Below are 57,671 nucleotides of genomic sequence, written 5' to 3'. Positions count from 1 at the left end.
CCGACTGGCCGTTGACACTGAAGTGGTTTATTGCCCATTTTGTGTGGTTGATGGCGTCAATGGTGCCGCCGCCGGCCCGGGCGGCTGGCTGTGCGCAGCCAGTTAACAGCAGCAGACCCGCCAGCAGCGGGCTGATTAATGCAGACTTCATCGGACTCTCCCTGTCGGTTTGAGGGTGATTAAGTGAGGGTGATGCCATCCCGGGGAAACGGAGGCGAGCTACTCCGGACAGACGGCGAGCTCCTTCATCCTGACAGGCTCTTTTATCGGGTACGACGGACTGCCGTAGGTGTAACAGCTGGTGGTCACCTTCACGTCATCGCAGGGTAAAAAGTGCACCGTAATGCCGCACACATCCTGGCCGTTATAGTCGGGCAGCGGGACGGTTTTGCTGTGCTGACGTTTTAGTGCTTTGATTTTTTTATACCAAACTCTTTTTTGTTGGTTATATTCTGCTATTTCTTCGGTCCAGACTTTATTATCCTGCCCTTTATAATTCGGATAAGCAGGTTCAGGAATTTCAGGAATGTCTCTGGCAAATGCGACTCCACTTTCCCAGTCAACGCGCACCGTCATACCCGGCGTCCAGCGGGCGGGCACGCTGAAGCAGCAGCCGCCACCGCCACCCTGGAACGGACCTATAATGTCGATGCCCGACTGGCCGTTGATACTGAAGTGGTTGATCGCCCATTTTGTGTGGTTGATGGCGTCAATGGTGCCGCCGCCTCCGCCTCCGGCCTGTGCGGCTGGCTGTGCGCAGCCGGTTAACAGCAGCAGACCCGCCAGCAGCGGGCTGATTAATGCAGATTTCATCGGACTCTCCCTGTCGGGTGAGGGTAATGAAGGGATGGTGATGTCACCCCGGGGAAACGAAGGCGTGCTACTTCGGACATACGGCGGGCTCCTTCATCCTGACGGGCTCTTTTATCGGGTAGTTCGCATTTCTCGGTGACCAGCAGCTGGTGGTCACCTTCACGTCATCGCAGGGTAAAAAGTGCACCGTAATGCCGCACACATCCTGGCCGTTATAGTCGGGCAACGGGACGGTTTTACTGTGCTGACGGTTCTGAGAGCTCATTTTTTTCTCCCAGACTTTATATTTTTCGTAATCAGCAAATCCAGGAAAGCCTTCAGTCGATGCCTCACCACTTTCCCAGTCAACGCGCACCGTCATACCCGGCGTCCAGCGGGCGGGCACGCTGAAGCAGCAGCCGCCTCCGCCTCCCTGAAACGGACCTATAATGTCGATGCCCGACTGGCCATTGATACTGAAGTGGTTAATTGCCCATTTTGTGTGGTTGATGGCGTCAATGGTGCCACCGCCGCCTCCGGCCTGTGCGGCTGGCTGTGCACAGCCGGTTAACAGCAGCAGACCCGCCAGCAGCGGGCTGATTAATGCAGATTTCATCGGACTCTCCCTGTCGGTTTGAGGGTAATGAAGAGAGGGGTGTACTCAGCCAGACCAGGCTTTTCATTCTGAAGGTCTCTCACTGGTTTTTACGTCCGCAAACCACTTCTTCATTACCCAGTCTTCACGAGCGTCATCCAGAAGAAGACCCTGGCGTGTCGCCTCCACCATGCCCTGGTAACAGGCCGAAAACAGTGACTGTCTTGAGTCAAACATGCCCGCAGGCGGAGCACAGTGCGACAACATGACGATGACATCGCTGATACACATCAGATGCTCAAGCTGGCGATCGCTGAGTTCTATTTTGGGCGCATTTTCATCGCGTTCCGGCGGGAGACCACTGCCTTTGATGCCTTTCGCCTGGCCGTCAAAATCCTGCCACGCCCAGAACAGGGCCGGACGCATCAATGGCTCTTGCTGCTCTTCACTGAGAATGTGTGTAAACAACAGCGGAAATACCCGGGTATCGTAAAAGCGTAAAATTCCGCTGCGCCCTTCCTGCAGAATATCCATACACTGCGTGAGCCAGTTCGCCAGCGCCGAAAAGGGCCAGTATGTGCAGAACAGGAGCAGCGGCGCCTGGATGGCAAGTTGCTGGCTGATATCCTGTAACCAGCGCATTTGCTCATGATCATCAAGCGTAAAGCGCGCCACCAGCGGAGCATCATCGACAATAAATGCTTCCGGAAGTCCATGAAAAAGCGACTGCCACTCAACTGACAGCGAATTCAGCGCCGGAATAACGGAAAAATCCACCCCCGCCTGATCGATAATGACATGCAGATAATCCGTTTCGAAAGCCCGACAGGTTCCGGCGACCTCTTCAATCCATTGTCTGGTCATCTATGCCTCCCGCGGCACGAAGCCCTGCGCCAGCGCCTGGGCTTTTTTAAGGCACTCTTTACACACCGATGCCGGTAGCTCAGGCAAGGGAAACGCCTCGCTGACCGGCCCCTGCAAATCATGCTGTCCCTTAAGGCTAATCACCCCCGGTCCGTGGATCTGTACCTCTCCCTGCGGGGTAAGACGGATATATGCGCCGCCGCAACCCAGGGTGATGCCATTTTTAGCCGTCAACTGCAGATGCCCCTGGGTTGACTGGACGGTGATATCTTTTAGCGCGGTCAGCGACAGAATCTCGCCGTGCGACTCTACTTCCAGCGGACCTTTGGCGGAGACCAGCCTCATCCCCTCCTGTTGCGCCAGCAGTGAAATAGCCTGGCTGGCATTCAGAGAACAGCGCTGTGCCGTGGTGATGTTGACCTCCCCCAGGCTCTGCAGATACAGCCCGTTACCGCTGTGCAGGAGGGTTGTTTCCGGCGTGACTGCGGCAATCCCCTGCGGGGCCGACATCAGCAATGTCGGCTGTTTAAGATCGCTGGTGCCTGTGGTCAGTGCGCTTAATGGGCCGGTGTCTGGGATAACATTATGATGGGTTTGCGTAATGCTTCCCCATTCCGTGACCTGATTCACCGCACCTTTCAGCAAACTGACCGCCGGCTCCATCGCCAGCACCTGCCCCCGGGCCTTTGCCTGTCCGTCCGCGCTGATAAAAATACCCTTCTGTGCCCGGATAGCTCCCCAGCTGTCGGTTCTTAGCTCAAAACCGTCCCCGCGCTGCTGCTTTTCAGCATCCACGAGATGGCCGAGGTTCAGCTGGCTCTTGCCGCCATACTCCGTCGACACCTTGATATGTTCTTTCCCGCGCTCATCGTCGAGGCGGATTTTGTTGTTGGCCGGGGTGCGCAGAACGTTGCGTTTGTCATTGCGGATGGTGACGTGGTCGCCGTGCGCCGAGTCGTGCAGCACGCCCGCGATATACGGCCGGTCAGGGTTACCATCCTCAAAGCCAATCGCCACCTCCGTCCCCGCCAGCAGCGGCAGGTGCAGGCCGTAAGTGTCTCCGGCATACGGTCGCGACTGACGGACCCACAGACTCTCGAACCCGGTTTCCCAGCGCGCCCGGTCAAACAGCATATTCACCCGGTAGCGCCCGTGTTTATCGATATGCCCGTAGGTGTCGTTTTCCCGGGTGCTGGTCACGCGGGCCGGCAGCGTCCCGGCCATCACCGGACGCGCACCTGGCTCAGGCCGGTAGCCGACGTCCGGGCTGTCCGGTATGCCGGCAAACTCCACCGCAAAGTCGGCATCGCGCCGGGCATGGCTGTGCATCGCCGTGACGAGCACGCCATGAGCAAACTCCCCGGCCACCTCCTCTCCGCCGGTGACCTTCAGCACCTGCCCCGGGCAGAGCGTCGGGCAGCTGGTGATGGCCTGCATCCGGGTCTGGCCGTTAAGATAACGCTCATGACGAAGGCGGGCGTAAAACGCCCCGGACTCCGGCGCCGGATGGCGGTCATGGACATTCCCCGCGGTCAGGTAGTTATCTCCCCAGTGGTAAGCCTCACCAAAGGTGGTCGTCTCCCCGCGGGTGACATCCACCTGCGCGTTCATGTCCGCCGTCGCCTCGCGGTAGTTGTAGTCGCGGGTACTGACCTGCTGCTCCACGACGCGGTGGCGGCATGCCATCTCCCACACCGCGTCCACCCCGGCCGACTGCTGCCCTGACGGCGGGACCGAAGGCAACGTCAGCCCCTTCTCATAGCCCTGCTGACTGTCGCAGAACTCAGCGACGTCGATGTGCAGCCGCGTGTCGGCGGAAAAGCGAAACCAGATCCCCACCTCACCCAGCAGCCGGGTGATAAAGCGCAGGTCATCCTCGCCGTACTGCATCACCTGCTCGCGGCGCGGATACGTTTTTGTCAGCGAGAACAGAAAATCCTGACCGCGCAGGCCGTGGCGCTCGCGGAGGATTTTTTCCACAATCTGCGGAACGGACTGGTCCTGGTAAATGGCGTTCTGGTGCGAGCGGTTAAGCAGCGCCAGGCGCGGCTGAAGCGTCAGCGCGTAGTGCGTTTCATCCCTGGAGGTACTGAGCCGTTCAAACCCCGTCACCACGCCTTGGATAACCCGCACGGGTTGCTGAACATTGATGCCGAAGCCCTGAGCCACCGGCGCCTGCAGCGTCAGGGAGGCTGCCTTCATCAGCATCATCTCTTTGCTGATGGCATGGTCTGCGCTGGTGAATTCGATACGGTAGCGGAACGGCTGGCTCAGGGCTTCATCGCCCTCAAACGCCAGCACATCAAGCCCGGCTTCACATCCCTTCACCGAAAGCAGGTGGTGGTTGTGGCTGAACAACAACGATTTCACGCTACTCATCGGCGATCGCCCCCTCGTCAAACGCCATCACGATGCCTTCCTCTTCGTGATACCCCAGCGTCACCTGGCGCGGTTTCTGCCCCGCCGCCATATGGCTCAATAGCTGCTGGCTCAGCGCCGGCAGGATCTGCTGATTCAGCAGACTATCGACGTTGCGGGCGCCGGTGTCCGGTAGCAGGCAGGCCTCGGTCAGCACTTCGAACAGGCTCTCGCTGAGGGTGGTGGTGATTCCGTAATGGCAAGCCAGACGCTGACTCACCTGACCGAGCTTGATCCCGACAATGGCGCGCAGCGCAACCGCCGGCAGCGGACGGTAAATCACCGTCTGGAAGCGGGCCAGCAGCGCCGGCTGGAAGTGGCCGCGCAGCACCGGGCGCAGCAGCTCGTGCAGGTCTGATTCACTGGCCTCCGGCTGTTCATCCAGCAACTGCATCAGGAGGTCGCTTCCGAGGTTGGCGGTCATCAGGATCACGGTGTTGCGAAAGTCGATTTCACGCCCCTCGCCGTCGCGCATTACCCCCCGGTCGAAGACCTGGTAGAACAGGTTCATCACATCGCGATGGGCCTTCTCCACCTCATCGAGCAGCACCACGCTGTAGGGGTGTTTGCGCACCGCCTCGGTCAGGATCCCGCCCTGGCCGTAGCCGACGTAGCCCGGCGGAGAACCCTTCAGCTGGCTGACGGTGTGCGGCTCCTGGTACTCGGAGAGATTGATGGTGATCAGCGCTTTCTCGCCGCCGAACAGCGCCTCGGCCAGGGCGAGCGCCGTTTCCGTTTTGCCGGTGCCGCTCGGCCCGACCAGCAGGAACACCCCCTGCGGACCGTTCTCCGGCGTCAGGCCGGTTTTCGCGGCGCGCAGGCGCCGGGCAATGGCGCTCAGGGCCGCCTCCTGGCCAACCACCCGTTTGCCGAGGCTCTCTTCCAGACTCAGCAGCTCCGTCTGCTCATCTTTCATTAGCGAGGAGAGCGGCACGCCGGTCCAGTCGGCAATCACCGTCGCCACGGTGCGGACGTCGACGTCCAGCCCGAGCAGCGGATTGCCCTGCTGGACGGCAATAAGTGCGTTTTGTAGATCGCTAATTTCCGCCTGGCGGGAGATATCGCGGCGACAGGCGAGCAGCGCCTCCGTCAGCTGCAGCTCCTGACCATACTGAGTTTCGAGGGTATCCAGCGCCAGAATAAGGCGGATCTCCTCCTGCTCAATGGCCGCCAGCCGTTCGCCGTGGGCGCTGTTGCCCAGCGCAATATCTTCCAGCAGCGCCTGCTTCTCCATCGCCAGCGCGGTGAGCTGCGCCTTCATGCGGGTCAGCGGCTCAGGCACGGTATCGAGACTCATACGCAGGCGGGCGGAAGCGGTGTCGAGTAAATCCACTGCCTTGTCCGGCAGCTGGCGGCCGGTGAGATAGCGTCGTGACAGCGTCACGGCGGCGCGCACCGCATCATCCGTGATATGCACGCCGTGGTGGTCGGCATAGCGGGACTTCAGGCCACGCAGCATCAGGCAGGCGGTGTCGTCGTCCGGCTCATCCACCTTGACCATCTGAAAGCGGCGCTCCAGCGCGGCGTCGCGCTCGAAGTACTGCTTGTATTCACTCCAGGTGGTGGCGGCGATGGTCCGCAGCTCGCCCCGGGCCAGCGCCGGCTTCAGCAGGTTGGCGGCATCCGCGCCGCCCGCCTGATTACCCGCGCCGATGATCGTGTGCGCCTCGTCGATAAACAGCAGCACTGGCGAAGGCGACTGCTGCACCGCCTCAATGATATTTTTCAGCCGCTGCTCAAACTCGCCTTTGACCCCGGCGCCGGCCTGCAGCAGACCGAGGTCAAGGGTGCGCACCGACACCGGCTTCAGCGCGTCGGGGACGTTGCCTTCGGCTATGCGCAGCGCCAGGCCTTCCACCAGGGCGGTCTTCCCCACGCCCGGCTCACCAACGAGGATCGGGTTGTTTTTTCGCCGACGGGAGAGAATATCCACCATCTGGCGGATTTCCGTGTCGCGTCCGAACACCGGGTCAATCTGGCCATCTCTGGCTTTGGCGGTGACGTCGAGAGTGAATTTGTCCAGCGCGTTCTGCAGCGCCGGGTTGAGCCCATCCGCATTCAGTTCACCGCTCGCAGGACGCCCCACAAATTCCACGTCCCCGCCATGGGGCTGCGCCAGGGCCGCTTCCTGCTGCGCTGGCGGACGTTCGTCGGACTGGGCATCAAGCAAGGGGCGCAGGCGTTCCAGCTGACGCTGGCCCAGCGTTAACAGCGGCCACAGGCCATCGCACTGGATCAGATTCTGTTTTTCAACCAGCGCCATCAGCAGGTGAACACTGCGGATCTGCGCTTCGCCGCTGAGAGAGGCAATCAGCCAGGCCTCCTGCATCAGCCTCAGGGTATGGTCAGAGAGCTGGGGACGATGACGTACCGAGCGCGGCTGTTTATCCAGCCAGCTCAGCAGATCCTGCCACAGCGCATCCATATCCCATTCATAGCGCCGCGCCAGCACCGTCAGATCGCCTTCCCCCTGTTCCAGCAGCTTGAGCAGCCAGTGCTCGGGCAGGATCTCGGCATGCGCCCGGGTCTGGCACAGGGAGGCCGCCCCCTCCATTGCGCGGGCACAGCAGGGATTAAGACGGCGTAACAGGCTGGCTGGATTTTCCATGAGATCCTCTCTTATTGGTTCCGGACACGCTACCGCCCGTCGCTGTTCCCGAACAGGAACCCACAGCGCACAGGGTCAGGCAGGCAGATTGTGTTTTTCTTTGCTGAGAACCCGTATCTCAGGCGCTCAGCAAAAAACGGCGGGCAGAGAAACGCTGCCCGCATCAGGCGATCGCCCGCAATAATCCCCGGCCGCAGCGATAACGATGCGGCCGGGATGAGCGAACGTCGCCTGTGCGCCAGCGGCGCGAAATATGACGGGCAATTACGCGGTGGCGCGTTCGTTCCAGCTATCGGAGTGAATGATGTTGCCGTCTTTATAGGTCCAGGTGATCTTCTCGTAGCGCAGCTCAATCTGTTCCAGATGGTTGTGCTTCTCGTAGGCGGGGTTTTTGATGTCGTGCATCAGGGGATTCACTTTCACCACCTTGACGTTCTCAAGTTTGGTATTGAAATACTCCACTTCCTGGCCGGCATCGTTGATTCTGTACCACTTGAACTCAGCGGATTTCAGGGTCTGGCCGGTGGTCACCGCCTTGTACAGGTAGGGGCTGGAGGAGTCGATCTCCTTGGTGAACAGGAACGGCGTATGGATACGCGTGCCGGTCAGTTTGCCGGTGTTGTTATCGGTCGGGATGTACAGGTTGTGCTCCTGAGCCACCACTTCGATACTGCCTTCACGATCCTGAACGTCGACAGACCCTTTAATGTCCGCGCCGCCATCGTCTTTCAGCCAAAGATAAACAGGAATTGCCATGGAATTACTCTCCATTGTGTAGTGAAGCGCCATCATCCTGGGATGACGCAGAGGGTTGGTCCGGTAACCGGCAGGCGTCTACCTGCGGCACCAGACTGATTTCGACACGACGGTTCAGCGCACGGCCCTCCGGCGTATCGTTTGTTGCAATTGGTCGGCTTTCGCCATAGCCCTGAACGGCAAAGCAGCTGTCCGGCACGTCGCCGGTATCGCGCATCCAGTCGCGGACCGATTCCGCACGTTTCAGCGACAATAGCTGGTTGGCTTTTTCCTCACCCACGCTGTCGGTGTGACCCGCCACCACGATCAGCCACCCGGGCCTGGCCTTAATGTCCATCAGTGAGTTGACCAGCCGCTTTGTCGAACCGGGCTTCAGTACCCATTTCCCGGTATCGAATAGCGACATGCTGTCAAGGCGGATGACGTTCGGCGCGACGCGCTGCACCGGCCTGGGCGGCGGTGGCGGCGGCACGTAACCGCGAATCGCCTCCAGCAGCGGCAGGCGAATCTGCTCCCCGCGATACAAGCCCAGACTCAGGCGCAGCGGGACGCCGTTACGCGCCCAGCTATCCAGCAGCGCGGCATCTTCACGCAGCACCCTGACAGCGCTGGCTTTTGGCCGATAATCATCCATCGCAATCCGCTCATAACGGGCAATATCGACGCCCACGCGCTGCAGCAGTTGTCGATTGTTCCAGCCACTGCTGAGCAGCGCGGCGACAGCCGCGAGGGTGAAAATCGCGAGCGCCGCGCGCCAGGCCCTGCCTCGTGGCGTGAGTCCCCGTCCCGCCGGTAACTGCGGCAGGATGAATTCCGGCAACGCTGAAGCGTCCTCGGTGTCGCTCTCATCTGGCTGCCAGCCAGCTACCCGCGACAGGCCGCTATGTCGGGATAACCACGTCGTCCAGGCCGACGATGCCAGACTTCCAGGCAGCGAGGGCCCGAGCCCCCACAGCACGGCCGCTGGGGTCAGAGGCGGCAGGTCGGTATTTTCTTCCGTCAACACGGCATGGACGTGCTGTTCAAACCAGCCCATCAGGCTGTTCATCAGCACCTGCTGCTCCAGCGCGGCCGCCCCGCCGGCGCTTACCCAGGCCGGTACGGAACAGGGGGCGCAGGAGGGCTGCCAGACTTTCACCGCTTCGCCCGGCATCGCCGCCTGCCACAACAGGTCGCGACTCATCGCGCTGCCCACCTGCCCCTGCAGCGCCAGCGGTACGGCATACCCCGTCTGCTGACGCAGCTGGCTGAGTTGCCAGCGCAGGGCCAGCAGAGCGCTGGTCAGCGCATCGCTTTGCGCATGCCGCTGCGGGCAGACGCAGAGCAGCACCGACAGCTGAGGCCCCCATTCCGGCCGCTGGCTCAATACCTGGCGCGCGATCTGCTGCAGCTCCTCCGTCTTTTCCACACGGATCCAGCAGCCCTGTTTGACGACCCGCACCGGTGACGCTTGCGGCCAGACAAACGGCAGATCGCCGCAGACGAGGACCACCGGCTGGCGATAAGCGACCGCCGGGAGATGGTCCAGGCTTGACGCAACGTTACGTCGGGTACGACGACTGGCGATGCGCCAGATCCCGATGATCAGGGCCAGCGTGACCAGCAGAATGAGCCACGCCCCCCAGCGGGGAACCGGCAAAAATAGCAGGCACACCATCGCACTCAGCAGACTGGCCCACAGCGCCAGCCCACGCTGCTGCGCGGGGCTCATTTCACCGACCCCGGTAACAGGGTCAGCAGCAGGTGATCGAGCCAGTGGTTCAGCCCCCACCACAGGACGAGTACCACCATCACGCTCAGGCCAATTCGCACGGGCCAGGAGGCCAGCCAGCCGCTTATCCCCAGTCCGGCGCGATTCTCTACCAGTACGGGAGCGGTTGACGGGCATTGAAAAGGTGGGACATGCTCACTGAGCGCGTTGATCAGCTTCAGGCGCTCGGGATCGTTGAGGGAGCGAAAGCTGCCAACAAAACCCAGCAGCATCACCCGCTGAAAACAGGTGACCACGGCCAGGTCTGGCGCCGGTTCACGCAGCACATCACGCATCCGATCGCACAGCGTATCACCGGCATCCATGGTGCCGAGGAAGTGCCCCTGCAGCGGAATGTCATACCACTGCAGGCAGGCCTCATCCTCCACGCCGCGCCCTTTCACGGCTTCATCGAGCAGCGCGCACTGGGCGGTGAGAATATGCTGACAGCTGGCGTCATCAAGCCCGCTCGCCTTCAGCTCATGTTGCACGCGCTCGACATCAGCAACACAGCGCTGCCATAGCGTGTACCCTTCCTCATCGCGGAACTGCGGGCCGTGGCGCAGGCTGATAACCTGTAGCCAGGTGTTCTGCAGCAGCGCATCAATATCAATGGACGCGGCGTTGCCGCGTTTAGGCTCATTCACGTTCGTAGTACCGCAAAAAGTTCAAGTTCAGGCTCACCGAGCATCCCCGGGACGTAGAACATACAGGTGCCGCTCTGCAGCATTTCCGTCGCCAGAGGGTGGGACACATCGAGGCTGAAATACTGATTTTCCAGACGCAGCGGGATCGCCGCCGGCACATGACGCAATGGCGTGAGGGGCACCCCTGTCCGCGAGGAGTTGACGATGGCTTTGACATGATCCGGACTGCCCACTTTGCACTGTCGCGGAAACTGCTCCTGCAGTCGGGCGACCGGTACCGAAGAACGAACCGACAGGTAGTAGTCAGCCCCTTCCCGCAGCCGGGCATCGTGCAGACGCGCCTGCCAGAAGTGCAGCCGGGCATCATGCTCCAGCGCAATCGCCACCACCCGCGACGGCAGGCTCGCCTCCAGCAGGTCGCTCAGTAAATCAAACAGCGGCGGAAAAACCGCGTTCAGCTGGTCATGCTGATAAATCGGGACGGCATTCGCCTGATGGGTGAGCGAAAAGGTCAGCAGGCTGCCAGCCAGGCGCGCCAGCTCCGGATAGAGGCGTTCCGGCGGGCTCTGTTGGTAACGCAGAAAGTACCCCAGCACCGGCTCGGCGCTGTTCAGCGCGTTCAGCAACCAGAACAGAGAGACATCGGCCACGGCAAAATCAGCCATCCGTTCATTGCTCTCGCGACGCATGGCCATCAGGCGCGTCAGACGAGCCCGAAGCTGAGTAAGCAGCTGTTCAAGCTGCGTCGCCAGCCAGCGGCTGCCCTGGATCTGCAGCAGCGGCGGGAGAAACGTCTCGTCGATAAGCCAGGCCCCCTGCGAGTCCCGCTGCAGGCGAACAAGCGGACAGGTCAGGTAATCGCTGTTGTCCTGATGGGCGAAACGGAGGGTCAGCTCCGGCTGCATGACGGCAATCTGTCGGGTATCTTCCCCGAACTGGTTGCGGACATCGCGCCAGTGCTGCCGGAAGCGCACCGGCCTTTCGGCCACCTCCTCCGGCTTCAGGCAGTTGCCGCCATTCGCCTGCATCAGGGGCAGCGCCAGCACGATCACCGCCTCGCCGTCCGCGCCGTCCAGTGACTGCGCGGACGGCAGCGCATCGGCATTGTCCGTATCAATCATCGTGCCATCCTGGAACCGGACCTGCAGCCTGTGAGCCTGCAGGCGGCCCAGTTTAAGCATCTCTGGTTCGAAGGTCGCCTTAACCACTCCCCATGGATGGTTAAGACCTATCCGGGCAATCACTTCCGCAGTCCAGGCTGCATACGCAGCCTGCTGTTGAAAATGCTGGGGCGACACCATAATGCCCCGGCCCCACAACGGACGTTCCGTTTTCATCATCGTCCGAACCTACGCCTTCGCCTTTGGCATCTGGCTAACCAGCGACAGATTGACGTCCATCCCCTCGACCTGGAAGTGCGGCACCGCGTACAGCTTCACGCGGAAGAAGCCCGGGTTATCCTCAATATCTTCCACCACCACGCTGGCATCGCGCAGCGGATGGGAGGCCTGCAGCTCGTCGCCGGGGTCGGTCATTTCAGTCACCAGGCTCCGCACCCAGGTGTTCAGCTCCAGCTCCAGCAGCCGCCGGTCCTTGGTGGTGCCGATATTCTCGCGCTGGATCATCTTCAGGTAGTGCGCGATGCGCGACAGCAGGAAGATGTAAGGCAGACGCGCGTTGATGCGGCTGTTGGCGGTGGCGTCGGCGGTATCGTACAGCGCCGGTTTCTGCGCGGAGTTGGCCGAGAAGAAGCAGGCGTAATCGCGATTTTTGTAGTACGACAGCGGGATAAAGCCCAGGCTGGCAAACTCAAACTCCCGCGTTTCCGGGATCATCACCTCGGAAGGGATCTTCACCTGGTTGCCGGTGCCCAGATCGTACAGGTGGATGGGCAGATCTTTCACCGCGCCGCCGGCCTGCGGACCGCGGATCTGCACGCACCAGCCGTTATTGACAAAGCTCTTCACCATATTGGAAGCGAAGGAGAACGCTGCGCTGGTCCACAGATACTTTTCGTGGTCCGGACCTTTCACCTGCTCGACATAGTTGAAGCTGCGCACCGGCACGGTGTCCGGACCGTACGGCAGACGACCCAGCACGCGCGGCATCACCAGGCCAATGTAGCGGGCATCGTCGGTTTCACGAAATGATTTCCAGCGGATATATTCCGCGCGATCGAAGTAGTTGCCGATATCCTTAATAGCAGCCACCTCTTCCATGGTCTCTTTCAGGAAGAAGGCCGGGCCGACGGCGCCGATAAACGGCATATGGGCGGCCGCAGAGACGCGGGAGATATTGCGCAGGAGCGCCACATCCTGCGGGCTGGCGTCGAACTCATAGGCCGAGATCACCGAGCCGATCGGCTCGCCGCCGGGAGTGTCATACTCCGCGGTATAGGTGTGCCAGTAGAGGCCGCTCTGGATAAGCTCCGGCGCGTCCTCAAAGTCCTGGCGCAGATCGTCTTTGGCGACGTCCAGGATCTCCGTTTTGACGTTCTGCCGATAGTCGGTGTTGTCCACCAGCTGTTTGAGGCCGCGCCACAGGGATTCGACCTGCTGAAACTCCTGATGGTGCATCACCGCGTCCAGCTGACGGCTTATCTGGAAATCCAGTTCGGCGATATGGTGGTCAATCAGCGTTTTGTCGAGCTTTTCCACCCGCTGACCGGACTGACGGATGCGATCCATAAACACCTGCATCGCCGCGGTGAGACGCTCCGCCGCCGGCGCTTCGGAGAGCGCGGCATCGTCCAGAAAGTCGTTGATATCCCCGAGGTGAGACGCCGGGGCGAGATTAATTTTTTCAAACAGCGAGGCGTAAACGCCCTCGCCCGCCCTATTTTCCTGCAGCGTGGTTTGCCCCTGAACAGGGGCGTTTTCTGTGGTAACAGACATTAGCATTTTCCCGGTTAATCCATTAACAGACTTGCCCCGCCATTATTTCGGGGCAAGCGCATTCATTTCGTCGCGTAATTCCTGGGACAGCGCCGGATCTTTCAGGATTGCCTCAAGCTCTTTTCTGAAAGTGGCGTTATCAAGCAGATTGGATTTGAGATCGCGTAATAAATTACGCATCGCCAGCATGGCGCGGAGTTGCGGTATTTGCCGGGCAACCTGCTCCGGTTCAAAATCTTTGATGTCGGTAAAACGCAGTCTGACGTTCTCCTCTTCACCATTGCCGGACAGCGTATTCGGCACCGAGAGGTTAACTTCCGGGCTAAATTCCGAAAGTACGCTGTTAAAGTTATTTTTATTGACGTTGATTTTTTCTCTTTCCGATAAAGGCCGGTTTTCCTTACCATGACTAAAATCGCCAATGGTAAGCAGCTTCAGCGGCAGTTCGACCTTCTTCTGCGCGCCGCCGGTATGAAGAGATAATTTGAGATTAATGCGCGCCCTGGGGACTTCATTCTGGAACGTATCAGCCATAGCAGTTCCTTTCCTTAAGGAATAATTATTGAAGAGTTGACGATAAAAACCGGATGATAATAGAGCAAAAACAGATTATCGATCAACTTAACAAGAATATTTCTTTAATGCATTCACAAGGCAAACAAAATTATTTTATTAGTAACGACAATGAATGATTTACAGCCAAATATAAAGTTCAAAGCCAACACCTTCAATTAACATTGAACACATGAATGTTCACATCACATATCATCAAGGCGATAAAAAAATAGATTAAATGAATATGATAGCGACAATTCCCGTGAATAATATTGTCATGAGATAATTGATATTATCGTTAGCAGATCAAGCACGCATTTAAGCCACTTCTCCTGTTTTCGTCCACGCTGAACCGTCATCAGCCCTGGCACACAGGCCTGCGGAACCCGCGATATTTTCCACCACAGACAGCCGTCAGTAGCTGAAAAAGGCTATTTCCCCGGGTGACTGACCACACGGCGATGTCGGCAAAAGTTGTCGTTACCAGAAAAAACATGACCCCGATAGCAAGATGCACACGCTACCGTCTTCGGCATCCTGAGGGGGTCGCATTCTGCGGATCGCCAGGCTATATCTAAGACACCTTTCTCCCACAACGAGTAAAAATGATGAGCAAGAAGATCCTGATGCTGGTCGGCGATTATGCCGAAGATTACGAAACGATGGTCCCTTTTCAGGCACTGCAGATGATTGGCCACCAGGTCGATGCCGTCTGCCCGGATAAAGCCGCTGGCGACTATGTCATGACCGCGATCCATGACTTTGACGGCGCCCAGACTTATAGCGAAAAGCCGGGGCACCGCTTCACCCTGAACGCCAATTTTGCCGCGGTGAAGGCCGAGGACTATGACGCGCTAGTGATCCCCGGTGGCCGGGCGCCGGAGTATCTGCGCCTGAACGAGGAGGTTATTAAACTGGTACAGGCATTCGACGCCGCGCGTAAACCTATCGCCGCCGTCTGCCATGGCCCACAGCTGCTGGCCGCCGCTGGTATTCTCCAGGGCCGCACTTGCAGCGCTTATCCCGCCTGTGCCCCGGAAGTGCGCCTGAGCGGTGGGCACTATGCGGATATTGGTATCGATCAGGCGCATGTGGACGGTAACCTGGTTACCGCCCCCGCCTGGCCGGCCCACCCGCAGTGGCTGGCGAAATTCGCCGCCCTGCTGGCGGAATAACGGCCTGTAGAGAAAGCGTTTTCTCTGGCGAAGGGAATTGGCCATCGCCGCGCTGGTGCTCTCCTTCCCAACGGCACGGCGGTGTTTGATCAGCCGTTCCCGCAGCAGCTTAACCTGACTCAACTCAGCAAAACGTTGGCCGGATAGTCCCCTCGCTTCAGATCCGCATTCCCCCGGAAACTTCAATGCGCTGGGCATTCACCCAGCGATGATCATCGGATAACAGCGAGGCGATCATCGGCCCGATATCCTCTGGCACCCCCGGTCGACCCAGCGCCGTCATGTTCGCCACCGCCTGAGCGACCTGCGGGTTATCCCGCACCACCCCGCCGCTGAAATCGGTGGCGATGGCGCCGGGCGCCACGCAGTTCACCGTAATTCCGCGACTGCCCAGCTCAAACGCCATATAGCGGGTCAGGGTTTCCACCGCGGACTTCATGATCGCATAGGGCGCCCGGTTCGCCATCACGATACGGGTTAGCCCGGACGAGACATTCACTATCCGTCCGCCATCGGCCAGCAGCGGCAATAGTTTTTGGCTGAGGAAAAAAACGCCCTTCACGTGGATACGATACAGCGCATCGAATTCCGCTTCCGTAGCGTTAAGAAAACCCATGCCGCTGGCATTGCCGGCATTATTGACCAGGTAATGAAACCGATCGGCCCCCAGCTCCGCCAGCGCCTCCTGAAAGGCGCTGACAAATCCGTCAAAGGTATCGGTTTCGCCGGCGCTGAAGGGCAACGCAATCGCCCGGGCGCCCAGTGCTTCAACACGTTTAACCACCTCGTTCGCCTCGACAAAATGCGCGTTGTAGGTCAATACCACATTCACGCCGCGCTGAGCCAGCGCTTCAACGGTCGCGCGCCCCAGGCCGCGGCTGCCGCCTGTCACCAGGGCAATTTTTGCGCTATTGTTCATGTTTCCCCCTTTTCTCTCTGCTGAAAACATGAGCGATTATAGGCTTCTGCATGCCGACGATAAGACCGCATTGCCCGACAGGATTGTTTTGCCAGCTGGAACAATGTCATGGATAAACTGGATACCCTGACCCTGTTCGTGCGCATCGTCGAACGAGGTTCGTTCAGCGCCGCCGCCGCGGATCTGGGTTTTTCCCGGCCGGTGGCGACCGCGGCCATTAAGGCGCTGGAGGCCAGTCTCGGGGCGCGGCTGCTGCAGCGCACCACCCGGCACGTACGACCGACGGCGGAGGGCTCGCTGTATTATCAGCGCTGCGTGGCTATTCTGGCGGCCCTTGAGGAGGCCAACCGCAGCGCCGGGGGGAGCATTGCCGGTATTATCCGCGTGGACGTGGCGGGCAATCTGGCGCGAACCCTGCTGCTGCCCGCGCTGCCACAGTTTCTCGCCCGCTATCCTGCCATGACGCTGCAGATCGGTGAAAGCGAGCGCGACGTCGATCTGGTTCGCGAAGGGGTCGACTGCGTCATTCGCGGCGGCCATCTCCCCGACAGCGAGATGATTTGCCGGCCGCTCGCCAGGCTGCAGGAAATCACCTGCGCCAGTCCGGCCTACCTCGTCCGGTACGGTACCCCGCATACGATTGAAGGACTGACGGGCCACGTGATGATCGGGTTTGTTTCATCGCGCACGCAACGTACCTTGCCGCTGAGCTTTACCCAGGATGGCCGCCAGAGCGAGGTCAGTTTGCCCTGTCGGCTGCTGACCTCCGATGCCGACGTCGGCGCCGAAGCGGCAAGGCTTGGCTTTGGCCTGTATCAGGCCCCCTTGCCCCGCCTTGAGGCCGATCTGGCGTCGGGCGCGTTAACGGAAGTGCTGGCCGATTTTCGCCCTGCGCCGCTCCCGCTCTCCCTGCTCTATCCCAGTAATCGGCAGCTCTCTGCCCGGGTACAGGTATTTATCGACTGGGTGACGGCGCTGATGAAGCCTCCCCTGGCGCAGCAGGCATCCGGAAGGCTAAAATAATATTTGCTATTATTTGCGGCTCGTGCGTTAATCGTTAAGTCGATTTACCAGACGAAAAGTTATTATCTAAGTACGCGTTCTCATCTCCAGGCGTTATCCCTGATACCACCTTCCTTTGAGCAGTCCCGTTAGTATTTTGCTTTTTCTGTAAACAGGCTCTGTCAGATCCCTGTTGGCTCGTTAATAAAGCCCTCCGACTGACGCAATACCCGGCTTACCACTAACAAAAATCAGCCGCGTTAATTTTCCTGAAAACGACCTTTGTCTTTTCAACAGAACATTACCCATACAAGGTTTACATTATGATTGAACATATCCATTTTAGATGCCCATGCTGCCATGGCTCCCAGTACAGAACGTCCCAGTTTGATGTGACGGAAAAAAATCCCTTTGGTGCGAAATGCATTTTCTGCAAATCGGCGATGATGACATTTGATGCTATCCGCCCTCGTCATCTGGGCGCGCAGTCTACTGCGCAGGCACAACAATAAGTATGCGCGGGTAAAGCATGCCTGTTATCCGCCAGGCGGATGACGTCTTTTTCTCAACCGCCGTTTTTGTCGGTTGAATAATTAACAGCGGGATCAGGCAACGCTTTTATCAGGGTGGTAATATTTTTCCCTGCATTCATTTCAACGTCAAAAAAGTCCACCGCACGCAGAATAAGCCGCAAGCCTCTACCGCTTTCCGCTAACGGATCGACATCGAAATGCTCATTACCACGCGCCAGCGCCAGGCGCTCGGCGGGAAAGGTTTCCCCCGAGTCGGTAAAGCGCAGCGTCACCCGTCGGTCCGCGACCCTAAACTCCACACCAAAACGACTTTCCCGATCCTCATGCAGCGCATAGCGAATAATATTCGTTGCCGTTTCACAAGCGGCGAGATCGAGCGCGAAACGCCACTCCTCCCCGACAGGCAGCGAAGCCATTTGCTGGGCAAGCCACTCCGCCAGCGGTGAAAGCGAGGTGAGTTCGGCAGGAAACATCATGATGTTGTTCACGGGCACGTCACTCATTTAACTGCGCAAGTGCCGAGGTGCGATCCTCGCAAATGCGGAAAATACGATCCATACGGGTCAGCGTGAACATATTGCGGATGCCAGGATTCAGCGCGCACAGCGTCATCTCCCCTTTCCCGTTCATCATCTTCATCAGAGAAACCAGGGTTCCCAGACCGCTACTGTCGATAAAATCAATTTCGCTGAAATCAACAATCAGATCGCCGGGCGCTTCGCCTATCTCCTGGGCGATTGCCGATTTAAAGGCTACTGCGACGGAAGCATCCAGCCGACGCACCGCCGGCGTCAGGATCGTCACCGAGGCCTGCCGTTCGGTTTCAATTTTCATCACTGTCCCCTGTACGTTCAATAATCAAGAGTGAAACATCATCGGCCATCGCCTGGGTCTCCTGCGCGTCGCCATTGCGCCAGTGGATCAAGTGCCGGGCAAACCAAGGCAGCAGCGCGGGCAGCGGCTGCGTCACACTGTCCTGCAGCCACGCTTGTAAACGCGCTTCGCCAAACTGTTCACCGCTCCGGTTTTCACATTCGGTGATACCGTCGCTGAACAGGCAAAGCCGCTCTCCTGGCGCCAGCGAGAAACTGACATCTGCCCATGAGAGATGGTTTATCAACCCCACCGGCGCCCCACCGCTACCGGCCGAGCGCACACTTCCATCAACGGTGACGATAAACGGCGTGGGATGCCCGGCCTGACACAGTTTCCCCTCACCGGTTGTGAGGTCGATGACGCCATAGATCAGGGTGAAATAGCTGACAATCTCTGCCTCGTCGCTACAAAAACGACCATTCAGGATCTGCACTACCTCGGCAGGTGATGCCGGCTGGTTATCAGCAGAGAAAAGAAAACGCTCAACCGCCCTGCCATGTAGAAACTGGCGGGCGACGGCAAGCGACATCATCGCCGCCCCCACGCCGTGCCCGGAGACATCCACGCAGTAAAATCCGAGATGCTCCCCCAGCGGGAAAACATTAAAAATATCCCCCGATACCCAGGCCGACGGCAGGAAAATCCAGTCGGAGAAAAAACCCTGATAGCACAGCTGATGAGCCGGGAGAACCGACTGCTGAATGCGCGCCGCCAGCTCCAGATCCTGTTCAATCTGCCGCAGCGCTTCACTTAGCCGCGTATTGCGCGCGGCGAGGTCGGCTTCAAGGGAGAGGATCCGCGCCCCGGCGTGCAGTCGCGCCCGCAGTTCACTCTGCTCCACTGGCTTACTGAGAAAATCATCGGCCCCTGCCGCAAACCCTTGCGTTAAATCGCCCGGATCTTCGCGAGCGGTGAGCAATATCAGATAAACGTAGTGACCAAACTGGCGACGGCGAACTTCCCGGCACAGCGTCAGGCCATTCATCTCCGGCATTTCCCAGTCGCTAATCACCAGGCTGACGGGCTGGTTTTCGAGGATCGCCAGCGCGGCGACGCCGTTTTCCGCCTCACTGACGATATAGCCCCACTGCGTCAACATTCGGCTCAAGAGCCGACGATAAACCAGCGAATCTTCAACAATCAGGACGTGCTGTGCCGACATCGCGCCTCCTAAATCGGCAAGAACCAGATAAGGCTGATCGTGCCTTCACGAAACTTGCCGCTGCCGCTGTCGTGCCCCGGATAGCGGGTACCGGCATAGTTGGCATACTGCACAGAGAACGATCCTGGCGTATAGCCCGCGTAACCGAAGCTGTAGCTGTAGTCGCCATTCCACGGTTGCTGCTGGCTGCTGTCGGGGTACCAGAACGCCGTCGCACGGATAAAGAAATGTTGCTTAAAGGTATATCCGCACCCCCCGAGCAGTACGTTTTTGTTTTTACGTATATCGTCACTCTCCAGATCGTAATAACGCGGCACCCAACTGTAGCCCACCTGGCACATGATGGCGTCGCCTTTGTTGATCAGCAACGTATTCTCCATGGGCTTCGGCAGGGAAAATTTATATGCCAGAGTGATGGCTCCCTGCTCAAAATAGGTGTGACGCTTGCTGCCTGAGGTCCAGAAGTGGTTATCGCCATAGTTACTGTAAACCAGGCTGACGGTATTGGCATGCCAGTCGTCGTAGCCAAAACTATAGCGAAAATCGGCGGTATAGCGGCTGGTGTCAGTCACCGGTAAACGGGATGTCACGTTGGCGAACCAGAAGCTGTAAGGCGAGTATTGCAGGCTGAGGTTCAGCGTCTGATTATATTTTTTCTTCTGTTCTGCGCTGTCTGAGCTGTTGGGGACGGTCATCCACTGCTCTTTTAAACCCGAACTAAAGCTCAGCGCTCCCGAAAACACCTTGTCATTCCCGGAAAAAAGCCGTCCCCAGCGGCTGGTAAACACGCCGGCCTGCACCGGTTCACCATTTTTATCACGCAGCGGTTGTGCGTCGTTCTTCTCTGCGCCTTCCGCACCTGCGATGGCGCACCATAGCGCGCAGGCCAGCATATACTTCTCCCGCATTTGCCCTTCCTTAGTTAGGTATCCAGCGTGCGGCGACGCGGTATTTGGCCATCAGCCACAGTACGCCCAGCGCGGCGGCATGGATCAAGGTGTTCACTATCCACGCCTGGTGCCACAGATCGAAGGTGACCAACTGGCTTACGGCGAGCACGATATAAACATGCAAAATGAAGGTGTAGAGCGAACGCTGCCCGAGCGGGATCAGGAACCAGCCAGCCAGCCAGTTCAGGGGACGCCAACACCAGGTCAATAACAGATAAATAGTGACCATCAGACTGATATCATTGAGGATCCGTACCGGCCCGAGGCCGTTTTTCGCCGCCCAGGTATGATAAAAGGCGTTAAACTCCGCCGGAGGGATCACGTGCATCAGCAGCGCGGGCGGCATAAAAGGATTGGTATGGTTCTGGGCGACAAACGCAAGGATAAGCGCGATGAACACCAGCGCCGCGACGGCGACTTTGCCGGGTGGCGTGCGGGCGAAAGAGATCAGTTCCGCTTTGTACCAGCCGCAGCACATTCCCAGCACAAAGATAAATTGCCAGGCCAGCAGGGGAAAGGCGAATTCAAATTCGCAGGGCGTCACCCGTACCGGCCAGCGTTGCCAGCAGCCGTAGATCAGCAGCGAGACGCCCAGTAAGGGGTAGACGTGACCCTTTTGCAGCATTCCCAGAAACAACGGGCTGAGTAACAACAGAAAAATATAGAGACCGAGGATCTGCGTTTGGTGTGGGCCAATCTGCAGATAGAGGATAATGTTAAACCACGTCTCTTTTATTTGCGGGGTGAGTGGATAGAGCGACCAGCTGGTCCCGGAAAAACGATCGGTAAAGTGAGTGACTTCAAAGGCATTAATAAACGGAAAATATCTCAGCAAAAGAAAAGAGACAATAATAATAATATTAACCTGATATATTTTCCATGCGCGCAGATAAAGTCCCCAGCCCACCGTCAGTAATACAGCTTTTTGTAATCTGACACGATTTAGCATCCCTAACATAAAGCCCGACAGGATCACAAAACCCTCGGCGCCAGTGGTCAAACCAAAACGCTCCCAGCTGAAAATATTAAATATCGACATCACTTCCGTATGCGCCACCACCATCATAACGAGAGCAATGCCGCGCATAAAGTCGATACGCAGGTCGCGTTCACCCGCCAGAGAATAACGCCAGGCTATTGATTTATCAGTTTCTTTTTGCGAAATCGCTGAGGCAACCTGGCTCATGGAGGATCCTGTCGTCTACCCTGCAACATTTATTACAAATTATTTAGATAGTGTAGAATGCGCTATCTTGCAATGCCCTTTTTATAAATTCCCCCTGCATGCATCACACTATGTTAAGCTATCCAGGCACTTCTCAATTCACGCTGTTGAAATTTTTACGCCGCCATCTACACTCATTTTACTGTTATTTACCTGCCATAATGCGTCCTGCTGAATGCACCAGGTCGATAACAGACCTGTCACTCAAACTCAGCGCGGAATCAGGATATCCTTGCTATGGATTTTTATTTTTCCCGTTTTGAACATCGTCGACCGCCTGAGCCGCTCAGCACTCCGAGCTGGGTAAGAATGATCTGGCAGGTATTCGCTGTGGCCGCCCTGGTTCTTGGTGCCAATTATATTTACTGGCGCTGGACCGCGTCCTTAAACACTGATGCACTGTGGTATGCAATCCCTCTGGTGCTGGCGGAAACCCTGGCGTGGATTGGCACAGTTCTGTTCACCATTAATTTATGGCAGGAAAAAGATCCTCCGCCAGGCGTCCCCCCGACGGAGATCAACGACTGTCTGCGAGCGGATGAAGCGGTGGAGTCGAGGCCGATTAAAGTCGATCTGTTTATCGCCACCTATTCCGAAGACGTGGAACTGGTCAGGCTGTCGATCCGTGACGCCATGCAGATGACCTATCCCGGTCCGCTCGACTATAAGGTGCATGTCCTTGACGACGGGCGTCGCCCGGAAATGAAGGCGGTCTGCGAGCAGGAGGGGGCGAACTACATCACCCGTCAGAGTAATATCGGCTATAAAGCCGGTAACCTGCGCAACGGGCTGGAACATACCGATGGCGACTTTCTGATCATCTGTGATGCCGATACCCGCGTTTTCCCAACCCTGCTGAGCCACACGCTCGGCTACTTTCGCGATCCGGACGTCGCCTGGGTGCAGACCCCGCAGTGGTTTTTCGATCTCCCTGAGGGGGAGGATCTGGCATGCTGGCTGCGGCGTAAAGCTGGCGGCGCAGGCTACGGGGTGGGCTGGCTGGCGCAGAAAATCGTCGGTCCGGTGACCATCGGTCGCGATCCGTTTTTCAACGATCCGCGCATGTTTTACGACGTGATTTTACGGCGCCGTAACTGGGCTAACGCCGCGTTCTGCTGTGGTGCCGCCTCCGTTCACCGACGGGAAGCGGTGATGCAGGCGGCACTGCGCAGCTACGTCTGGAGCGTTGACGCCGAGATCGACCGTCATACGCGGGATATTCGCGACCCGGTAACGCGGGAAGCGCTGCAGGACGCCATGCGCCCCCACGTGGCCTTTGATACTGAACTGACGCCCTATAAGTTCCACGTCTCAGAAGATATTTATACCTCCATCCTGCTGCACGGCGACGCTGCTCGCCGCTGGCGCTCAGTAATGCACCCGCGGATCGAGTCCAAAATGCTCTCTCCGCAGGATATGCTGACGTGGATGATCCAGCGCTTTAAGTATGCCGCCGGATCGCTGGATATCCTGTTCCATGACAACATCTTCAGCCGACGCCGCTTTAAACTCTCGCTGCCGCAAACGCTGATGTACGCGACCACCTTCTGGTCCTATCTGGCCTGCGTGTGGAACACCGTGTTCCTGATCTCGCCTGTTATCTATCTCTTCACCGGCATTCCCCCAGTGTCGGCGTGGTCTACCCCTTTCTATCTGCACTTTTTACCCTTTTTTATTGTCTCCGAACTGGCCTTTATGTTCGGCACCTGGGGCATTTCTGCCTGGGACGGCCGGGCCTCTTACCTCTCCTTTTTCTCGATGAATCTGCGGGCGCTGGACACCGTTTTGCGCGGGGAGCAGATCAAATTTCACGTTACGCCGAAAGAGCGACAGACGGGCCGTTTTCTCTATCTCGTCAAGCCGCAAATTGCCATCGTTTTGCTCACCCTGACAGGGCTGATATGGGGCGGCATTCAGGTGGCGCGCGGTGAGGTTGACGACCCCTCCGGGTACGTCATCAACATTTTCTGGGGCGCGGTGAATATTGCCGCCATGCTGCCGTTGATTTTCGCCGCCATGTGGACGCCCCCCGAAGAGCAGGAGGCGAGCCGATGAGGATCCGCGACGCCCTGCTCTCCGCCCGCAGCTATCTCACCATCCTCATTGGCTTCCTGCTGGGTTTTGCGATTGTCGTATGGGTGGAAAAACAAATGCCTGCGCGCGTCGAGAGCAGCGGTGGGATGACGTTGAGCCAGGATTTTCCGCCGCTCCCTGCCCCGCGCGAGCTGACCTTTGACGAGGCGATCTGGGCGCGAGTGGCCTGGCAGTATTATGTGAATAATACTCAGCCAAACGGTCTGGCCAATGCGCACGATGACGAACCCTGGCTTAGCCTGTGGAGCGTCGGCAGCTATCTTTTCGCCGTGGTCGCCGCAGAGCAGCTGCATATTGTGACCGCCGCCGAAGGCGATGAGCGCATTGCCGCCGCCCTGTTTACGCTCGGTCAACTGCCCCTCAACGCCCAGGGATTGCCCGCCGCTCAGTACCATGCCGACACGTTGCAGATCCTCGGCAACCCGGACTCCTCCGCCATCGGTATGGGACGCCTGCTCACCGCCCTGCAAACGCTGCTCTGGCGCTATCCTCAGCACGCCGCCGCGGTGCGGGATCTGTTTAATCAGTGGCGGGTCGGCGCGCTCATCAGCAACAGCCCCGCCAGCCAGGCCGCGGCGCCGCTGCACCACTGGGCGCTGGCGGCGGATGAACCGCGGGACAGCTTTGGCTACCGGCTGTATGCCAGCCATACGCTGCGGCTGATCGACAGCGCCGCGGGGCTGGCGGTGACCAACCCGCCGCAGGGGCAGCAGATGATCGACATCGACGGCATCATGGTGCCCGACGAGGGGCTGCGCACGCCGTGGGGGCGGCAACCTTCGCTGATCAGCCTGCCGTACCTGCTCACCGGGCTTGAGCTGGGCTTTGACGCGCAGAGTGCGGAGATCGCTTGGCGCATCATGCAAATCCAGCAGCGCCGTCATAGCCTGAGGGTCAGCAAGCCGCCGATCAGCACCGACTACGCCGAGCCCGCGCCGGATTATGCCAGCGCGCTGGCGGACCGGCAGCCGCAGAGCGCCTTCGCCCCGCGCAGTGCCACCCCGGAGCAAACGGCGATCACCTCTACCCGCACCGCCTTTGCCTGGTACGCCCTGTTCCGCAATAGCTGGAGCGAAGCGCTGCGCCAGCAGGTCCAGACGCTGCAGGTCCCGGGCAAGGGCTGGCAGCGTGGGTTAAATCTCAACCGCAGCGTCAACGACGTTGTTGACGGCGATACCAACGCGATCGTGCTGGAAAGCCTGGCCTACATTTCCCGGGGGCAGATGCTGTGTCTGGCCTGCCTGAGCCCTGCCCCTCTACCCTCGTCCTCAGCAGGAGCAACGCCATGAAGCTGACCTATTTTTCCCGTTTTCCCCTGCTGGCCGGACTCATAGCGCTGTGGCTCTCACTCTCCGGCGCGCAGGCCGCGACCGGTCTGCCGGCTGCGGAATACGCCCCGCGTAGCGGGGAGCTGACGCCGAGGGAGATGACTATCGCCAGAAATGCCTGGCAATATTTCGTCGCCAACTTTCAGCCCACCACCGGGCTGGTCAATGCGGTAAACAAATACCCCTCGACCACCATGTGGGACAGCGCCTCCTATCTGGCCGCCATAACCGCGGCCCGTGAGCTGGGAATTATTGACAAGGCGGAGTTCGACCGTCGGATGCTGAAGTTTCTCGCCACGCTGAATAAGCTCGATTTATTCCGTAACGAATTACCTAACAAAGCCTATAACACCGTGAGCGGACAAAAGGTGAACTACCAGAATAAACCGGGTGAAATCGGCTATTCGGCGCTGGATATCGGCAGAATGCTGGTCTGGCTGAAGGTGATCAAGGAGCGCTATCCGGAATACAGCAACAGCATCGATAACGTGGTGCTGGGGTGGGATTTCAGCCATGTGGTCGACCCCTGCGGCACGCTGTATGGGGCTTATCTGGAAAACGGCCAGCCCAAATACGTTCAGGAAGGACGCCTCGGCTACGAGGAGTACGGCGCGGCGGGCTTTCAACTGTGGGGATTTAATACCTGTCAGGCCAGCCGGCCCCAGCCTTATGAGCTGGCGGAAATTTACTGCGTGATGGTCCCCTATGATTCTCGCGACCCGCGGCAAACCAGCCAGCATAACTATGTGGTCAGTGAATCTTACGTGCTGTATGGCATGGAGTTTGGCTTTGATAATCCTGCTGACCGGAACGATAGCCCGCGCGAGTACTCCCATCCATGGATGAAAAACTTTGCCGACCGGGTCTACCAGGCCCAGGAGAATCGCTACGCCATCACTGGGATCCTCACCGCTCGCTCCGAGCATCAGCTCGATAAATCCCCGTACTTTGTCTATGACACCGTGTTCAGCGACGGTTTTAACTGGAACACCATAACCGACAAAGGCCAGTTCGTACCGAACAGCGCCGCGGTGTCGCTCAAAGCGGCGATGGGGATGTGGGTGCTGTGGAACTCGCCCTATACCGATCGTTTGCTGGACGCCATTGAAAATGCGAACGAAGCGGGAAAAGGCTATTACGAGGGACTGTATGAAAACGGCGACGGGCCAATCAATGAGTTCACCGCCAACAATAACGGCATCATGCTGGAAGCGCTGCTGTTTAAAAAAGAAGGCAAACTGCTGCAGTTTTCCAGCGACAATCCGAAAAACCGCGATTTCGCGCCGTCGCTGTGGGACAAAAAGCTGGTGGATCTCTTTGAGCCCAATAACGGCCCGCGCAACCGCCCCTTCCTGAGCAATACCCCTGCCGTCAAGACATGGTGCGAACAGACCGGAACCACGCAGCGCACCCAACCCGCCTGCCAGGCCTGCCAGTGCGCCGCCTGCAAGGCTGACGAGCCCGTTAAACTTCCGCCGGTGACCGCGCAATGCTTAAAACCCTAGCTCGCTGGCTGACCGTCGCCATCCTCCTGCTGCTTATCGCCCTGGCGCTGTTCAGTCGCGAAGGCGCGGGGTGGCGCTGGCTGACCAAAGGCGGCTGGCACACCACCGCCCGTATCAGCAGCCTGACGCCGCAGGAGCGGACGTGGGCGCAGATCGCCTGGCGGTACGTCGAGAACAATACCCAGCCGCAAACCGGCCTGGTCAACGGCAGCGACAAACAGCCGCGCGCGACGCTGTGGCAGATGGGCGACACCCTTATCGCCCTGCTCGCCGCCAGAGAGCTGGGGTTGGTAAAGGAAGCGGAATTCGACGCCCGCCTGACGCCCCTGCTCGGCACCCTCAATCGCCTGACGCTGACCGACGGCGGTTCTCCGGGCAGGCTATACTCCACTCAGACGGCGACCCCTGTCGACTTCAGCGGCAAACCGGCGGCCAGCGGCTGGTCAGCAAAAGATATGGCCCGACTCATGCTCGCCCTGCGGCTCACCGCCGAACGCGCGCCGCAGTACGGCGAGTACATTGATAAAATTATCCTGCGCTGGAACTTCTGTCCGGTGATCGATAAAGACGGAGAGCTGTGGTCCGCCTCACTGCAGAACGGCCAGCGGACGATCCGCGAGGAGCTTCGGCTGGGAGACAGTGAATACGCCGCCAGCGCGTTTCGCCTGTGGGGATTCCCGGCCGGCAAGGCCTTCTCTCCCCCGGCGCGGAATGTGATTATGTATCAGCGTCGCCTCGCCGTTGACGACCGCGACCCGCGAACCACCTGGCAACCCGTGGTGCTCTCCACTCTGCCCGCCATGCTACCGGGACTGGAGTTCGGCTGGCAGCCGCCCGGCGTGCCGGAAGAGGTACAAAAAGCCATGCGCGAACGGGCGGAAGGGATATGGCTCAGCCAGAAAACGCGCTGGACACAGGATAAAGTGCTAACCGCCCGGGCCGATTTTTCGCTTACCCAGGCGCCCTGGCACGTGGAAGACACCGTCTGGGGGAATGGCTACGCCTGGAATACGCTCGGGGACGACGGGAAGTACTACCCCCGGCTGGCGCAGGTGACCACCAAAGCGGTCTTTGTCTTGTGGACGCTGTGGGAAACCGAGTATACCGATGCGCTGATGGCGGTCACTACCCATCTTAACGACTCGCAGCGCGGCTGGTTTGAAGGACGGGTCGAGGCCACCGGCGACGTCAACGCCACCCTCACCCTCTCCACTAACGCTATGGTGCTGGAGGCGCTGTTTTACAAACACAACGCCGGGCCGTTGTTCAAAAACGGCCTCGCGGATGACAACAGCTACTTTGCCCACCGCGCGACGGACGAATTTAACCCGCCCCGCCGCTGCCTGCCGGGCGAACGGGTCATTAGGAGCGCACCATGAAGTTTTATCGCGATCTTTTTGAAGCCAGTCTGAATCGTGTCGTACCGGAGCACGACAAACAGCGCTTCTTCCAGGCCTTCTACAGCACCTTTATCCATATGTCACCGGAAACCGAGCAGCACTTCTCCCAACGCTCCGGCGAGGAAGGCCAGCAGATGATCTTTAAAAGCTTTTTCGCCATGCTGGCGGTCAACGGCGACCTCTTCGTACCCGATTTTCTGGAACGGCTGGCACGCGAGCAGAGCGAGGAAGGCCTGCGTCTACCGCCGCGGTTTTTTGCCCTCTGGCGGGAAGCGATGCTCAAAACCGTCCGCGCCAGCGATCCACTGTGCGATGAAGAGATCCTCACTGCATGGGCAATGGCGATCGCCCCTGGTCTTGAGTATCTGCGCCGCCAGGCGGAGCTCCACTATCAAACTGTTGGCCAGTAATCATGCATGCCGCTAACCGTACCGACCTCAACCTCCTGCCCTCAGCGGTGATGATCTACGATGATCGCGAACGGCTGCAGGCCTGGAATGATAAGGTGGCGCTGTTTTATCCAACGATCGCACCCTGGCTCGCCGTCGGCGCCACTCTTGAGAGCCTGGCCGAGAAGTTTATCGATGCCGGATATAACATCGACCCAGGCCGGCAACAGACGCTGCGCGAGGCGATTATCCGCAACTGCCGCCAGACGAACCACTGCGAGGTACGCCAGTCGGGCAACCGCCGGATTTACATTCAGCATCAGCGGCTGGCGGATGGCGGGATTGTCAGCCTGCATACCGACATCACCGAGCTTGACGAGGCCCGGCGCTCGCGTCACCAGCTTCATGACGACTTTTTATTCACCGCGGAGTCGATCCAGATCGGTATCTGGGACTGGCAGGTCTCCCACGACAACCTGCAGGTGAATGACACCCTGCTGGCGATGGTCGGCCAGTCGCGGGCACAGTGGCGCTATCCGCTGCGTTTTATGCTCAATCTGGTCCACGAGGACGATCGCACTACCCTGCAACAGGCGATGATCGCCTCGCAAAAAGAGCATATGCCGGTTTTTGAATGTGAACTTCGTGTCCAGCACCCGACGCAGGGCTGGCGCTGGATGCTGCTCTCAGGGCAGATCGTCACCCTCAACATGCAGCAGCAGGCAGAGCGGGTGATCGGCACCTTGCAGGATATTACCCGGCGCAAAGCCGCAGAGCTGCTGGCCATTGAGGCGGCGAAGGAGGCCCGCGAGGCGAACGAAGCGAAAAGCGCCTTCCTCGCCAATATGAGCCACGAAATCCGCACCCCGATGAACGGCATTCTCGGCATGACGCAGCTCTGCCTCGATACGCCGCTGACCGCGGAGCAGCGGGAGTACCTTTCGCTGGTGATGAGCTCAGCCCAGTCGCTGCTGCACATTATTAACGACATTCTTGATTTCTCACGCATTGAGTCGGGCAAGATGCAGGTGGACGAAGAGCCGCTGGAGATCCGCCCCTTTATCCAGTCGCTGATCCGCCCGCATATGCCTGCCGCCAGCGAAAAGGGCATTGAGCTGCTGGTGGACATCTCACCTGCGGTACCGGAGGTGCTGATCGTCGATGGCCCCCGGCTGCGGCAAATCCTGACTAACCTGTTGGGTAATGCGCTGAAGTTCACACATCAGGGGGAGGTTCTGCTGGCGATTGCGCCGGCCGACGACGAAAGCCGCTGGCGCTTTCGCATACGCGATACCGGCATCGGCATCGCCCCGGAGAAGCAAAAGGCGATCTTCGAGGCCTTCAGCCAGGCCGATAGCTCTACCACCCGCCGCTACGGCGGCACCGGGCTGGGGTTAACCATTTCGGCCCGCCTGGTCAGCCTGATGGGCGGCGAGCTGATGGTGGAGAGCCAGCCCGGGGCGGGCAGCGAATTTGCCTTCACCCTGCCGCTGGAAGGCCTGCACGCCGCGGCCTCCGGTAGCGCTCCGCTGAGCCGCTTCAACAACCAGCGGGTGCTGGTGGTTGACGACAACAGCACCAACCTGCGCCTGCTCGACACCATGCTTCGCCAGATGGGGCTGATGCCAAGCTGCGTGGACAACGCCGGCGAGGCGCTACGCCGGGCCGCCGAAGGGCCGCCCTGGCCGCTGATCCTGCTCGACGCGCAGATGCCGGATATGGACGGCGTATCCCTGGCGCTGGAGCTCTCCGCCCTGCCCGAGGCCCGGCAGAGCCAGATCATTATGCTCAGCTCCATGAGCCGCCATTTTGACGCCAATATGCTTAAGCGCATCGGTATCGCCCACTATCTGCATAAACCGGTGGCGCAGCGCGAACTGCATCAGGTTATCGCCGGTATTCTCCTTCCCACGCCGGTGGTGGCGACAGCGCCAGCCCCCGTTGCGGAACCGGTCAGGGACCAGACCGGGCTGCATATCCTGCTGGCTGAGGACAACCTGGTTAATCAAAAGGTCGCCAGACGGCTGCTGGAGCAGTTGGGTCACCGCTGCGAGGTGGTGAGCAACGGCCGGGAGGCGCTGGAGCGCTGGCGCGCAGCCTGCTGGGATTTACTGCTGATCGATCTGCAAATGCCGGAGATGGACGGTGAAACCGCCATCCGCCTGCTGCGCGAAGAGACGCCGGCGCTGGGCAGGCAACATCAGCCCGCGATGGCCATGACCGCCCATGCCATGCAGGGCGATAGAGAGCGCTGTCTGGCGATGGGCTTCGACGGCTATATCGCCAAACCAGTGAGTCTTGAGGCGCTACGGGAAGCCATCGCCCGCGTCGGCGCAGCGGAAGATAGCGGTTTGGAGGAAGAGAAAGGCCTGCCGGACGAGGCCCACCTGCTAAAACAGTGCGCAGACGATCCTGAGCTGGTCGAGGAGCTGCTGGGACTCTTCGCTGAAGGGCTTGATGCTGCGATCATCGCCCTCACCCACGCCATTGATACTAATGACAGGGAGACGTGGCGCCGTATCGCCCACAAACTGCGTGGCGAGGCGGTCACCCTCGGCTTTCAACGCCTTGCCGGGGTGCTCCAGCAAATGGAGAGCCGGGCGACGTCGCCCGGCCAGACCGTGCCAGATGACCTGCGCGACGCGCTGGCCGAGGCAACCACAGGCTGCCACCGGTGGCTACATCGCAGATCGCAGGAGGTCCTCCGTGATCGTTAAACGCCTTCTGCTGCTGATGGTTTGCCTGCCGCTGGCGCATGCCGGTTCTGCGCCGGTGACCTGGTCCCTGGCCGGGCAATGGCGGGTGCATGACGCCAACGACAGCGCCTTCGACGGCGCGCAGGCTTCGGATGGCGACTGGCGCACGCTGCGAGTACCGGCAAACTGGTACAGCGCTGGATACGATCATCAGGGCGCCCTGTGGTATCGCCATCAGTTTACCCTGCATGGCCTGTCGCCGGATGCCATGGCTACCCTGGTGTTTGACGGCGTCGATTACTTTGCCGAGGTGGCGCTCAACGGCAAGACGCTGGCCCGACACGAGGGCTATTTTCAGCGCTTCCCGGTGGACATCAGCGGGGCCGTACGCCGCCATAATCAGCTCGCCGTGCGGGTCGACAGCCCCTATGAAGACCCGCAAAAGATCTGGCCGCTGCACAAAACGCTGATGAAAGGGATCCTGAATCAGCACGACACCCGCCCGGGCGGCGCCTGGTCGGTTCAGGGGCAGGATGCCAACTCCGGGGGGATCTGGGCGCCAGTGAAGCTCCATCTGAGCCGCGGCGTCACCATCGACGAGGTGATCCTGCGCCCGGACTGGCAACAGGGGCTGGAGCAGCCCATGCTGCGTGCCGAAATCCGCTATCGGGCTGTGACGCCCGGCCCCGTCACGCTACGCCTGACGGCTACCCCGGACAATTTTTCCGGCCCACGTTTTCACCAGGCCTTCGCGGTCACTCTGGAGAAAACCGCAGGCGTCCTGCACGTCTCGCTGCCCATGCCGTCCGCGAAGCTCTGGTGGCCCGTGGGCGCAGGCAAGCCGAACCTCTACCGGGTGCGCGCCACCCTAACGGATAACCGGGGGATGATGGATACCGCCGTCACCCGCACCGGATTACGTAAGGTGGAAGCGCTGGCGGATAATCAGGGCTGGCGCATCAACGACAGACGGCTGTTCATTAAGGGCAGCAACTATATTGGCTCCCCATGGCTAAGCACCATGACGCGGAAAAAGTACCGTCGGGATTTCAGGCTTGTCACGGCGATGAACGCCAACGCCATCCGCGTTCACGGCCACGTGGCGGGGCGCGCGCTGTATGAGGTGGCCGATGAGATGGGACTGATGATCTGGCAGGATGTCCCCCTGCAATGGGGTTACGATGACAGCGCCGCCTTCGCCGAGAACGCTGTGCGCCAGACCCGGGCGATGATGGACCAGTTCGGCAATTCACCGGCGATTATTGTCTGGGGCGGCCACAACGAGCCGCCGTGGAACTCGCCGTGGATGGAAAAACGCTTCCCCGACTGGCGTAAAACCTTAAATCAGACCCTGACGCAGCGGGTGGGCGATGCGCTGGCGGAAGATACCTCCCGCATCGTGCATCGCTTTTCCGCTGTCGAAGAGCACTACTGGGCGGGGTGGTATTTCGGCACCCTGCGCGACCTGCTCGCCCCGGCGAAAACCGGGATTATTACCGAGTTTGGCGCCCAGGCGCTGCCCCGCCTCTCCACCCTGAAGACCATTATCCCGGCCCGTCTGCTGTGGCCGAAAACCACCGCTGCCGACGACCCCGGCTGGGTGCGATGGAAGTACCATAATTTTCAGCCTTTCCAGACCTTTAAATTTGCCGGTATTCCACGAGGCAACAATATTCAGGAGATGATTGAAAACACCCAGGCATATCAGGCCAGACTGGTGGCGCTGGCGGCGGAGAGCTATCGCCGCCAGCGTTATCAGCCGGTGACCGCCCTGTTCCACTTTATGTTTGTCGAGACATGGCCCTCCATCAACTGGGGGGTGGTGGATTATCTGCGCCAGCCGAAGGCCGGTTACTATGCCCTGCAGCGCGCCTATCAGCCGATCCTGCCGTCCATCGAGCCGGTGACCGCCAGCTGGCGTCAGGGAAGCCCGGCGACGGTGCGCCTGTGGGCGATTAACGATACCTGGGCAGCCTGCGAGAATTGCCGCCTGACCTGGCAGGTCAGGCAAAATGGCCAGATGCTCGCTCAGGGAGAAACCTCGCTGACCCTGCCGCCCGACGCTGGCCAAATGGTCAGGGAGTTGACCGTCACCCCCGCCGGCCCGCAGCCCGTGACGATCGTCTACCGCATTGACAACCGTCGCGGCAAACACGTGGGTGCTAACCAGCATACCGAGCCCGTCGCCGCGGCGCAGGCGGGGAGATGAAGATGGAGCCAATCGGTGCCGCGGTCAGTCGTGGATTTTCACCCCCAGACAGCCGCGAACAAATTCAGGGTTAAAGTGTTTCACCGCTTCGCCAACGTAACCTAAATCCAGGGCGCCGATCTGCGCCATTTCGCTCGTGGTGAGCGAGAAATCCCAGATGGCAAAGTTCTCTTCAATACGCTCCTGGCGGGTGGATTTAGGGATCACCGTGACACCACGCTGCACGTTCCAGCGCAGGATGACCTGCGCAATGGTTTTTTGATGGGCATCGGCAATCCCCTGCAGCATTTCATCTTCATACGGGTGATGTCTTCCGCCGCCTAACGGCGCCCACGCTTCCGGCTGAACGTGATAATGCTTCATGGTTTCCAGCGCCGCAGGCTGCGCGAAATAAGGATGCAGTTCAACCTGGTTCACCATCGGCTTAATTCTGACGGTTTCGCAGAAGTTAGCTAACACATGGGGGTAGAAATTGGAGACGCCAATCGCTTTCAGGGTACCGACCTCATAAGCCTCCTCCAGCGCGCGCCAGGCGCTGAAATAATCGCCCATCGCCTGATGCAACAGATAGAGATCGAAATATTCCAGCCCGGATTTTTTTAAGGACGCGGCAATCCCGGCTTTCGCCATCCCGGTGTTGGCCATGTCCTGGACCCACAGTTTGGAGGTTATAAAAAGCGCCTCACGGGTACACAGACCTTCGGCGATGGCTTCGCGAACGGCTTCACCCACCTCATCTTCATTATCGTAGACGGCAGCGGTATCGATAAGGCGGTAGCCGGTACGAATGGCGTTCAGCACTGACTGCTTACACTCTGCTTTATCGGTCACCTTAAAAACGCCAAAACCCAGCATCGGCATTTTAAGGTTGTTACTTAATACAGAATATTCCACGATGAAGCTCCCCTCTTGTTAAAACACCATGGTAAGACAGGAGCGCGGTCACGATTAGCCTGTCATTCCTGATTTGACTTATGTATTCAATTCATTAATCGCAGTGCGCTGAGATGATCTGATTTTGATAGAGAGCAGAAAAGTCCCCCCTGCCGCGCCCAGCAATAACAGACCGCTCAGTGCAAACGTGCTGTGCCATCCCAGACTATCAAACACCAGGCCGCCTGCCGTTGACCCGAGGGCAATCGATAGCTGGATCACAGCAACCATTAGACCACCGCCCGCCTCCGCATCTTCGGGCAGCGTCCGCGCAATCCATGTCCACCAGCCGGTGGGCGCCGCCGTCGCCAGCAGGCCCCACAGGCTTAACAGTACGGTGACGGCACCGGTATGGTGCCCGGCCAGCAAAAGCGCTCCGACAATCGCAGCCATAATCAAAGGGATAGCCACCAGCGTCAGATAAAACCGGGCGTGCAGAACGGTCGAAATGAGCAGCGTGCCGACAAAACCAGCGACGCCAATCGCCAGTAATATCAGGGGCAGACCAGAAGAACTGACCCGGGTCACCGTCTCCAGAAACGGTCGCACATAGGTAAATAAGGTAAACTGCCCCATAAAGAACAGCCCGCAGGCCAGCAATCCAAGGGATACCGTCGAGCGGCGGAACAGACGCAGCACGGTTCCCTGCCGCTGTGGTGCGCGCTGGCTTTTCATCGACGGCAGGCTAACGCATTGCCAGATGAAGGCTACCATCGCCAGCGGAACAAGACATAAAAAGGCGCCGCGCCAGCCGACGGTGGCCCCCAGGTAGCTGCCCAGCGGCGCTGCCACAACGGTGGCCAGCGCGTTACCGCCGTTAAAGATGGCCAGTGCGCGGGGGACCTGGCGCTGCGGCACCAGCCGAATGGCCGTTGCCGCCGACATCGACCAGAAGCCGCCGATGACGATCCCGATGAGCGCTCTGCCCAGCATATAAACCGGGAAACTGGACGCCAGGGCAATCATCAATCCTGAGGCCGCCATCAACGCCGTGAGCCCCAGCAACAGCCATTTACGGTCCAGCGACCCGGTAAGACGGGAAATCGTCAGGCTGGTCAATACCGCCAGCGCGCCAGAAAGCGCGATCCCCTGGCCTGCTAATCCCTCGGTAATGTGTAAATCACCCGCGATGGGTGTCAACAGACTGACCGGCATAAATTCTGAGGCAATGAGCACAAATACGCAGAGCGTCATCGCCAGGACGCCGCTCCAGTATGCGCGGGTGTTATGTAATCCAGACATTATTTATCTCCGACAAAACGAAGCCGCCTGCAGGCGGCTTTGGGGATGTCTCCGGCACAGGAGAGCTATTGCAGGTTGGTTTTGAAAAATTGAGTGAATGTAGCAAAGGGAATTTTGCCCGCGACGTTGTCATAGAGATCGACGTGGTTTGCGCCAGGGACAATCACCAGCGCTTTCTCTTTACTGCCGATCGCCTTAAAGGCATCTTCGGCAAAATAGCGTGAATGGGCTTGTTCGCCGGTCACAATAAGCGTCGGAATAGTCACTTCGCTGGCGTAACTCAGCAGCGGCATATTCATAAACGACAGCGGCATCGTCGCATTCCAAGCCCCGGTTGAATTAACCGAACGCGCATGGAAACCTCGCGGCATACGGTAATAATCGAAGAACTCTTTCAGGACCGGATTGGGGTTGGCGGGCAAGGTTTCCGGCAAAATACGATCGGCAGCGCTGACGTTGCCTTTATCATCAACATATATGTCATGCCCACCGGGGGCGGAAGTGCCGTTTGCCGCATCCTTCCAGCGCTGCGCGTTCAAGTACTGCAGTACCGCTCGGCGGTCGGCTGTCGTGTAGCGGTCTTTGCCATCGCCTACCCCATGCCCCATCGCGCGGCTCATGTCATACATGACGCTGGTCGCCACCGCTTTGACGCGGGTGTCCATCGCCGCGTCGTTTAGGGCCATACCGCCCCAGCCGCAAATGCCGAGCAAACCGATACGGTTGCGATCCACCTCTTTTTGCAGGCCCAGAAAGTCCACCGCGGCACTGAAATCCTCGGTATTGATATCCGGTGAGGCCATGTTGCGTGGGTAGCCACCGCTTTCGCCCGTATAGGATGGGTCAAACGCCAGGGTGACAAACCCCTGTTCGGCCAGCGTCTGGGCATACAGGCCGCTGGACTGCTCTTTTACCGCGCCGAAGGGACCGCTCACGGCAATAGCTGCCAGTTTGCGTTCACCGCGATCCTTCGGCAGGTAGAGATCGCCAACTAAGGTTATCCCGTAGCGGTTCTGGAAGGTCACCTTACGGTGATCCACTTTCAAACTCTCAGCAAACGTTTTATCCCATTTTTCAATCAGTGAAACAGGCGCATTCGGGTTAATTGTCTCAGCATAGCTCATCGTTGTCACTCCAGTTAATGAGGCGCAAAGCAGCATGGCGGGTATCGCGGCTGTCAGTTTTTTGGTGAAAACCGTCATCAAAATTCCCCTAAATAAACGTGATCAATGCAAGTCTCCAGTAGACAATGCAGCTTTGCTTTATTGTCGTGCGCTTAGTGTAGCCAGCAGTAATGGTTCTGATTAGTAGGTAAAAAATGCTAAAATTAATACCATATTGTTCTAAATGGCATGTGGATGACGAGGCAGGAGAATGGCGAAACGGGAAAACTATAATGACCTTTATCTGTTTATGCAGGTGGTGCGGGAAGGCAGTTTTACCGCCGCAGCGCAACGACTTGGCCTGGCGCAGTCCGGGGTAAGCCGTGCGGTTCGCGAACTCGAAGAGCGGCTGGGCGTTCAGCTTCTGGTGCGCACCACCCGCCGGTTGTCGCTCACTCAGGCGGGTGAGCAGCTCTATCACAATGTCGAATCCGGTTTCGACGCCTTAGATATGGGACTCGCCACGCTGGCCCACTATCGTCAAACGCCCTCCGGTACGGTACGCATCAATGCCAGCCAGCATGCCATTGATAAAGTCCTGCTGCCGAAGCTGGCAGTATTTAAACACCGCTATCCCGATATCAGACTGGAACTGATCAGCGAAAGCCGGTTTGTCGATATTATTGCGGAGCGATTCGATGCGGGCGTGCGTCTGGGCCCGGAAGTCGGGAGTGGTATGATTGCGGTACGCATTTCGCCCGATATGGAGATGGCTGTTGTCGGTACCCCGGAACATTTTCGCCGCTACGGCTTTCCACAAACGCCCGCCGATTTAGTCGCCCACCCCTGCATCGCTTATCAGTTCGGCGACGGCAGCCTTTACGCCTGGGAACTTAATGTGGATGGCAAAAAAATCGCCCACCCGCCTCAGGGACAGTGGGCTTTCGCCGATAGCTATATGGAGGCCAAAGCGGCGAGGCTCGGTCTGGGGCTGGCCTATGTCCCGGAAGAGCTGATTACCGACGATCTAGCCCAGGGCACACTTATCCGGGTGCTCCAGCGTTATAGCCAGCGTCTGGAAGGTTCATTTCTCTATTACCCGCACCGCAATGTGTCGCCCGCGCTGAGAGCGGTCATTGATACATTGCGAATGTAGCTGAGGTTGCCTGCAGGCAGCAGACCACCGGTAGCGGTTGGTGGAGGGGTCTGAACTCAGAGCTTTCGCTTAATTCCGAACCATGCAAATTGTTAGGCGATGCGGAAATGATCTGATATCAGTATCAATTTTGCGACTTACCTATGTGATCATAAAGTTATAATACAGCACCGCTTCGTAACGAGTTAAAAAAACGCATATTTCCCTGCTACGCAAACCCTTTTTCTTCGCCTACCCACGCCTGTTGTTGAAATACCTCCAAAACGCTTAAGCATGCCTTTCCACCTCAGGGCTGCTACGCTAACTCTCAGTCAATGGCGAAGGAGGCGTAATGAAAGTCCTCAATATCCTGGTCCGTCGATGCGTGCTGATTACCCGCTTTGAAGAGACCGTTTCGTTTTATGAAAACCTTATCGCGCAGACGGCCAGGTTGCGTTTCGACTATCCCGAATACGATCTCAAACTGGCGCAGGTGGGTTCAGTGCTTTTAATCGGCGGAACCGAGCAAAGCCTGGCGCCTTTTCGCGCCACCGAGGCCACTTTCCTGGTCAACGACATTACCGCCTGGGAGAAACATCTGCCTTCCACCGGAGCAACGATTATCAATCCGGTGAAGGCCGTGCCCACCGGCTGGAACATGCTGGTTCGGCATCCGGATGGCATGATTGCCGAATACGTTGAGCATCATGACAAAAACCCAGCAGATGAGATCTTCTGATGCTTCGCTTTCAGAGGGTTGGACCTGGTATCAGTCGGCTATACTGCCAGAAAAGTGCGCTTTCTGCTGTAGCCAGAGAGGGAGAGAGGGAGAAACTGGCGCTGCAAGCCGCAGCGCCACAGTTATCCTCTTACCCGGATAGCATCACAGGCTGACACTGTTCAACCAGTTGAGCAGACTTTCCACTGAGTATTGCGTCGGTGCGCGCGATATCGGCTGCCCCGATGTTATCAACAGCAGCGTCGGCAGGCCGCGTACGCCGAGGTCGCTGGCCAGTTCCTGATGCAGGTCGGCATCCAGATAGCGCGTTTCAAACTGAGCAATCCGCTGGCTGAGTTTTTCATGGGCCAGTAGCTGCCAGTGTTTACGGCAGTGCACACAGCGCTCCGCGCCAACGAACAGCAGCACGGGTCGTTCACCCTCCAGTTCACTCGCCGCGCTTATCGGCCGGAATGCGCTTTCCGCAACGCGGAACAGCTTCGGACTGCGGCGCAGCGTATCGTTATCGGTTGCGACGCACAGCGCATCGGCGCTTTTACTGTACGGCTGTACGCCCGCCACGCGCACCACGCTCTGCGCCGGGCCCGCCGCCGCCGCGCCCGGCTGACGCAGAGTGCGGACATCAACTGCCGCAATCGGCGTCTCCTGTGGTTGCGCAAGCTGCGGGATCCACGCGTAAGGAATGCGGTAGGCGCGGTAAACCATATTATTATTCAGCGTCTTACCCCAGAACGGCGAAATGTATTCCCAGACAATGTCGTGATCGCGGGTCACTTCAAAAATGCGGCCGTTCGAACCTTCGTTAATCAACGTATTGCCATTTTCCAGGCGCTGCATATTGCTGATATACGGACTGTAGAAGCGGTATGAATCAGTCGGTTGCGGCAGGTCCGCTTCATAAGGCGAGTAGCGCCACTCAATATCGAGGGTCAGCGGGTTGATCTCAAGGATCCGTGAATAATCGCGCCAGGCGTTTTTCACCCCATCCGCCGACGCCGGATTAGGCGCACCGTATCCGGCCCAACCGCCGTTGTCGAAAATCAGGATATTGCCCGCGCCCGGCAACCCCTGGGGGATCATATGCGCATGATGCTGGCCGATGATCCAGCCGATGTGCTTCAGCTCCGGTTTGCTGTAGTCCGGGCCGAGCTGCCAGACTATTTTGCCGCTCTGCTTATCGATAATGGCGATAATATTGGATTCGCGGGCGTCCCAGATAATGTTGTCGGGATGAAAGCGCGCATCGCCGGCGTCATACCATTTATTCGGCCCCAGCGCCGACATCGAGTTGATATGCATCCAGTCGCCCATTCCGCCGCCGCTGGCGCGCATATTCGGGTTATTGTACAGCGCGGTGCGCGCCGCATCGTCGAAGCCCAGCTCATGAAAATGGTCGCTGCAGCGCCACTCCCAGACCACATTGCCCTGCCAGTCGACTTCAATAATGGTGTCGTCCAGCAGCAGCTTGTCGGAGATCGCTTCATTAACCAGATTGGTGTGGGCGAGGATCAGGGTATTGCCGCCATCGACCTGCGGCTCCAGCCCCGGCGCGTAGTAGCCGACGGGGTTACCCGCTCGCTGATAGTCGTGATGAGCGCGCGCCATCCAACGCGTTTCATTGCCAGGGTCGCTGACCTGTTCGTAGTGGTCGAATTTCCAGGTCACGTTGCCCTCCCAGTCCACCTGGATCAGATCGAGCATATCCTGCATGCCATAGCGCGGGTCACGCTCGCCGCTGTGGCCAAGGATGGCGCCGCCGGGCAGAATTTTGTTGGGAAACCCATGCAGTTCAGGCCATTCCCGCACCACGTGACCATTCATATCCACCAGTACCGCGCCGTGTTCGGTGGCCTGGAAAAGGGTGTAGCCGCTCCAGGCGCTCTGCGGATCGTAAAGGGTGGCGCCGGTCGGGTAAACGGAAGGATGTCCCATATGTTGCTCCTTAAATAATAAAATCAGACAGAAGTAATCAGGTTACGAATGTGGCGGCAGGCGGCGGTAAACGAGTCATCATCACGCTGGCGCGGATGAGGCAGCGCCAGGTTCACGATTTCTCGTATCCGCCCCGGACGCGGGGAGAGCACGACGACGCGATCGGCCAGGGCGACGGCCTCTTCCACATCGTGCGTCACCAGTAACGTGGTGGTTCCCGCGCTTTGGTGGATCTGTAAAAGTTCCTGCTGCAGGGTGTGACGCGTCAGGGCATCCAGCGCGCCGAAAGGCTCATCGAGCATCAGGATCTGCGGGCGGGCCACCAGACCGCGGGCAATAGCCACCCGCTGGGCCATGCCGCCGGAAAGCTGCGCGGGCAGCGCGCTGGCGAACTCGCTGAGCTGCACGCGCGCCAGCATCTCCAGTGCCCGCTGGCGCTTCGCCGCCCGGGTGAGCTTTTCATCTGCCAGGCCGAGCATCACGTTGTCGAGCACGTTAAGCCACGGGAACAGGCGCGGCTCCTGAAACACAATGCCGCGCTCTTTGCCCACGCCGGTGACCGGCTCGCCGTTAATACAAATATCCCCCTGGGTGGCAGACTCAAGGCCCACCAGCATCCGTAGCAGCGTCGATTTACCGCAGCCGCTGCTGCCCACCAGCGCGACCAGTTCACCGGCGGCGATATCCAGGTTGAAATTCTGTAGCGCCGTCACCTGTTGCCAGGATTTACGCACATGGCGAAAAGAGACCAGAGTTGAAGAGGTCATAACTGCTCCTGTTGACGCCAGCGGGTGGCGCGCATTTCCAGTAAACGTCCGGCTTTATCCAGCGCCGCGCCGGTGATACCGACCAGCACCATGCCGCAGAGAATAGTGGGCATATCCAGCAGCTGCTGGGCATTGATCATCAGGCTGCCGATCCCGACGCCGGAGGACATGAAATATTCCGCGCCGATATTGCCAAGCCAGGCATAAATCAGCGCCAGCCGCAGACCGGCGAAGATCCCCGGCGCGGCACCGGGAAGAATGACCCGGCGCAGGCGCGCGAATTCGCCCAGCCGCAGCACCCTGGCGACTTCATCGAGTTGCGGGTTTCGCTGAAGCACCGCCTGCAGAGTGCTGAAGAACATAGGAAAGAACGACGCCAGCGCGATAAAGACGATTTTGCCGCCGTTATCGTTACCCACCCATGCCGTCAGCAGCGGCAGCCAGGCAAACAGAGCAATATGGCGCAGCACGTTAAGCGTGGGGGTAAAAATTTGTCCGGCGCGTGGACGCAGCGCCAGCAGCAGCCCGCAGAGCAAACCGCCGGCAATCCCCAGCGCGCCGCCGACAACCGCTCTCCCCAGACTGGCCAGCATCGCGGCGCTCAGCTCTCCGCTCAGGATCCCCTGAACAAAACGTGCCGCCACCGCCAGCGGCGAAGAAAATAATCCGCTATCAATCCAGCCCCACTGGCTGGCCAGCTGCCACAGCGCCAGCAGGACTATCGGCAGCGGTAACGCCCGCCAGCTGGCCTGCGGTTTCCACGCCAGGCGTCCGGCGGCTGGCTGCGGCCAGAACACCAGTCGGGAACAGGCCCGATTCGCCGCCCACTCCATCAGCATGCCGCTCAGGCCAACCACCGCGATGGTGACAAAGACGATATCCAGTTGAAACAGCTGGCGGCCCCAGACCATCAGGTAGCCAATACCTTCGGAAGAAGCCAACAGCTCGACAACGATAAGCGATACCCAGGCCTGCGAAAGCGCCAGACGCAGACCGGTAAACCAGCCCGGCAGGCTTGCCGGGATCACCAGCCAGCGCAGCCGCTGCCAGCGGGAGAAGTTCATCACCCTGCCGGCTTCGCTCAGGGTCTGCGGCACGCTGGCTACCGCCTGCTGAGTGTTGATGGTCATCGGCACCACAGTGGTTTTCACGATAACCGCCAGCTTGAGGCCGTTATCAATCCCGAACAGCACCATCAATAGCGGGATCCAACCGAGCGTCGGAATTTGCGCCAGCGCGTAGAACAGTGGTTCCACCCGCTGCGCGGCCGCTGGCACCAGGCCAAACAGCGCCCCGAGCAGCGTGCCGGCGATGGCGCCCAGCAGCAGGCCAAGCGCCAGATGCTGGAGACTAAATCCCCACTGCGCCAGCAGATCGCCGCTCAGCAGCGACAACGCGGTATCGGCAACCACCGACGGGGCGGGCAAAATTTGCGCGGGCATCCATCCCTCGCGGGCGGCGATGTACCACAGCAACAACAGTAGCGCTGGCAGCAGCCACGGCCAGCCGTTAAGCCGGAAACCCGGCCTGCCAGGGGCATCGGTTCTTAAGATCATCTGCGACATATCGGTCCACTCATCGGAAAGTGATGCCGCTATGAAAACGTGACTCACGCTGCCCCGCTATTGCGTAAGGCGAATAATCCCGATGCATCGAATGCATTTCAGCCTGGCGGGCACGCGGCGTCTGATTTAGCTTTTTTTCACCCATGCTTGGCGAATAAAAGCATTTAACACACGGCCCGCCGGCTCTTTAGGGTGAGAAAAAAACTCAAGGGAGCAATACGTTATGATGAAAGCATTTTTTAGCCGCACCTTGCTGGCATTGGTCGCGGTCATCGGTCTGGCGGCAAACGCCCAGGCCGAGACGCTACGAACCATTCGCATCGGCGTGCCGGATCAGAGCGCCGGCAGTCAACCTTTTATTGAGGGGCCGGTCGGCATGGCGTTTATCCGCCATCAGCTGGAAGAGGTGTTTAAACCGCAGGGTGTGGAAGTGCAGTGGCAGTTTTTCAAGGGGGCAGGCCCGGCGGTGAATGAAGCGTTAGCCAACCGACAGCTTGATTTTGTTTACCTCGGCGATCTGGCGGCGATTATCGGTAAGGCCAATGGTCTGCCGACACGCCTGCTTCTGGGCAGCCGCGGCTCGGAATCCTGGCTCGCGGTAACCAAAGCCTCGGGTATTAAAACGCTGGCCGACCTGAAAGGCAAACGGGTGGCGGTCTATCGCGGTACGGCGGACCAGCTGGCCTTTGACCGGGCGCTGCAAACCGCCGGCCTCAATGAGCGCAGTTTGCAGGTCATCAACCTTGACTGGAACGCGGGTAAAGCGGCGCTGGCGGCCGGTCGCGTCGATGCGGTATGGGGAGGCGTCTCCCTGCTGGCGCTACGCGGCGACAAAATTGATGTGGTGGTTAAAAGCGGCGATTCAGGCCGCCAGAACACCACTCAGGCGGGGTTCCTCGGCACGCAGACGTTTATCGAGACCTGGCCGCAGGCGACTCAGCAGATCGTTAATGTGCTGGTGAAGAATGCCGCTGAAATCAGCGATCCGGCTAATCGAGACGCCTGGTCTGCCGAGATGGCGCAGCAAAGCCAGATCCCCAAGGCGTTATTTCTGGAAGCGCTGCAGCCACAGGATCTGAACTTTACCACCTCACCGCGTATTGACCCGTTCCTGACCGGCAGCTTCAGCAGTAGCGTCGAGCAGGCTAAATCGGGTCGTCTGATCCGCAGCGCTTTTGACGTTAAGCAGTGGGTGGACGGCCAGTTTGTCGAGCAGGCGCTGAAAACGCAGCAACTGGAAAACCGCTGGCCACCGTACGATGCCAAAGGTGAGGCGAAAAACGCCGGTTAATCCCTCTCCTCATGCGCCAGCAGCTGAAGCTGATGCTGACGGTCGGTATGGAGGATAATCTCAATCAGCCTCTCAACCAGCGGCGGCTGAATCGCGTGAACCGGGGAGATAATGGCAAACCGGGTCTGCATTAGCCGCCACTCATCTGGCAGATCGCTAAGTTCCAGTTTCACCAGCCGATGGCTGTGCTGGCACAACGCGAAGCCGTCCTCGCTGGCGAAGCTTATCGCGTGGGTTTGCGCCAGAGTGGAAAGCAGCGCGTAAATATGGTCGCACTGGATCGCGGGCGTAAAGTCCTGTTGCTGGCTGAGGGTCGCCAGTACCTTGCGTACCCCCGGCGGCAAATAGGGGGCGGCAAAAGGGTAGCGCAACATCTCCTGAATCGAGATCGTCCCCTGTTTTGCCAGCGGATGTTCGGCATGGCAGACAAAGAAACAGCGTTGTGGGCTAAGCGGCTGCACGCGTAACTGCGGGTCAAGCTCGGCCTGCCAGCTATCGGCGACCACAAAAGGATAGTGCTGGGAGGTAAGCGCCTGATGCAGAGCAAGCCAGTTATCAATGTGAAAACGCACCCTCGCCTGCGGCAAAAGACGATGAAACTCTCCGATGGCCGCCGGAATCAGCCTCGCGCCGGGAGCCGGGCCGCAGCCAAAAGCGACCTCGCCATTTTGCGCATCGTCCGCCTCACGCAGCTGGCTACTAAGCTCAATATTGAGTTCCTGAAAACGGCGCGCATAAGGCAGCAGCTTTTGCCCATGCAGCGTGAGCGTCGGTAGCTTGCTCTGGCGGTCGAATAAAGGATGACCGACACTCTGCTCCAGCGCCTGAATGCTGCGGCTAAACGCCGATTGCGACAGGCAAACCGCCTCCGCCGCACGATTAAAACTGCCGTACTCCACTAGCGCTACAAAATTGCGTAACTGGCGAAAATCCAGATGCATCGATCCGCTCCCTTCCCTCTACTATTCAACAAAAGTACTGGAAGGCGGCCTGGCGGTAAACCACAGACACCACTCCCGGTGGGTTAGCGCACCGTGACTGGGGTGAAAGTTCGCGTTGCAGAATAGTGATGAATCTGCATGAGCGGCCAGCCACAGAGCCTCACGCTGATCTCACGTTTCAGCCATTAATTCCGTCATCACTTTCGCAAACACTTCGCCCGGCTGAGACAGGGTGCTATGTCCATCCGTCACCGCGACGACAGAAACCGGCAATGCATGACGGAACGGCCGCACCGCCAGACCGCTGGTGTCGACGCCCTGTAGAGAAAAACTGTCAACAATAGTCATACTGTTGTTGCCGTGTCTGACAAGATTAATCGCCATGCTGTAGCGGTTGGTTTCTACCGCCGCCACCTGGCGCTGGCGGAACGCCGGCACCTCTTCGGCAATCATGGCAACCAGCCGCGCGTCGGTCGTGATATACACCAGGTCGCGCGTCGGGATATCCTGCCAATGGATTTCCGTCTGCTGCGCCAGCGGATGCTGCTCGGGCAGCACACACACCATTTCGCCCCGGCAGATGGCCAACGGGTTCTCCTCTGGTTCGTAGCCGGGTTTCACCAGAAAACCGAGATCGTAACGCCCTTCTTCAACCGCCGTCTCAATTTCATTGTTGAGACACATATCCGCCACCACACCATAATCCGGAAAGCTCTGCCGAAAACGCGCCACCGCCAGCGGCAATATATTCAGCGCCAGCGCAGGCGTGGCACAGACCCGCAACTGACCAACGCGATACTGGCGGATGTGATCAACAAAACGCTCAAAACGAAGCCGGTCCTGATGCACGCGCAGCGCCTCTTTATACAGCGCTCTGGCTTCCGCGGTTGGCTGCATCTTCCCTTGATAGCGCTCAAACAGGCTGAACCCCATCTGCTGCTCGATAAGCGCCAGGCTTTTACTCACCGAAGGCTGCGACATGGCCAGCTGCGCCGCTGCTGCTGTCACTGAACCTAGCTGAACGATACTGATAAAGACCTCGAGTTGCTTGGGTGTCATTGCCATTTTCCTGATAACGATATGCTGATTATGCATTTAAAAAATATGCACTCAGGGTTATAGAATCCATAATTATATTCACCAGAGGGCATAAAATGAAATTTTTCACGTCACGCTTCATGTCGATATTGTTGCTTATACCGGGGATGTTCTTAGCCCAGTCTCCTGCTCAGGCCGGGGAAGAAATCAATACGATTCTGCCAGACCATGTGATCCGCGTCGGTGCGGTCAACGCACCGCCGTGGTATCAGAAAGATCTGCTGACCAACCAGTGGACCGGGCTGGTTCCGGATGTTGTGCAGGCGATATTTAAAAACACCGATATCAAGATTGAATACGTTGATACGCAATGGGGCACCGCCGTCGCGGGTTTACAGTCCAACCGCTTCGATATTTTAGGTGGTTTTAATAATACGCCAGAAAGGGCCAAAGCCGTCGACTTTACCCGCCCTATGGGCTCGCACCAGATGGGCGTCCTGACTCTGGAAAAAGAGACGCAGAAATATCAGCGCTGGGACACCATCAACACTTCGCAGACCAGGCTCAGCGCGATTGATGGCTCGGCAGCCGTCACGCTGCTGCAGCCTCAACTGGACAAAGCCCAGTGGATTATCGTTCCCGATAGCGACAACATGCAGCTCCAGATGGAGAGCGGCCGCGCGGATGCCATCGTCACTAACGATATCCAGATGGCGCAATATATTCAAAAGCGTCATCAGGGCACGATGATTATCCCACAGCCGGTCAAAGAACAGGCAACCAATATGGGCCTGCGTAAAGAACGACCGGAATTACAGGCGTGGCTGAATGGACGGCTCGAACAGCTGGATAAAGACGGCACGCTGAAAAAAATATGGCAGAAATATACTCACCCAGCGAAATAACTCTGATGAACCCACAATCATTATTACCGTTACTGAAAATTGAAGCGCTTAGCAAATCATTTTCAGGTAATAAAATTATAGATGATGTTTCCTTCGCGGTTCGTCCCTCGGAGGTGATTGGCATCATTGGCCGCAGCGGCGCGGGTAAATCCACCCTGCTGCGTTGCCTGAACATGCTTGAAGTCCCGGATAGTGGGCATATTTGGCTGGGTGAGGAAGAAATAGGCTTTCACGGCGCGCAGAGAAAACAGGTCACACAGCGCACATTAGCGCGCCAGCGTGCCTCAATGACAATGGTATTCCAGCACTTTAATCTGTGGCCACACCGCAGTGTATTGCAGAATATTATTGAAGGTCCGGTACAGGTCCTGGGCTTGCCGCGTAAAAAAGCCATCGAAAAAGCCATGGCGCTGCTCACGCGTATGGGCCTGCAAGAAAAAGCCGGAGACTTCCCGGTTCAACTTTCAGGCGGTCAGCAGCAGCGGGTATCTATCGCCCGCGCCCTGGCCATGGCGCCGCAAGTGATCCTGTTTGACGAACCGACTTCCGCACTCGATCCGGAATCTGTCGGGGAGGTGCTGTCCGTTATTTCCGAACTGGCGGCCAGCGGCACCACCATGCTGGTGGTTACCCATGAAATGCGTTTTGCCCTGCAGGTATGTAGTCGGCTGCTGTTGATGGATAATGGCAAACTGGTGGAAGAAGCATCCCCTCAGGAGATCTGGTCACGGCCGCCCGATGCCCCTATCCGACGCTTTATGACGCTGTCCGGCGTAACGGCAGAGGAGCTGCGCTAATGTCTTATCACTGGGATTTCTCAATACTGTGGCAATATCACGCGGTTTTGCTGGAAGGGATATTGACCACCTTTAAAATTGTGCTGGCCTCAGTCACGTTAAGCATTCTTGGCGGAGCGCTGCTGGCCCCGTTGCGCGGCGCGTCCAGGGCGGTCATCCGCTTACCCACCCAGGGGTTGATTGAGATTGTGCGTTCAATCCCCCCTCTGGTGCTGATTGTCTGGGCCTACTACTGTCTGCCCATTTTGTTCGGCCTGACCCTCTCCTCGTATCTGACCTGTGTCCTCGCCATCTCGTTATATGGCAGCGTATTTTTCGCTGAAATATTTCGTTCTGGTATGCAATCGGTCGATCATGGTCTGGTCGAAGCGGGCCTGTCGGTGGGGATGTCACCGCTGAAAGTATTAGTTCGCATTACCGCGCCGGTAGCCTTTTTGCGAATTTTACCGGCGTTTGTCAGCCAGTGCGTGATGTCGGTTAAGAATTCCGTGCTGGCGAGTTATATCGCAACGGGTGAGATCCTCTATCAAGGGCAACGGCTGAGTACCGCCACCTTCCGCCCTCTGGAGACACTGACTTTTGTGGCGCTGTTTTTCGTCGCCACCATTCTTCCGCTGTCACTGCTGGCAAGCTATGCCGAGCGCCGGATCCGCAGCCGCTACTTCAAACGTTGAGTAACCATGACTATTTCCGCAACACGCCAGCTGGTCAATTTTGCCAGTACCTTATCTGCGCCAGCTATCCCGGCTCCCGTTCGGCGCAAAATTCGACTGCATTTACTGGATGCCCTCGCCTGCGGTTGGGCGGCCAGTGGCCACCGGGTCAGCGAACCGATGATACGCGCCTCCCGGCTATTTGGCGGAAACGGTCACTGTAGCGTCTTCGGTGAGTCCGGTTTCAGCCCATTGGCGGCCGCGTTCGCGAACGCCGCCATGATAAACGGCCTGGATCACGATGACGGTGTGGAGATCGACGGCAAAGGGCTCGGCCATCCGGGGGCCACACTGGTTGCCGCCGCGATGGTTGCGCTTGACCTCAATCCTGAGCCGGTAGCTCAGGACGTGCTGATTACCACCCTGGCGGCCGGTTTCGAGGTGAATAACCGGCTCATCCACGCCATCCAGCCTTCGGCAGAACGCTTCAGCCAGGTCTACGGCGTGGCGCAGCATCAATCCATCGGCGCAGCCGTGGTGGCCGGTCGGTTGTTGGGGTTAAACCCTGAGCAATTACATCACGCGGTGGGCCTGGCCGCCGCGTTAACACCGCTCCCCAGCCTGCACCAGTATAACTGGCGACAACGGCCGCTGTTGTCGCTCAAAGATGCCGTGGCGCCCGCCGCGCAAGCCGCCGTGCAGGCGGTGATCATGGCGCAGCAAGGCCTCAGCGGCAGCCTTGATGTACTCGATGGCGAACAGGGTTTCTGGCGGATGATTGGCTCCGACCAGTTCGCGCCAGACAGGTTGACCGATGAGCTCGGCAGTCACTGGTACGCTGGCTACGGTAGCTTTAAGCGATATCCCGCCTGCCGCTGGCTGGCCTGCGCGCTGGAATGCATGGAGGGCATCATGCAGCAGACCGGCTGGTCTGTTGCGGATCTCCGCACCATTGAGGTACAAAGCTTCCCCCGCCTGGTCAATGATATGATGGATTATCGGCCGCAAACGGTGACCGACGCGCAGTTCAGCCTGCCGTGGACGCTGGCAGCGATCGCCGCTGGCCTGGCGCCGGGTGCCGGCTGGTATACTGAAGACAATATGCAAAACCCCGCCTTGCTGGCGCTGGCGGATAAAGTCACGGCCACTGTCACACCTGAATTTACACAACGAATGAACGGTCCGGCACGCCAGCCTGGCGCGCGCGTTGTGGTCACAAACAGCCGTGGCGAATGTGCAGTGCAGGAACGCTACAAACCCCTGGGCAGCGCCGAACGCCCGCTTAGCGATGGGGAAATTATTGCCAAGGCGCGGCGAAATTTGCCCGGACATAAGATAAAGGTTAACGAACTGCTTACGAGCGTGATGGAGGAGGAAACGGCTCGGTATTACTCCTCTTCGGCAGACCTGATGGGCTTTTCGCTACCGGCGTAGCAAGGGTTGCCTGACATTGTCAGGCAACCACGACCGGTTAGTGCTTCACGATATACATGGTACGGCTGTAGGCCACATCTTCCGGGTTGGTGATCGGGTAGCCTTTCAGCCACGGCTTAATCAGCCGGCCGTTAGTGTACTGGTAGATCGGCGCAATCGGCGCTTTGACCATAATGATCTTCTCCGCCGCGTTGTAATCGTCGTTACGCGCTTTGGCCGAATTCTCCACCGCCGCCTGGGCGAGGATTTTATCGTACGCCGGATCGTTAAAGCGGGAGATATTTCCGCTGTGGGTGGAGGTCAGTAGCGACAGGAAGGTGGACGGCTCGTTGTAATCCCCCACCCACGAGGCGCGGATCACGTCGAAATTGCCGGTGTTACGGCTGTCGATATAGGTTTTCCACTCCTGGTTCTGCAGTTTCACCTCCACGCCGAGGTTTTTCTTCCACATCGACGCCACCGCGATGGCAATCTTCTGGTGATTCTCGGAGGTGTTATACAGCAGCGTCAGCTTCAGCGGACGATTCGGGCCATAGCCGGCGGCAGCCAGCAGGGCTTTCGCCTGGGCATTAAGTTCGGCCTGACTCATACTCTCAAACTGCGACGGCTGGGGGGTGAAGCCCGCCGTCACGTCCGGCGTGAAGCGCCAGGCCGGTTTTTCCCCGGTTCCCAGTACTTTCTCCGCCATCACCCGGCGATCGATGGTCATGCTCAGCGCCAGTCGCACCCGCTCGTCCGCCGTCGGCCCCTTTTGGGTATTGAAAGCATAATAGTAGGTACCCAGCTGCGGCGGGGTATATACCTGCCCCGGAATATCCTTCAGTAGCTTCTGATACATATTTTTCGGGAAAGATTCGGTGATATCGATATCGCCAGCGAGATAGCGCTTGGTGGCGGCGGACTCCTGGTTGATCGGCACAAAGGTGACCTGCTGGATCACCGTTTTGGCGTTATCCCAGTAGTGCGTGTTCGGCACCAGCACCAGCTTTTCATTGACCACGCGATCTTTCAGAACATAGGCGCCGTTGCCCACCAGGCTGCCGGGCCGCGTCCAGTTCGCGCCGCTGTCGACATTCGCTTTTTGTACCGGGTAGAAGGCAAAGCTGGCGGTCAGGTTGCTGAACCACGGCAGCGGTTTATCCAGCTGCACCCGCAGAGTGCGGGCGTCGACGGCGGTAACCCCCAGGGTCTCCGGCGCGGCTTTGCCGTCGATAATGTTCTGCGCGTTGGCGATCCCCGCCAGCGCCGCGAACCAGGCGAACGGCGAAGTGGTTTTCGGATCCACCAGACGCTGCCAGCTATAGACGAAATCCTCGGCGGTAACCGGCGTGCCGTCGGACCAGCGCGCGTCATCGCGCAGGGTAAAGGTCCAGACACGGTTATCGTTGCTCTGCCAGCGGGTTGCCACGCCAGGAACCAGGTTGCCTTTCGCATCCTGATTGACTAAACCTTCAAACAGATCGCGGATCACCTGGATTTCCGGCAGGCCCACCGCTTTGGCGGGATCTAACGAGGCGGGTTCATCTTTGATATGGCGTACTAACAGCTGTTTTTCCGCCAGTACCGTGCCCGGCGGTACGTCCGCCGCCCAGGCTAAAGAAGATACGCTGGCTAACCACAGCGCGCCGCATGTCAAAGCGACAGGATACTTCATAAGATCCCCTTTAAAATGAAAAAAATACCGCCAACAGAGCGATAATTATTTGTTTCATCACCTGAAATTGCAAACGACATATGATAGAAAATTGATGTGTCGTCGGATTTCACGCCTCAGGGAATGGGTTTGATCCCGACACGCTTTTCGCCAACACTCAATAATAACGACACACAGGAAGCCCTATGTCTATTTCACGCCCTCGCCCCCAGCGCGGCGACTTTCCGCCGGGAACCCGGCAGTACGGCAGCTCGGAACTGGGCGCGCCGCTGCTGTGGTTTCCTGCGCCGCAGGCCGACAGCCGTAGCGGCCTGATTATTGCCGGCACCCACGGTGATGAAAATTCGTCGATTGTGACCCTCTCCTGCGCCCTGCGCACCCTGAAACCCGAGCTGCGCCGCCACCACGTGGTGCTGACGGTCAATCCTGACGGCTGTCAGCTCGGGCTGCGTGCCAATGCCCGCGGCGTTGACCTCAACCGTAACTTTCCGGCCGCTAACTGGAAACAAGGGGAAACGGTTTATCGCTGGAACAGCGCGGCAGAGGAACGCGACGTGGTGCTGTTGACCGGCGAGCAGCCGGGTTCGGAGCGGGAGACCCAGGCCCTGTGTCAGTTGATCCACCAGATCCATCCGGCGTGGGTGGTCTCCTTTCACGATCCGCTGGCCTGTATCGAAGACCCGGGCCACAGCCCGCTGGGGCACTGGCTGGCCAACGCCTTCTCCCTACCGCTGGTCGGCAGCGTGGGCTACGACACGCCGGGCTCCTTTGGCAGCTGGTGCGCCGATATCGGACTCCCCTGCATCACCGCTGAGTTCCCACCGGTCTCCGCCGACGAGGCAACGGAGCGTTACCTGCCGGCGATGACCGATCTGCTGCGCTGGCAGGCTTAAAGATGAAGCACGCCGGTGCTGAACCGCAGCGCCGGCTCGACGTCCACCGCCAGCCATGTCGGGCCGTCGAGGTCGGCGAAGCGCGCCAGCGGCGCCAGGGGGAGTGCGGCGGCGATCCCGCGCGAGGTGCAGAGCATACAGCCCAGCATCCGCTCATACCCCTGCCGTTCCGCCTCCCCGGCCAGAGCCAGCGCTTCGGTCAGACCGCCCGTTTTATCCAGTTTGATATTGACCATCTCATAGCGCCCGCGCAGCCTCGGCAGGCTCTCCCGGGTATGGCAGCTCTCGTCGGCGCAAATCGGCAGCGGATGAACGAAGTTTTCCAGCGCCGAGTCGTCATCGGCGGGGAGCGGCTGCTCAAGCATCGCCACACCGAGGTCCGCCAGCAGCTGACAGCGCGCCGCCAGCCCCTCGCTGTGCCAGGATTCATTGGCGTCGACAATCAGCGTAGCCTCCGGCGCCGCCTGACGGATAGCGATTAACCGCTCGCTGATCAGCCGGTCGTCAAGCTTCACTTTCAACAGCTGGGCACCTTTCTGCCACAGCGCCGCGGCGCTGGCCGCCATCTGATCCGCCGTACCAATGACCACCGTTTGGGCGGTGATCACCCGGTTGGGCAACGCCACGCCCAGCAACTGGGACAAGGTTTTGCCTTCGCGCCGCGCCTGCAGATCCCACAGCGCGCAGTCAACGGCATTGCGCGCGGCGCCTGCCGGCAGCAGCCGCTGCAGCTGTTCGCGGGTGAGGCCCGCTTCCAGCTGCTCGCCGATCGCCATCACCTGGGCCATGACCGAAGCGATGCTCTCGCCATAGCGGGGATAAGGCGTGCATTCGCCCACCCCTTTCACACCGTCCTCCTCCAGTTCCACCACCACCACTTTTGCCTCGCTGCGGCTGCCGCGGGCGATCACAAAAGGGGTATGTAGCGGCCAGGCTTCCTCATACACTCGCACGTTGCGCATTCCCTTGTCCTCTCTGGTCAATGTTAAATAGGGTTTGCCGTCTAGCTGGCGGATGTCATACACTACTCGTGACGTTAACTATATGTAAACAGGAAGATAACCATGTCACAAACCGTGCATTTCCAGGGCAACCCCGTTTCTGTTCAGGGCACCATTCCGCAGGCAGGCGCTAAAGCGCAGCCGTTTACGCTGGTCGCCAAAGATCTCTCTGACGTCGCGCTGAGCCAGTACGCCGGCAAACGTAAAGTACTGAATATTTTCCCGAGCATTGATACCGGCGTGTGTGCCGCATCAGTGCGTAAATTCAACCAGCTGGCCGCTGAACTGGACAACACTGTGGTGCTGTGCATTTCCGCTGACCTGCCGTTCGCCCAGTCCCGCTTCTGCGGCGCGGAAGGCCTGAGCAACGTGGTGACCCTTTCCACGCTGCGCGGTGCGTCGTTCCTCGCTGACTACGGTGTCGCCATCGCCGCCGGTCCGCTGGCTGGCCTGGCCGCTCGCGCCGTGGTCGTTATCGATGAAAATGATCAGGTCGTCTACAGCCAGCTGGTGAATGAAATCACCGAAGAGCCGGACTACGACGCCGCGCTGGCCGCCCTGAAAGCCTGATAACAGCGTGCCCGGGCGCATCACGCCCGCGGACAATCTATGTACTCAGCCCCCGCTCTGCGGGGGCTTTTTTATTGCCGTGGCGCATAGCGGGAGATAGCCCGCGCCATCGCCGGGCCGGTCAGTAAAATGGTAAACAGCCGCAACGTCTGTAGCGCCATAATGAACGACATATCCGCCCGGGTGCCGGCGGCGATAATCGCCACCGTGTCCAGGCCGCCAGGGCTGGTGGCCAGATAGGCGGTCATAAAGTCCATCTGCAGAATGTGGGTCAGGGCAAGGGCCATCAGGGCGCACATCAGGATCAGCCCAAGAATAGAGGCGATAATCTGCGGCAGCGTCTTCAGCGCCAGCAGAAAAATGGCTTTATTAAACTGCAGCCCCACCGTCCAGCCCAGCACCGCATAGGCCATCGCCAGCAGCCACTCCGGCAGCTCCAGCATCATCCAGCCGCTGCCCTGGACCAGCGCGCCGAGCAGCATCGGCAACAGCATGGCCCCGGAGGGGATGCGCAGCCGCATGCCCAGCCAACAGGCTAGCGCCGTCAGCAGCAGCGTGAAAGGGAAATTCAGGGTCAACGATGGAAACCAGACAATATCCTGAGTCATTTCCTGCGCTTCATTGCCCAACGCATAGCGCACCACCAGCGCCGCCGCGCCGACGACAAACAGCACCCGCAGATACTGCATCAGCGCCACCAGCCGCACATCGGCCCCGTACTCCTGGGCCATCACCACCATTGCCGACGCGCCGCCGGGAGAGCTTCCCCAGGCGCCGGTGGCGCCCGGCAGCGCGCTGTAGCGAACCAGCAACCAGCCGGTGAGGCCGCTAATCGCCAGGGTGGTCAACAGGATCGCCAGCACCAGCGCCCAGTTGTTGAACAGCACGCCAAAAACAGAGGGATTAATCGCCCGGGCGATCATGCAGCCGACGATGGCCTGCGCCGCCAGATAACAGGGACGAGGGATGCTCAGCTTCACCCCGCGCAGGCTCAAAATGAGACCGGCGATCAGCGGCCCCAACAGTAGCGCTGCCGGCAAATGAAGGCGTAACAGCAGCGAGGAAAAGAGAACAGAGAGCAGCAGCAATGTCAGCCAGTGCCCGATCGCGCGACGCGACGCCAAGATGCACCACCCCGGAAAAAGGATTAAAAAACCAGTATATACAGGTTTGGCCCGCTTTGCAGGCCGAATGCCGGCGACGTGGGTCGCCGGCCTGGCGGGATTATTCGTCGCCCTTTTTCTGACTCAGACCATATTCACGCAGTTTATTGGCGATGGCGGTATGCGACACCCCCAGCCGCTTCGCCAGCTTACGGGTGCTGGGGTAGCTGCGATAGAGCTGGGTCAGCACCGAGCGCTCAAAGCGCCGGGTGATGTCGTCCAGCGACCCTTCCATGGCCTCCTCGCCCACCGGCAGCGACGCGACGTCATGGTCCGGCAGCAGAATGTCCTGTGGACGCAGCTCAAATCCCTCCAGTTGGGTCAGCGCGCGATAGACAGCATTCTTCAACTGGCGAACGTTGCCGGGCCAGCTGTAGCGGGTGAGCACCGTACTGAGATCGGCGGAGAGCTTCGGCCGCGGGACGCCCTGCTCATCAGCAAAGCGGGCCACGAACAGCTCCGTCAGCGGCATAATGTCCTGCGGGCAGTCGCGCAGCGGCGGCAGATACAGCGTCAGGACGTTGAGGCGATAGTAGAGATCTTCGCGGAACAGCCCTTTCTGCACCAGTTCGACCAGGTTTTTCTGCGTCGCGCAGATCACCCGCACATCGACGTGCACTTCATGATCCTCGCCAACTCGGCGGAAGGTGCCGTCGTTGAGGAAGCGCAGCAGCTTAGTCTGCATTCGCGGCGACATCTCGCCAATTTCATCCAGCAGCACCGAGCCGCCGTTGGCCTGCTCGAAGAAGCCCTTCTTACCCTGCAGCGCGTCGCCAAACAGCTCGCTCTCGACCGCGTCCTCGGGAATGGAGCCGCAGTTGAGCGCCAGATAAGGTTTGCCCGCCCGCGGGCTGGCCAGATGGCAGGCATGGGCCAGCAGATCTTTGCCGGTACCTGTGTCGCCGACAATCAGCAGCGGCGCGCTGAGCATCGCCAGCTTGCGCGCTTGCTCCACCACGTGGCGCATTTTCGGCCCCACCGCGAGGATCTGGCTGAAGGCGCTGGTGTCCTGGCTGGTCATGGTCTGCAGCTGGCGTCCCATGCGCACGGTTGAGCGCAGCATCGCTACGGCGCCGGTCAGCACCCGTTCGTTATGCTCCCCTTCCAGATAGACCGGGGTCACTTCCAGCAGATAGTTCTGTCCATTCACCACCACATGCTCCGCATGCGTCTCCTGCGGGCTGCTCTCCAGCCAGCGCTGAACGTTAAAATCGGCGATCAACTGGGCCACCGGATGGTTGCGCAGCTTCGCCTGGCTTTGGCCAAACAGCAGGCAGCTGGCGGGGTTGGCCAGTTCCACCCTGCCTTTGGTATCCAGCGACAGCACCGGCTCCGGCATCGCCACCAGCAGCGCGCTGAGCGCCAGGTGTTCACGCTCAGACGGCATCCACGGCACGGTGCGCACGTCTGTCACGCCGGCGATACGGCGGATCTCTGCCATCAGGCTGCTGAACGTGGCGAACTCCAGTTCGGCAAAATTGAGGTAAATTCGGCCTATAGGGTCAATATCGATACCACGTAGATCAATGCCGCGCAGCACCAGCAAATCGAGCAATTCACGAGTCAGACCGAGACGGTCTTCACAAAAGACTTCAAGACGCATGGGAGTGTTCACCCTAAAAGTGCCAATGACGGGAGAATAATAGGACAGGAATGAGTTTTCGGGAAGCTAACTGTCAACAATTATTGACAGCATGGCGGAAAAATGGGCGTTGTGCCGTAAAGTCAGGCGGTCAGTGGTTAAATGAACGCCTGGGCGAGCCGGGATCCAACCTGCCCGGTAGGCCGGGCAAGGCGAAGCCGCCGCCCGGCAATGTCTCTGAGCGGAGGTTACTTCTCCGGACTGGTTTTGCTTTTCTGCAGGGTCTCTTTCAGCTGCCCAATCAGCTCGCGACGAAAATCGCCGAGCCGCGGTTTATCATCGGCAATCCACGGTAGCGGGCGGCACAGCTCCATCGCCTTGATCCCGAGGCGGGCGGTCAGCAGTCCGGCACCGATGCCCTGTGCGGCGCGCGCCGACAGCCGGGCCGCCAGATCCTGCGACATCCAGTCCATCCCCACCTCGCGCACCAGTTCGCTGGCGCCAGCGAAAGCGATATTCAGCAACACCAGGCGAAACAGTCGCAGACGACTGTAATACCCGAGCTCAATGCCGTACAACGTGGCAATTCGGTTGATCAGCCGCAGGTTACGCCAGGCGATAAACGCCATATCCACCAGCGCCAGCGGGCTGACGGCAATCATCAGCGTCGACTCCGCCGCCGAACGGCTGATTTCCCGCCGCGCCTGGGCATCGAGCACCGGCTGCACCAGCTGCGCATAAAGGCTCACCACTTCGCGATCGCTTTGCGTTTCGTGGATCGCGGCATACCAGCGCTGCAGCGCCGGATGCGATTGATCCAGCCCGGCCTGCTGCGCCAGCTTCTCACAAAAGGCTTTCGCTTTGCCGACCGCGTGACTGTGCAGCATATCGCGCGCTTCATCGCGTTCGTGGGCGCGCTGGCGCAGTCGCCACAGACGGCGCCACTCGGTGGCCACCGATCCGACGCCGGCCCCGACGATCAGCGCCCCGG

General features: G+C 59.1%; 51 protein-coding genes (1 of these 51 running past the window's edge). 19 read left to right on the top strand and 32 right to left on the bottom strand.

The features are described from left to right. The 12 genes from tli1 (CW267_RS14645) to tssB all read right to left on the bottom strand — a co-directional run. Positions 1 to 151, bottom strand: the 5' portion of a protein-coding gene (gene tli1, locus CW267_RS14645) for a T6SS immunity phospholipase A1-binding lipoprotein Tli1-KP (RefSeq protein WP_012968404.1). The gene continues 371 nt to the left of window position 1, outside the view; only the first 151 of its 522 coding nucleotides appear in the window; its start codon is at positions 149 to 151; its stop codon lies off the left edge, out of view. A 68-nt stretch (positions 152 to 219) separates the two neighbouring features. Further along, complete coding sequence (locus CW267_RS14640; RefSeq protein ID WP_025713202.1) at positions 220 to 813, bottom strand: DUF3304 domain-containing protein; 594 nt, start codon at positions 811 to 813, stop codon at positions 220 to 222. Between the two features lie 67 nt (positions 814 to 880). Further along, entirely contained in the window at positions 881 to 1,408 is a 528-nt protein-coding gene (gene tli1, locus CW267_RS14635) for a T6SS immunity phospholipase A1-binding lipoprotein Tli1-KP (RefSeq protein ID WP_012541977.1), read from the bottom strand. A gap of 63 nt (positions 1,409 to 1,471) precedes the next feature. Further along, the gene (locus CW267_RS14630; RefSeq protein ID WP_012541978.1) at positions 1,472 to 2,251 is read right to left on the bottom strand and encodes a DUF4123 domain-containing protein; all 780 of its coding nucleotides are present in this window, start codon (positions 2,249 to 2,251) and stop codon (positions 1,472 to 1,474) included. Beyond that, the gene (locus CW267_RS14625) at positions 2,252 to 4,621 is read right to left on the bottom strand and encodes a type VI secretion system Vgr family protein (RefSeq protein WP_025713200.1); all 2,370 of its coding nucleotides are present in this window, start codon (positions 4,619 to 4,621) and stop codon (positions 2,252 to 2,254) included. A gap of 1 nt (position 4,622) precedes the next feature. Continuing rightward, positions 4,623 to 7,277 (bottom strand): type VI secretion system ATPase TssH, encoded by a 2,655-nt coding sequence (tssH, locus tag CW267_RS14620; RefSeq protein WP_100781377.1) that lies wholly within the window; start codon positions 7,275 to 7,277, stop codon positions 4,623 to 4,625. Positions 7,278 to 7,541: 264 nt separating this feature from the next. Next, a complete protein-coding gene (gene hcp, locus CW267_RS14615) occupies positions 7,542 to 8,033 on the bottom strand; it encodes a type VI secretion system effector Hcp (RefSeq protein ID WP_002902160.1) in 492 nt (163 codons plus the stop codon). Between the two features lie 4 nt (positions 8,034 to 8,037). Beyond that, positions 8,038 to 9,744, bottom strand: coding sequence for an OmpA family protein (locus tag CW267_RS14610; RefSeq protein ID WP_100781376.1), 1,707 nt, complete (start codon positions 9,742 to 9,744; stop codon positions 8,038 to 8,040). Then, positions 9,741 to 10,430: a type VI secretion system protein TssL, short form gene (gene tssL, locus CW267_RS14605; protein ID WP_100781375.1), complete on the bottom strand. Its 690-nt coding sequence runs from the start codon at positions 10,428 to 10,430 to the stop codon at positions 9,741 to 9,743. The genes CW267_RS14610 and tssL overlap by 4 nt, the downstream gene beginning before the upstream one ends. Then, positions 10,427 to 11,770 (bottom strand): type VI secretion system baseplate subunit TssK, encoded by a 1,344-nt coding sequence (tssK, locus tag CW267_RS14600; RefSeq protein ID WP_165787442.1) that lies wholly within the window; start codon positions 11,768 to 11,770, stop codon positions 10,427 to 10,429. The genes tssL and tssK overlap by 4 nt, the downstream gene beginning before the upstream one ends. Before the next feature lie 9 nt (positions 11,771 to 11,779). Then, positions 11,780 to 13,324 (bottom strand): type VI secretion system contractile sheath large subunit, encoded by a 1,545-nt coding sequence (gene tssC, locus CW267_RS14595; RefSeq protein WP_012541984.1) that lies wholly within the window; start codon positions 13,322 to 13,324, stop codon positions 11,780 to 11,782. Between the two features lie 42 nt (positions 13,325 to 13,366). Continuing rightward, the gene (gene tssB, locus CW267_RS14590; RefSeq protein ID WP_049009828.1) at positions 13,367 to 13,858 is read right to left on the bottom strand and encodes a type VI secretion system contractile sheath small subunit; all 492 of its coding nucleotides are present in this window, start codon (positions 13,856 to 13,858) and stop codon (positions 13,367 to 13,369) included. A gap of 629 nt (positions 13,859 to 14,487) precedes the next feature. Between tssB and CW267_RS14585 the strand changes: the two genes are divergently transcribed. Continuing rightward, positions 14,488 to 15,054: a DJ-1/PfpI family protein gene (locus CW267_RS14585; protein ID WP_008805196.1), complete on the top strand. Its 567-nt coding sequence runs from the start codon at positions 14,488 to 14,490 to the stop codon at positions 15,052 to 15,054. 157 nt (positions 15,055 to 15,211) lie between these two features. Here CW267_RS14585 and CW267_RS14580 read toward each other — a convergent pair whose 3' ends face one another. Next, complete coding sequence (locus CW267_RS14580) at positions 15,212 to 15,973, bottom strand: SDR family NAD(P)-dependent oxidoreductase (RefSeq protein WP_100781374.1); 762 nt, start codon at positions 15,971 to 15,973, stop codon at positions 15,212 to 15,214. A gap of 108 nt (positions 15,974 to 16,081) precedes the next feature. Between CW267_RS14580 and CW267_RS14575 the strand changes: the two genes are divergently transcribed. Together CW267_RS14575 and CW267_RS14570 are read left to right on the top strand one after the other, a co-directional pair. Next, positions 16,082 to 16,996, top strand: a complete 915-nt coding sequence (locus CW267_RS14575) for a LysR family transcriptional regulator (protein ID WP_032735381.1) — start codon at positions 16,082 to 16,084, stop codon at positions 16,994 to 16,996. Between the two features lie 302 nt (positions 16,997 to 17,298). Beyond that, positions 17,299 to 17,487, top strand: coding sequence for a hypothetical protein (locus CW267_RS14570; RefSeq protein WP_008805199.1), 189 nt, complete (start codon positions 17,299 to 17,301; stop codon positions 17,485 to 17,487). A gap of 53 nt (positions 17,488 to 17,540) precedes the next feature. Here CW267_RS14570 and CW267_RS14565 read toward each other — a convergent pair whose 3' ends face one another. From CW267_RS14565 to opgC, 5 genes are read right to left on the bottom strand one after another with little or no spacing between them, the layout of a single operon-like run. Next, a complete protein-coding gene (locus tag CW267_RS14565; protein WP_100781373.1) occupies positions 17,541 to 18,011 on the bottom strand; it encodes an ATP-binding protein in 471 nt (156 codons plus the stop codon). Continuing rightward, positions 18,004 to 18,342 carry an STAS domain-containing protein gene (locus CW267_RS14560; protein ID WP_012541991.1) on the bottom strand — a complete coding sequence of 113 codons (339 nt, stop codon included), beginning with the start codon at positions 18,340 to 18,342 and terminating at the stop codon, positions 18,004 to 18,006. The genes CW267_RS14565 and CW267_RS14560 overlap by 8 nt, the downstream gene beginning before the upstream one ends. Next, positions 18,332 to 19,546 (bottom strand): PP2C family protein-serine/threonine phosphatase, encoded by a 1,215-nt coding sequence (locus tag CW267_RS14555; protein ID WP_080783323.1) that lies wholly within the window; start codon positions 19,544 to 19,546, stop codon positions 18,332 to 18,334. Before CW267_RS14555 ends, CW267_RS14560 begins: the two co-directional genes overlap by 11 nt. An 8-nt stretch (positions 19,547 to 19,554) precedes the next feature. Further along, entirely contained in the window at positions 19,555 to 20,454 is a 900-nt protein-coding gene (locus CW267_RS14550; protein ID WP_023297472.1) for a hypothetical protein, read from the bottom strand. Positions 20,455 to 20,464: 10 nt separating this feature from the next. Then, complete coding sequence (gene opgC, locus CW267_RS14545) at positions 20,465 to 21,682, bottom strand: OpgC domain-containing protein (RefSeq protein WP_012541994.1); 1,218 nt, start codon at positions 21,680 to 21,682, stop codon at positions 20,465 to 20,467. 276 nt (positions 21,683 to 21,958) lie between these two features. Here opgC and CW267_RS14540 point away from each other — a divergent pair, with 276 nt between their 5' ends. Genes CW267_RS14540 through CW267_RS14510 form a run of 7 tightly spaced genes read left to right on the top strand, consistent with a single transcriptional unit; the run spans position 21,959 to position 33,342 of the window. After that, positions 21,959 to 23,776, top strand: a complete 1,818-nt coding sequence (locus CW267_RS14540; protein ID WP_004179513.1) for a glycosyltransferase — start codon at positions 21,959 to 21,961, stop codon at positions 23,774 to 23,776. Further along, positions 23,773 to 25,104: a DUF3131 domain-containing protein gene (locus CW267_RS14535; RefSeq protein ID WP_032700987.1), complete on the top strand. Its 1,332-nt coding sequence runs from the start codon at positions 23,773 to 23,775 to the stop codon at positions 25,102 to 25,104. The genes CW267_RS14540 and CW267_RS14535 overlap by 4 nt, the downstream gene beginning before the upstream one ends. Beyond that, on the top strand, positions 25,101 to 26,648 hold the full coding sequence (locus tag CW267_RS14530) for a DUF3131 domain-containing protein (protein ID WP_100781372.1): 1,548 nt from the start codon (positions 25,101 to 25,103) through the stop codon (positions 26,646 to 26,648). The genes CW267_RS14535 and CW267_RS14530 overlap by 4 nt, the downstream gene beginning before the upstream one ends. Beyond that, the gene (locus CW267_RS14525) at positions 26,633 to 28,027 is read left to right on the top strand and encodes a DUF3131 domain-containing protein (protein ID WP_008805207.1); all 1,395 of its coding nucleotides are present in this window, start codon (positions 26,633 to 26,635) and stop codon (positions 28,025 to 28,027) included. Before CW267_RS14530 ends, CW267_RS14525 begins: the two co-directional genes overlap by 16 nt. Next, entirely contained in the window at positions 28,024 to 28,458 is a 435-nt protein-coding gene (locus tag CW267_RS14520; protein WP_008805208.1) for a globin, read from the top strand. The genes CW267_RS14525 and CW267_RS14520 overlap by 4 nt, the downstream gene beginning before the upstream one ends. 2 nt (positions 28,459 to 28,460) lie before the next feature. Next, the gene (locus tag CW267_RS14515; protein ID WP_100781371.1) at positions 28,461 to 31,154 is read left to right on the top strand and encodes a response regulator; all 2,694 of its coding nucleotides are present in this window, start codon (positions 28,461 to 28,463) and stop codon (positions 31,152 to 31,154) included. Next, the gene (locus tag CW267_RS14510; RefSeq protein ID WP_044612813.1) at positions 31,144 to 33,342 is read left to right on the top strand and encodes a glycoside hydrolase family 2 protein; all 2,199 of its coding nucleotides are present in this window, start codon (positions 31,144 to 31,146) and stop codon (positions 33,340 to 33,342) included. Before CW267_RS14515 ends, CW267_RS14510 begins: the two co-directional genes overlap by 11 nt. Before the next feature lie 24 nt (positions 33,343 to 33,366). Here CW267_RS14510 and CW267_RS14505 read toward each other — a convergent pair whose 3' ends face one another. The 3 genes from CW267_RS14505 to CW267_RS14495 all read right to left on the bottom strand — a co-directional run bounded on the left by CW267_RS14505 (position 33,367) and on the right by CW267_RS14495 (position 36,719). Next, positions 33,367 to 34,236 (bottom strand): aldo/keto reductase, encoded by an 870-nt coding sequence (locus CW267_RS14505; protein ID WP_100781370.1) that lies wholly within the window; start codon positions 34,234 to 34,236, stop codon positions 33,367 to 33,369. 78 nt (positions 34,237 to 34,314) lie between these two features. Continuing rightward, positions 34,315 to 35,517, bottom strand: a complete 1,203-nt coding sequence (locus CW267_RS14500) for an MFS transporter (RefSeq protein WP_023340009.1) — start codon at positions 35,515 to 35,517, stop codon at positions 34,315 to 34,317. A gap of 65 nt (positions 35,518 to 35,582) precedes the next feature. After that, the gene (locus tag CW267_RS14495; protein ID WP_032732860.1) at positions 35,583 to 36,719 is read right to left on the bottom strand and encodes an alpha/beta hydrolase; all 1,137 of its coding nucleotides are present in this window, start codon (positions 36,717 to 36,719) and stop codon (positions 35,583 to 35,585) included. A gap of 172 nt (positions 36,720 to 36,891) precedes the next feature. On the opposite strand from CW267_RS14495, the gene CW267_RS14490 reads away from it, so the two are divergent. Beyond that, positions 36,892 to 37,776 (top strand): LysR family transcriptional regulator, encoded by an 885-nt coding sequence (locus tag CW267_RS14490; RefSeq protein WP_023340007.1) that lies wholly within the window; start codon positions 36,892 to 36,894, stop codon positions 37,774 to 37,776. Positions 37,777 to 38,107: 331 nt separating this feature from the next. Further along, on the top strand, positions 38,108 to 38,494 hold the full coding sequence (locus tag CW267_RS14485; RefSeq protein ID WP_012542004.1) for a VOC family protein: 387 nt from the start codon (positions 38,108 to 38,110) through the stop codon (positions 38,492 to 38,494). Positions 38,495 to 38,638: 144 nt separating this feature from the next. On the opposite strand, the gene CW267_RS14480 is transcribed toward CW267_RS14485, so the two are convergent. The 3 genes from CW267_RS14480 to CW267_RS14470 are packed head-to-tail and all read right to left on the bottom strand — an operon-like array spanning position 38,639 to position 42,758. Continuing rightward, positions 38,639 to 40,426, bottom strand: coding sequence for an aryl-sulfate sulfotransferase (locus CW267_RS14480; RefSeq protein WP_023340006.1), 1,788 nt, complete (start codon positions 40,424 to 40,426; stop codon positions 38,639 to 38,641). A gap of 23 nt (positions 40,427 to 40,449) precedes the next feature. Further along, the gene (locus tag CW267_RS14475; protein ID WP_012968425.1) at positions 40,450 to 41,193 is read right to left on the bottom strand and encodes an ABC transporter ATP-binding protein; all 744 of its coding nucleotides are present in this window, start codon (positions 41,191 to 41,193) and stop codon (positions 40,450 to 40,452) included. Continuing rightward, positions 41,190 to 42,758 carry an ABC transporter permease gene (locus tag CW267_RS14470; RefSeq protein ID WP_012542007.1) on the bottom strand — a complete coding sequence of 523 codons (1,569 nt, stop codon included), beginning with the start codon at positions 42,756 to 42,758 and terminating at the stop codon, positions 41,190 to 41,192. Before CW267_RS14470 ends, CW267_RS14475 begins: the two co-directional genes overlap by 4 nt. Positions 42,759 to 42,981: 223 nt before the next feature. On the opposite strand from CW267_RS14470, the gene CW267_RS14465 reads away from it, so the two are divergent. Further along, the gene (locus CW267_RS14465; RefSeq protein ID WP_023297462.1) at positions 42,982 to 44,049 is read left to right on the top strand and encodes an ABC transporter substrate-binding protein; all 1,068 of its coding nucleotides are present in this window, start codon (positions 42,982 to 42,984) and stop codon (positions 44,047 to 44,049) included. On the opposite strand, the gene CW267_RS14460 is transcribed toward CW267_RS14465, so the two are convergent. Continuing rightward, positions 44,046 to 44,990: a LysR family transcriptional regulator gene (locus tag CW267_RS14460; RefSeq protein WP_032730156.1), complete on the bottom strand. Its 945-nt coding sequence runs from the start codon at positions 44,988 to 44,990 to the stop codon at positions 44,046 to 44,048. The genes CW267_RS14465 and CW267_RS14460 overlap by 4 nt on opposite strands. 171 nt (positions 44,991 to 45,161) lie before the next feature. Beyond that, complete coding sequence (locus tag CW267_RS14455; RefSeq protein WP_016160851.1) at positions 45,162 to 46,049, bottom strand: LysR family transcriptional regulator; 888 nt, start codon at positions 46,047 to 46,049, stop codon at positions 45,162 to 45,164. Positions 46,050 to 46,144: 95 nt separating this feature from the next. On the opposite strand from CW267_RS14455, the gene CW267_RS14450 reads away from it, so the two are divergent. Genes CW267_RS14450 through CW267_RS14435 form a run of 4 tightly spaced genes read left to right on the top strand, consistent with a single transcriptional unit; the run spans position 46,145 to position 49,817 of the window. Continuing rightward, a complete protein-coding gene (locus CW267_RS14450; protein ID WP_016160850.1) occupies positions 46,145 to 46,933 on the top strand; it encodes a substrate-binding periplasmic protein in 789 nt (262 codons plus the stop codon). Positions 46,934 to 46,938: 5 nt separating this feature from the next. Next, a complete protein-coding gene (locus CW267_RS14445; RefSeq protein WP_008805223.1) occupies positions 46,939 to 47,730 on the top strand; it encodes an amino acid ABC transporter ATP-binding protein in 792 nt (263 codons plus the stop codon). Further along, entirely contained in the window at positions 47,730 to 48,404 is a 675-nt protein-coding gene (locus CW267_RS14440; protein ID WP_012542012.1) for an amino acid ABC transporter permease, read from the top strand. The genes CW267_RS14445 and CW267_RS14440 overlap by 1 nt, the downstream gene beginning before the upstream one ends. Before the next feature lie 6 nt (positions 48,405 to 48,410). Beyond that, complete coding sequence (locus tag CW267_RS14435) at positions 48,411 to 49,817, top strand: MmgE/PrpD family protein (protein ID WP_100781369.1); 1,407 nt, start codon at positions 48,411 to 48,413, stop codon at positions 49,815 to 49,817. 37 nt (positions 49,818 to 49,854) lie between these two features. On the opposite strand, the gene CW267_RS14430 is transcribed toward CW267_RS14435, so the two are convergent. Beyond that, the gene (locus CW267_RS14430) at positions 49,855 to 51,471 is read right to left on the bottom strand and encodes a peptide ABC transporter substrate-binding protein (protein ID WP_044612819.1); all 1,617 of its coding nucleotides are present in this window, start codon (positions 51,469 to 51,471) and stop codon (positions 49,855 to 49,857) included. Continuing rightward, positions 51,468 to 51,584, bottom strand: coding sequence for a hypothetical protein (locus tag CW267_RS30585; RefSeq protein ID WP_012542015.1), 117 nt, complete (start codon positions 51,582 to 51,584; stop codon positions 51,468 to 51,470). The genes CW267_RS14430 and CW267_RS30585 overlap by 4 nt, the downstream gene beginning before the upstream one ends. A gap of 72 nt (positions 51,585 to 51,656) precedes the next feature. Here CW267_RS30585 and mpaA point away from each other — a divergent pair, with 72 nt between their 5' ends. Continuing rightward, positions 51,657 to 52,364 (top strand): murein tripeptide amidase MpaA, encoded by a 708-nt coding sequence (mpaA, locus tag CW267_RS14425; RefSeq protein WP_032739682.1) that lies wholly within the window; start codon positions 51,657 to 51,659, stop codon positions 52,362 to 52,364. Here mpaA and ycjG read toward each other — a convergent pair. Beyond that, positions 52,361 to 53,326 (bottom strand): L-Ala-D/L-Glu epimerase, encoded by a 966-nt coding sequence (ycjG, locus tag CW267_RS14420; protein ID WP_100781368.1) that lies wholly within the window; start codon positions 53,324 to 53,326, stop codon positions 52,361 to 52,363. The genes mpaA and ycjG overlap by 4 nt on opposite strands. A gap of 102 nt (positions 53,327 to 53,428) precedes the next feature. On the opposite strand from ycjG, the gene tpx reads away from it, so the two are divergent. Further along, complete coding sequence (gene tpx / locus CW267_RS14415; RefSeq protein ID WP_008805229.1) at positions 53,429 to 53,935, top strand: thiol peroxidase; 507 nt, start codon at positions 53,429 to 53,431, stop codon at positions 53,933 to 53,935. Between the two features lie 71 nt (positions 53,936 to 54,006). Here the strand turns inward: tpx and CW267_RS14410 are convergent, their stop codons facing one another. From CW267_RS14410 to CW267_RS14400, 3 genes are all read right to left on the bottom strand, one after another. After that, a complete protein-coding gene (locus tag CW267_RS14410) occupies positions 54,007 to 55,059 on the bottom strand; it encodes an AbrB family transcriptional regulator (RefSeq protein ID WP_008805230.1) in 1,053 nt (350 codons plus the stop codon). A gap of 100 nt (positions 55,060 to 55,159) precedes the next feature. Then, positions 55,160 to 56,701 carry a transcriptional regulator TyrR gene (tyrR, locus tag CW267_RS14405; protein WP_012542019.1) on the bottom strand — a complete coding sequence of 514 codons (1,542 nt, stop codon included), beginning with the start codon at positions 56,699 to 56,701 and terminating at the stop codon, positions 55,160 to 55,162. A gap of 227 nt (positions 56,702 to 56,928) precedes the next feature. Next, a partial coding sequence (locus tag CW267_RS14400; protein WP_101148632.1) for a TIGR01620 family protein occupies positions 56,929 to 57,671 on the bottom strand: 743 nt, incomplete at its 5' end.

This window comes from Klebsiella sp. X1-16S-Nf21, assembly GCF_002837615.1.
In the GTDB taxonomy this organism is placed as follows: domain Bacteria; phylum Pseudomonadota; class Gammaproteobacteria; order Enterobacterales; family Enterobacteriaceae; genus Klebsiella; species Klebsiella variicola.
The sequence above is the reverse complement of the archived record's forward strand: the minus strand, read 5'-3'. Positions and strand labels throughout refer to the sequence as shown.

Excerpts from the sequence above, each read along its gene's own strand:
- CW267_RS14640 (WP_025713202.1), bottom strand. The coding sequence starts at position 813 with ATGAAATCTGCATTAATCAGCCCGCTGCTGGCGGGTCTGCTGCTGTTA.
- CW267_RS14525 (WP_008805207.1), top strand. The coding sequence starts at position 26,633 with ATGCTTAAAACCCTAGCTCGCTGGCTGACCGTCGCCATCCTCCTGCTG.
- CW267_RS14530 (WP_100781372.1), top strand. The coding sequence starts at position 25,101 with ATGAAGCTGACCTATTTTTCCCGTTTTCCCCTGCTGGCCGGACTCATA.
- CW267_RS14445 (WP_008805223.1), top strand. The coding sequence starts at position 46,939 with ATGAACCCACAATCATTATTACCGTTACTGAAAATTGAAGCGCTTAGC.
- CW267_RS14550 (WP_023297472.1), bottom strand. The coding sequence starts at position 20,454 with ATGCGGGAGAAGTATATGCTGGCCTGCGCGCTATGGTGCGCCATCGCA.
- CW267_RS14610 (WP_100781376.1), bottom strand. The coding sequence starts at position 9,744 with ATGAGCCCCGCGCAGCAGCGTGGGCTGGCGCTGTGGGCCAGTCTGCTG.
- tssH (WP_100781377.1), bottom strand. The coding sequence starts at position 7,277 with ATGGAAAATCCAGCCAGCCTGTTACGCCGTCTTAATCCCTGCTGTGCC.
- CW267_RS14495 (WP_032732860.1), bottom strand. The coding sequence starts at position 36,719 with ATGACGGTTTTCACCAAAAAACTGACAGCCGCGATACCCGCCATGCTG.
- CW267_RS14540 (WP_004179513.1), top strand. The coding sequence starts at position 21,959 with ATGGATTTTTATTTTTCCCGTTTTGAACATCGTCGACCGCCTGAGCCG.
- CW267_RS14500 (WP_023340009.1), bottom strand. The coding sequence starts at position 35,517 with ATGTCTGGATTACATAACACCCGCGCATACTGGAGCGGCGTCCTGGCG.
- CW267_RS14455 (WP_016160851.1), bottom strand. The coding sequence starts at position 46,049 with ATGACACCCAAGCAACTCGAGGTCTTTATCAGTATCGTTCAGCTAGGT.
- tssB (WP_049009828.1), bottom strand. The coding sequence starts at position 13,858 with ATGGCTGATACGTTCCAGAATGAAGTCCCCAGGGCGCGCATTAATCTC.
- CW267_RS14465 (WP_023297462.1), top strand. The coding sequence starts at position 42,982 with ATGATGAAAGCATTTTTTAGCCGCACCTTGCTGGCATTGGTCGCGGTC.
- CW267_RS14630 (WP_012541978.1), bottom strand. The coding sequence starts at position 2,251 with ATGACCAGACAATGGATTGAAGAGGTCGCCGGAACCTGTCGGGCTTTC.
- CW267_RS14460 (WP_032730156.1), bottom strand. The coding sequence starts at position 44,990 with ATGCATCTGGATTTTCGCCAGTTACGCAATTTTGTAGCGCTAGTGGAG.
- ycjG (WP_100781368.1), bottom strand. The coding sequence starts at position 53,326 with ATGCGCAACGTGCGAGTGTATGAGGAAGCCTGGCCGCTACATACCCCT.
- tssK (WP_165787442.1), bottom strand. The coding sequence starts at position 11,770 with ATGATGAAAACGGAACGTCCGTTGTGGGGCCGGGGCATTATGGTGTCG.
- CW267_RS14440 (WP_012542012.1), top strand. The coding sequence starts at position 47,730 with ATGTCTTATCACTGGGATTTCTCAATACTGTGGCAATATCACGCGGTT.
- tli1 (WP_012541977.1), bottom strand. The coding sequence starts at position 1,408 with ATGAAATCTGCATTAATCAGCCCGCTGCTGGCGGGTCTGCTGCTGTTA.
- CW267_RS14520 (WP_008805208.1), top strand. The coding sequence starts at position 28,024 with ATGAAGTTTTATCGCGATCTTTTTGAAGCCAGTCTGAATCGTGTCGTA.
- CW267_RS14480 (WP_023340006.1), bottom strand. The coding sequence starts at position 40,426 with ATGGGACATCCTTCCGTTTACCCGACCGGCGCCACCCTTTACGATCCG.
- CW267_RS14485 (WP_012542004.1), top strand. The coding sequence starts at position 38,108 with ATGAAAGTCCTCAATATCCTGGTCCGTCGATGCGTGCTGATTACCCGC.
- opgC (WP_012541994.1), bottom strand. The coding sequence starts at position 21,682 with ATGAGCCAGGTTGCCTCAGCGATTTCGCAAAAAGAAACTGATAAATCA.
- CW267_RS14565 (WP_100781373.1), bottom strand. The coding sequence starts at position 18,011 with ATGAGTGACGTGCCCGTGAACAACATCATGATGTTTCCTGCCGAACTC.
- tyrR (WP_012542019.1), bottom strand. The coding sequence starts at position 56,701 with ATGCGTCTTGAAGTCTTTTGTGAAGACCGTCTCGGTCTGACTCGTGAA.
- CW267_RS14490 (WP_023340007.1), top strand. The coding sequence starts at position 36,892 with ATGGCGAAACGGGAAAACTATAATGACCTTTATCTGTTTATGCAGGTG.
- CW267_RS14580 (WP_100781374.1), bottom strand. The coding sequence starts at position 15,973 with ATGAACAATAGCGCAAAAATTGCCCTGGTGACAGGCGGCAGCCGCGGC.
- CW267_RS14555 (WP_080783323.1), bottom strand. The coding sequence starts at position 19,546 with ATGTCGGCACAGCACGTCCTGATTGTTGAAGATTCGCTGGTTTATCGT.
- hcp (WP_002902160.1), bottom strand. The coding sequence starts at position 8,033 with ATGGCAATTCCTGTTTATCTTTGGCTGAAAGACGATGGCGGCGCGGAC.
- CW267_RS14570 (WP_008805199.1), top strand. The coding sequence starts at position 17,299 with ATGATTGAACATATCCATTTTAGATGCCCATGCTGCCATGGCTCCCAG.
- CW267_RS14435 (WP_100781369.1), top strand. The coding sequence starts at position 48,411 with ATGACTATTTCCGCAACACGCCAGCTGGTCAATTTTGCCAGTACCTTA.
- CW267_RS14430 (WP_044612819.1), bottom strand. The coding sequence starts at position 51,471 with ATGAAGTATCCTGTCGCTTTGACATGCGGCGCGCTGTGGTTAGCCAGC.
- CW267_RS14535 (WP_032700987.1), top strand. The coding sequence starts at position 23,773 with ATGAGGATCCGCGACGCCCTGCTCTCCGCCCGCAGCTATCTCACCATC.
- CW267_RS14450 (WP_016160850.1), top strand. The coding sequence starts at position 46,145 with ATGAAATTTTTCACGTCACGCTTCATGTCGATATTGTTGCTTATACCG.
- mpaA (WP_032739682.1), top strand. The coding sequence starts at position 51,657 with ATGTCTATTTCACGCCCTCGCCCCCAGCGCGGCGACTTTCCGCCGGGA.
- CW267_RS14470 (WP_012542007.1), bottom strand. The coding sequence starts at position 42,758 with ATGTCGCAGATGATCTTAAGAACCGATGCCCCTGGCAGGCCGGGTTTC.
- CW267_RS14585 (WP_008805196.1), top strand. The coding sequence starts at position 14,488 with ATGAGCAAGAAGATCCTGATGCTGGTCGGCGATTATGCCGAAGATTAC.
- CW267_RS14560 (WP_012541991.1), bottom strand. The coding sequence starts at position 18,342 with ATGAAAATTGAAACCGAACGGCAGGCCTCGGTGACGATCCTGACGCCG.
- CW267_RS14515 (WP_100781371.1), top strand. The coding sequence starts at position 28,461 with ATGCATGCCGCTAACCGTACCGACCTCAACCTCCTGCCCTCAGCGGTG.
- CW267_RS14475 (WP_012968425.1), bottom strand. The coding sequence starts at position 41,193 with ATGACCTCTTCAACTCTGGTCTCTTTTCGCCATGTGCGTAAATCCTGG.
- CW267_RS14575 (WP_032735381.1), top strand. The coding sequence starts at position 16,082 with ATGGATAAACTGGATACCCTGACCCTGTTCGTGCGCATCGTCGAACGA.
- tpx (WP_008805229.1), top strand. The coding sequence starts at position 53,429 with ATGTCACAAACCGTGCATTTCCAGGGCAACCCCGTTTCTGTTCAGGGC.
- tssC (WP_012541984.1), bottom strand. The coding sequence starts at position 13,324 with ATGTCTGTTACCACAGAAAACGCCCCTGTTCAGGGGCAAACCACGCTG.